General features: G+C 34.7%; 57 protein-coding genes and 1 pseudogene (2 of these 58 cut by a window edge). 27 read left to right on the top strand and 31 right to left on the bottom strand.

Features of this window, described 5'->3' with window-relative positions:
* A protein-coding gene (locus tag R2I74_RS06265) for a type IV secretory system conjugative DNA transfer family protein (protein ID WP_316354628.1) crosses the window boundary here: on the top strand, positions 1-646 show its end. It extends 1,145 nt beyond the left edge of the window; only the last 646 of its 1,791 coding nucleotides appear in the window; its start codon lies beyond the left edge, outside the window; the stop codon is at positions 644-646.
* Between the two features lie 348 nt (positions 647-994).
* Here R2I74_RS06265 and R2I74_RS06275 read toward each other — a convergent pair whose 3' ends face one another.
* From R2I74_RS06275 to ffh, 8 genes are all read right to left on the bottom strand, one after another.
* Positions 995-1,489 carry a transposase gene (locus R2I74_RS06275; RefSeq protein WP_316354630.1) on the bottom strand — a complete coding sequence of 165 codons (495 nt, stop codon included), beginning with the start codon at positions 1,487-1,489 and terminating at the stop codon, positions 995-997.
* Between the two features lie 213 nt (positions 1,490-1,702).
* Positions 1,703-1,909, bottom strand: coding sequence for a hypothetical protein (locus R2I74_RS06280; protein ID WP_316354632.1), 207 nt, complete (start codon positions 1,907-1,909; stop codon positions 1,703-1,705).
* A gap of 248 nt (positions 1,910-2,157) precedes the next feature.
* Positions 2,158-2,928, bottom strand: coding sequence for an MlaE family ABC transporter permease (locus R2I74_RS06285; RefSeq protein WP_316354634.1), 771 nt, complete (start codon positions 2,926-2,928; stop codon positions 2,158-2,160).
* A 20-nt stretch (positions 2,929-2,948) separates the two neighbouring features.
* Positions 2,949-4,091: an alanine racemase gene (locus R2I74_RS06290; protein ID WP_316354636.1), complete on the bottom strand. Its 1,143-nt coding sequence runs from the start codon at positions 4,089-4,091 to the stop codon at positions 2,949-2,951.
* 84 nt (positions 4,092-4,175) lie between these two features.
* Positions 4,176-4,679, bottom strand: coding sequence for a pantetheine-phosphate adenylyltransferase (gene coaD, locus R2I74_RS06295; protein WP_316354638.1), 504 nt, complete (start codon positions 4,677-4,679; stop codon positions 4,176-4,178).
* A 63-nt stretch (positions 4,680-4,742) separates the two neighbouring features.
* Positions 4,743-5,009, bottom strand: a complete 267-nt coding sequence (locus R2I74_RS08230; protein ID WP_394355830.1) for a Trm112 family protein — start codon at positions 5,007-5,009, stop codon at positions 4,743-4,745.
* A gap of 27 nt (positions 5,010-5,036) precedes the next feature.
* Positions 5,037-5,252 (bottom strand): hypothetical protein, encoded by a 216-nt coding sequence (locus R2I74_RS06305; protein WP_316354640.1) that lies wholly within the window; start codon positions 5,250-5,252, stop codon positions 5,037-5,039.
* 60 nt (positions 5,253-5,312) lie between these two features.
* The gene (gene ffh / locus R2I74_RS06310) at positions 5,313-6,662 is read right to left on the bottom strand and encodes a signal recognition particle protein (protein ID WP_316354642.1); all 1,350 of its coding nucleotides are present in this window, start codon (positions 6,660-6,662) and stop codon (positions 5,313-5,315) included.
* A 196-nt stretch (positions 6,663-6,858) separates the two neighbouring features.
* On the opposite strand from ffh, the gene R2I74_RS06315 reads away from it, so the two are divergent.
* Positions 6,859-7,281 carry a flagellar assembly protein FliX gene (locus R2I74_RS06315; RefSeq protein ID WP_316354644.1) on the top strand — a complete coding sequence of 141 codons (423 nt, stop codon included), beginning with the start codon at positions 6,859-6,861 and terminating at the stop codon, positions 7,279-7,281.
* Positions 7,282-7,448: 167 nt separating this feature from the next.
* On the opposite strand, the pseudogene R2I74_RS06320 reads toward R2I74_RS06315, so the two are convergent.
* From R2I74_RS06320 to pal, 6 genes and pseudogenes are all read right to left on the bottom strand, one after another.
* Positions 7,449-7,772: pseudogene (locus tag R2I74_RS06320) on the bottom strand (HAD-IA family hydrolase); the annotation flags it as partial.
* A gap of 45 nt (positions 7,773-7,817) precedes the next feature.
* A complete protein-coding gene (locus R2I74_RS06325) occupies positions 7,818-8,051 on the bottom strand; it encodes an HAD family hydrolase (protein ID WP_316354648.1) in 234 nt (77 codons plus the stop codon).
* 79 nt (positions 8,052-8,130) lie between these two features.
* Complete coding sequence (gene kdsA, locus R2I74_RS06330; RefSeq protein WP_316354649.1) at positions 8,131-8,973, bottom strand: 3-deoxy-8-phosphooctulonate synthase; 843 nt, start codon at positions 8,971-8,973, stop codon at positions 8,131-8,133.
* Positions 8,973-9,644, bottom strand: coding sequence for a ribulose-phosphate 3-epimerase (rpe, locus tag R2I74_RS06335; protein ID WP_316354651.1), 672 nt, complete (start codon positions 9,642-9,644; stop codon positions 8,973-8,975). The genes kdsA and rpe overlap by 1 nt, the downstream gene beginning before the upstream one ends.
* A gap of 8 nt (positions 9,645-9,652) precedes the next feature.
* Positions 9,653-10,741, bottom strand: a complete 1,089-nt coding sequence (flhB, locus tag R2I74_RS06340) for a flagellar biosynthesis protein FlhB (protein WP_316354653.1) — start codon at positions 10,739-10,741, stop codon at positions 9,653-9,655.
* 395 nt (positions 10,742-11,136) lie between these two features.
* Positions 11,137-11,595, bottom strand: a complete 459-nt coding sequence (pal, locus tag R2I74_RS06345) for a peptidoglycan-associated lipoprotein Pal (RefSeq protein WP_316354655.1) — start codon at positions 11,593-11,595, stop codon at positions 11,137-11,139.
* Between the two features lie 286 nt (positions 11,596-11,881).
* On the opposite strand from pal, the gene R2I74_RS06350 reads away from it, so the two are divergent.
* From R2I74_RS06350 to R2I74_RS06380, 7 genes are all read left to right on the top strand, one after another.
* A complete protein-coding gene (locus R2I74_RS06350; RefSeq protein WP_316354657.1) occupies positions 11,882-12,859 on the top strand; it encodes a mitochondrial fission ELM1 family protein in 978 nt (325 codons plus the stop codon).
* A gap of 494 nt (positions 12,860-13,353) precedes the next feature.
* Positions 13,354-17,277, top strand: a complete 3,924-nt coding sequence (locus R2I74_RS06355; RefSeq protein WP_316354659.1) for an autotransporter domain-containing protein — start codon at positions 13,354-13,356, stop codon at positions 17,275-17,277.
* 543 nt (positions 17,278-17,820) lie between these two features.
* Positions 17,821-19,191 (top strand): M23 family metallopeptidase, encoded by a 1,371-nt coding sequence (locus R2I74_RS06360; RefSeq protein ID WP_316354661.1) that lies wholly within the window; start codon positions 17,821-17,823, stop codon positions 19,189-19,191.
* Between the two features lie 146 nt (positions 19,192-19,337).
* Positions 19,338-19,925 carry a signal peptidase II gene (gene lspA, locus R2I74_RS06365; RefSeq protein WP_316355333.1) on the top strand — a complete coding sequence of 196 codons (588 nt, stop codon included), beginning with the start codon at positions 19,338-19,340 and terminating at the stop codon, positions 19,923-19,925.
* A gap of 76 nt (positions 19,926-20,001) precedes the next feature.
* Positions 20,002-20,355: a DUF3035 domain-containing protein gene (locus R2I74_RS06370; protein WP_394355831.1), complete on the top strand. Its 354-nt coding sequence runs from the start codon at positions 20,002-20,004 to the stop codon at positions 20,353-20,355.
* A gap of 25 nt (positions 20,356-20,380) precedes the next feature.
* Positions 20,381-20,617 carry a DUF2312 domain-containing protein gene (locus tag R2I74_RS06375; RefSeq protein ID WP_316354662.1) on the top strand — a complete coding sequence of 79 codons (237 nt, stop codon included), beginning with the start codon at positions 20,381-20,383 and terminating at the stop codon, positions 20,615-20,617.
* A 131-nt stretch (positions 20,618-20,748) separates the two neighbouring features.
* Positions 20,749-21,735: a sodium-dependent bicarbonate transport family permease gene (locus tag R2I74_RS06380; RefSeq protein WP_316354664.1), complete on the top strand. Its 987-nt coding sequence runs from the start codon at positions 20,749-20,751 to the stop codon at positions 21,733-21,735.
* Positions 21,736-21,816: 81 nt separating this feature from the next.
* Here R2I74_RS06380 and fliN read toward each other — a convergent pair whose 3' ends face one another.
* From fliN to acnA, 6 genes are all read right to left on the bottom strand, one after another.
* Complete coding sequence (gene fliN / locus R2I74_RS06385) at positions 21,817-22,095, bottom strand: flagellar motor switch protein FliN (protein ID WP_316354666.1); 279 nt, start codon at positions 22,093-22,095, stop codon at positions 21,817-21,819.
* Positions 22,096-22,111: 16 nt separating this feature from the next.
* Positions 22,112-22,828: a FliH/SctL family protein gene (locus tag R2I74_RS06390; protein ID WP_316354667.1), complete on the bottom strand. Its 717-nt coding sequence runs from the start codon at positions 22,826-22,828 to the stop codon at positions 22,112-22,114.
* Between the two features lie 7 nt (positions 22,829-22,835).
* The gene (gene fliG, locus R2I74_RS06395; RefSeq protein ID WP_316354668.1) at positions 22,836-23,852 is read right to left on the bottom strand and encodes a flagellar motor switch protein FliG; all 1,017 of its coding nucleotides are present in this window, start codon (positions 23,850-23,852) and stop codon (positions 22,836-22,838) included.
* A 2-nt stretch (positions 23,853-23,854) separates the two neighbouring features.
* A complete protein-coding gene (gene fliF, locus R2I74_RS06400; protein ID WP_316354669.1) occupies positions 23,855-25,498 on the bottom strand; it encodes a flagellar basal-body MS-ring/collar protein FliF in 1,644 nt (547 codons plus the stop codon).
* 58 nt (positions 25,499-25,556) lie between these two features.
* Positions 25,557-25,919 carry a hypothetical protein gene (locus R2I74_RS06405; RefSeq protein ID WP_316354671.1) on the bottom strand — a complete coding sequence of 121 codons (363 nt, stop codon included), beginning with the start codon at positions 25,917-25,919 and terminating at the stop codon, positions 25,557-25,559.
* A gap of 233 nt (positions 25,920-26,152) precedes the next feature.
* Positions 26,153-28,813 (bottom strand): aconitate hydratase AcnA, encoded by a 2,661-nt coding sequence (gene acnA / locus R2I74_RS06410; RefSeq protein WP_316354672.1) that lies wholly within the window; start codon positions 28,811-28,813, stop codon positions 26,153-26,155.
* A gap of 406 nt (positions 28,814-29,219) precedes the next feature.
* Here acnA and ccmA point away from each other — a divergent pair, with 406 nt between their 5' ends.
* Positions 29,220-29,870 (top strand): heme ABC exporter ATP-binding protein CcmA, encoded by a 651-nt coding sequence (gene ccmA, locus R2I74_RS06415; protein WP_316355337.1) that lies wholly within the window; start codon positions 29,220-29,222, stop codon positions 29,868-29,870.
* Complete coding sequence (rimM, locus tag R2I74_RS06420; protein WP_316354673.1) at positions 29,860-30,369, top strand: ribosome maturation factor RimM; 510 nt, start codon at positions 29,860-29,862, stop codon at positions 30,367-30,369. Before ccmA ends, rimM begins: the two co-directional genes overlap by 11 nt.
* 96 nt (positions 30,370-30,465) lie before the next feature.
* Here the strand turns inward: rimM and R2I74_RS06425 are convergent, their stop codons facing one another.
* The 6 genes from R2I74_RS06425 to fabD all read right to left on the bottom strand — a co-directional run bounded on the left by R2I74_RS06425 (position 30,466) and on the right by fabD (position 36,347).
* Positions 30,466-30,678: a cold-shock protein gene (locus R2I74_RS06425; RefSeq protein ID WP_316354674.1), complete on the bottom strand. Its 213-nt coding sequence runs from the start codon at positions 30,676-30,678 to the stop codon at positions 30,466-30,468.
* Positions 30,679-30,991: 313 nt separating this feature from the next.
* On the bottom strand, positions 30,992-31,843 hold the full coding sequence (locus R2I74_RS06430; RefSeq protein ID WP_316354675.1) for a DUF2608 domain-containing protein: 852 nt from the start codon (positions 31,841-31,843) through the stop codon (positions 30,992-30,994).
* 16 nt (positions 31,844-31,859) lie between these two features.
* Positions 31,860-32,726 carry a D-alanyl-D-alanine carboxypeptidase family protein gene (locus tag R2I74_RS06435; RefSeq protein WP_394355861.1) on the bottom strand — a complete coding sequence of 289 codons (867 nt, stop codon included), beginning with the start codon at positions 32,724-32,726 and terminating at the stop codon, positions 31,860-31,862.
* 167 nt (positions 32,727-32,893) lie between these two features.
* The gene (locus tag R2I74_RS06440; protein WP_316354677.1) at positions 32,894-34,225 is read right to left on the bottom strand and encodes an AmpG family muropeptide MFS transporter; all 1,332 of its coding nucleotides are present in this window, start codon (positions 34,223-34,225) and stop codon (positions 32,894-32,896) included.
* Positions 34,226-34,279: 54 nt separating this feature from the next.
* Positions 34,280-35,116 carry an oxygen-dependent coproporphyrinogen oxidase gene (gene hemF / locus R2I74_RS06445; protein ID WP_316354678.1) on the bottom strand — a complete coding sequence of 279 codons (837 nt, stop codon included), beginning with the start codon at positions 35,114-35,116 and terminating at the stop codon, positions 34,280-34,282.
* Positions 35,117-35,405: 289 nt separating this feature from the next.
* Complete coding sequence (fabD, locus tag R2I74_RS06450; RefSeq protein WP_316354679.1) at positions 35,406-36,347, bottom strand: ACP S-malonyltransferase; 942 nt, start codon at positions 36,345-36,347, stop codon at positions 35,406-35,408.
* A 31-nt stretch (positions 36,348-36,378) separates the two neighbouring features.
* Here fabD and R2I74_RS06455 point away from each other — a divergent pair, with 31 nt between their 5' ends.
* Positions 36,379-38,328, top strand: a complete 1,950-nt coding sequence (locus R2I74_RS06455) for a lytic transglycosylase domain-containing protein (RefSeq protein ID WP_394355832.1) — start codon at positions 36,379-36,381, stop codon at positions 38,326-38,328.
* A gap of 287 nt (positions 38,329-38,615) precedes the next feature.
* Positions 38,616-39,251 (top strand): sodium:solute symporter family transporter, encoded by a 636-nt coding sequence (locus R2I74_RS06460; RefSeq protein WP_316354681.1) that lies wholly within the window; start codon positions 38,616-38,618, stop codon positions 39,249-39,251.
* Between the two features lie 210 nt (positions 39,252-39,461).
* Here R2I74_RS06460 and R2I74_RS06465 read toward each other — a convergent pair whose 3' ends face one another.
* A complete protein-coding gene (locus R2I74_RS06465) occupies positions 39,462-40,586 on the bottom strand; it encodes an IS91 family transposase (RefSeq protein ID WP_316352999.1) in 1,125 nt (374 codons plus the stop codon).
* 146 nt (positions 40,587-40,732) lie between these two features.
* On the opposite strand from R2I74_RS06465, the gene R2I74_RS06470 reads away from it, so the two are divergent.
* Entirely contained in the window at positions 40,733-42,943 is a 2,211-nt protein-coding gene (locus R2I74_RS06470; protein ID WP_316354682.1) for an ATP-binding protein, read from the top strand.
* Positions 42,944-43,078: 135 nt separating this feature from the next.
* On the opposite strand, the gene rpiB is transcribed toward R2I74_RS06470, so the two are convergent.
* Complete coding sequence (rpiB, locus tag R2I74_RS06475; RefSeq protein WP_316354683.1) at positions 43,079-43,513, bottom strand: ribose 5-phosphate isomerase B; 435 nt, start codon at positions 43,511-43,513, stop codon at positions 43,079-43,081.
* A gap of 329 nt (positions 43,514-43,842) precedes the next feature.
* Here rpiB and R2I74_RS06480 point away from each other — a divergent pair, with 329 nt between their 5' ends.
* From R2I74_RS06480 to rbfA, 5 genes are all read left to right on the top strand, one after another.
* Positions 43,843-44,592, top strand: a complete 750-nt coding sequence (locus R2I74_RS06480) for a M23 family metallopeptidase (protein ID WP_316354684.1) — start codon at positions 43,843-43,845, stop codon at positions 44,590-44,592.
* Positions 44,593-44,912: 320 nt separating this feature from the next.
* A complete protein-coding gene (locus tag R2I74_RS06485; protein WP_316355339.1) occupies positions 44,913-45,395 on the top strand; it encodes a ribosome maturation factor RimP in 483 nt (160 codons plus the stop codon).
* A gap of 360 nt (positions 45,396-45,755) precedes the next feature.
* Entirely contained in the window at positions 45,756-47,252 is a 1,497-nt protein-coding gene (gene nusA, locus R2I74_RS06490; RefSeq protein WP_316354685.1) for a transcription termination factor NusA, read from the top strand.
* Positions 47,253-47,465: 213 nt separating this feature from the next.
* On the top strand, positions 47,466-49,913 hold the full coding sequence (gene infB, locus R2I74_RS06495; RefSeq protein ID WP_316354686.1) for a translation initiation factor IF-2: 2,448 nt from the start codon (positions 47,466-47,468) through the stop codon (positions 49,911-49,913).
* A gap of 125 nt (positions 49,914-50,038) precedes the next feature.
* Positions 50,039-50,392, top strand: a complete 354-nt coding sequence (gene rbfA / locus R2I74_RS06500) for a 30S ribosome-binding factor RbfA (protein WP_316354687.1) — start codon at positions 50,039-50,041, stop codon at positions 50,390-50,392.
* A gap of 446 nt (positions 50,393-50,838) precedes the next feature.
* Here rbfA and R2I74_RS06505 read toward each other — a convergent pair whose 3' ends face one another.
* Positions 50,839-51,237: a hypothetical protein gene (locus R2I74_RS06505; RefSeq protein WP_316354688.1), complete on the bottom strand. Its 399-nt coding sequence runs from the start codon at positions 51,235-51,237 to the stop codon at positions 50,839-50,841.
* A 514-nt stretch (positions 51,238-51,751) separates the two neighbouring features.
* Here R2I74_RS06505 and R2I74_RS06510 point away from each other — a divergent pair.
* The 3 genes from R2I74_RS06510 (at position 51,752) to R2I74_RS06520 (ending at position 53,911) form a co-directional block, all read left to right on the top strand.
* Positions 51,752-52,906, top strand: coding sequence for a tyrosine-type recombinase/integrase (locus tag R2I74_RS06510; protein ID WP_316354689.1), 1,155 nt, complete (start codon positions 51,752-51,754; stop codon positions 52,904-52,906).
* A gap of 227 nt (positions 52,907-53,133) precedes the next feature.
* The gene (locus tag R2I74_RS06515) at positions 53,134-53,397 is read left to right on the top strand and encodes a type II toxin-antitoxin system TacA family antitoxin (RefSeq protein ID WP_316354690.1); all 264 of its coding nucleotides are present in this window, start codon (positions 53,134-53,136) and stop codon (positions 53,395-53,397) included.
* Entirely contained in the window at positions 53,390-53,911 is a 522-nt protein-coding gene (locus R2I74_RS06520) for a GNAT family N-acetyltransferase (protein ID WP_316354691.1), read from the top strand. Before R2I74_RS06515 ends, R2I74_RS06520 begins: the two co-directional genes overlap by 8 nt.
* A gap of 111 nt (positions 53,912-54,022) precedes the next feature.
* Here R2I74_RS06520 and R2I74_RS06525 read toward each other — a convergent pair whose 3' ends face one another.
* Positions 54,023-54,583 (bottom strand): IS630 family transposase, encoded by a 561-nt coding sequence (locus R2I74_RS06525; RefSeq protein ID WP_316353004.1) that lies wholly within the window; start codon positions 54,581-54,583, stop codon positions 54,023-54,025.
* Positions 54,577-55,062: a helix-turn-helix domain-containing protein gene (locus R2I74_RS06530; RefSeq protein WP_316353080.1), complete on the bottom strand. Its 486-nt coding sequence runs from the start codon at positions 55,060-55,062 to the stop codon at positions 54,577-54,579. Before R2I74_RS06530 ends, R2I74_RS06525 begins: the two co-directional genes overlap by 7 nt.
* A 196-nt stretch (positions 55,063-55,258) precedes the next feature.
* Between R2I74_RS06530 and R2I74_RS06535 the strand changes: the two genes are divergently transcribed.
* The 5 genes from R2I74_RS06535 to R2I74_RS06555 all read left to right on the top strand — a co-directional run.
* The gene (locus tag R2I74_RS06535; RefSeq protein ID WP_316354693.1) at positions 55,259-55,975 is read left to right on the top strand and encodes a hypothetical protein; all 717 of its coding nucleotides are present in this window, start codon (positions 55,259-55,261) and stop codon (positions 55,973-55,975) included.
* Between the two features lie 111 nt (positions 55,976-56,086).
* Positions 56,087-56,329 carry a hypothetical protein gene (locus R2I74_RS06540; RefSeq protein WP_316354694.1) on the top strand — a complete coding sequence of 81 codons (243 nt, stop codon included), beginning with the start codon at positions 56,087-56,089 and terminating at the stop codon, positions 56,327-56,329.
* On the top strand, positions 56,313-57,167 hold the full coding sequence (locus R2I74_RS06545; RefSeq protein ID WP_316354695.1) for a hypothetical protein: 855 nt from the start codon (positions 56,313-56,315) through the stop codon (positions 57,165-57,167). Before R2I74_RS06540 ends, R2I74_RS06545 begins: the two co-directional genes overlap by 17 nt.
* Before the next feature lie 151 nt (positions 57,168-57,318).
* The gene (locus tag R2I74_RS06550; RefSeq protein ID WP_316354696.1) at positions 57,319-57,528 is read left to right on the top strand and encodes a helix-turn-helix transcriptional regulator; all 210 of its coding nucleotides are present in this window, start codon (positions 57,319-57,321) and stop codon (positions 57,526-57,528) included.
* A protein-coding gene (locus tag R2I74_RS06555) for a DUF7146 domain-containing protein (RefSeq protein WP_316354697.1) crosses the window boundary here: on the top strand, positions 57,521-57,671 show its 5' portion. Its footprint extends 755 nt past the window's final position; 151 of the gene's 906 nt are visible here — the first part of the coding sequence; it begins with the start codon at positions 57,521-57,523; its stop codon lies beyond the right edge, outside the window. Before R2I74_RS06550 ends, R2I74_RS06555 begins: the two co-directional genes overlap by 8 nt.

Below are 57,671 nucleotides of genomic sequence, written 5' to 3' on the forward strand. Positions count from 1 at the left end.
TTATCAACAGGCCACAGAATTTTTAAGCCGAAAAATGCCTGATCTAAAAGAAGAACCATATGGAGTGATGTTTTTATTGGATGAGTTCCCAACTCTAGGCAAGATGGAGCAATTCAAAGCAGGTATTGCTTACTTTAGAGGATATAGAGTACGTTTATTTTTGATTGTTCAAGATACGCAACAGCTAAAAGGTACATATGAAGAAGCTGGGATGAATTCCTTTTTATCAAACTCTACTTATCGTATTACTTTTGCTGCTAATAATTACGAAACTGCTAACCTGATATCGCAACTTTGTGGTAATAAAACCGTAGAGCAAGTTTCACGCAGTAACCCTGTTTTTGGGCTTAATTTATCTGGTATGTCTAAAAGTGTATCACAAGTACAAAGAGCCTTACTTTTACCGCAAGAAGTAATTCAGCTACCTAGAGATGAGCAAATAGTACTAATTGAATCAATGCCGCCAATTAAATCTAAAAAGATCTTTTATTTTAAAGACAAGTTTTTTACTCAGAGGTTATTACCAGGTACTTTTATACCTACTCAAGAACCATTCGATCCTAATAAAAATAAAGCAGCCTCATCAAACAGTGAAGAAGCCGTCACAAACACTACAGAAAATAGTACAGCCGAACAACAATCATGAGTATAATTTGCCAAAAATTCTCTTTTGGATTTAGGTCAGGAGAGTCAGGAGAGTCAGGAGGTAAAAATATTATCTTGCAACCTACTGATTGTATGATTCACAGACATTGTTTCAATTTTTAGATGTGCTAAAATCCATGAATGGATAAATTACAAAAAACGCGTTTAGATTGGATTAAATTATATCAAGAAGTAAAAGACGCAGGGATTGTATGTAGCAGATGTGGCATTCTCGACCTACTTTACGCAAATGGTTAAAACGTTATGCAGAAGAAGGTATGGGATTAAAAGAGCTTAGTCGCAAGCCTCATTCTTCTCCTAAGAAAAAGTATCAGATTAACAAGAAAAACTAAGGACAAAAAATTGAAACAATGTCTGTGAATCTTACATTTTTAGCAATTACAATAATTTTACGCATCAGAGCCACTAAAGCAAGCATAAGCTTTTTACCTTTGTGAATCAGAATATTATAAAAATTTCCTAAACTAGACTTAGATTTACTAGCGTGAGTACGGCTAAAAATAATATAGGTCTGATAGATCTTTCTTCCTCCAACTGTTCTTGAATACCACGTCTTCTGGCCACTTTGCTTTGGATGTGGCGCTACAGCAGCAAGACTCGCTATTTGTTTGCGATCCAATAACCCAAGTTCTGGAAGTAGAGCAAGTAAACCATTGGCCTTCTTTTCTCCTATTCTCACTGTTTTCATCATAGCTTTCTTTTTGGCTGTAACATTCTCTATGGTTTTGTTAATCTCAACATCTAGAATAGCTATTTCATTTTCTATAACATCAATTATTCTGCTAATGCCTTCTTTAAATCTCTTGTTACTAGGCGCTTTCAACCTATTTTTCCTGTACCAATATCTGCATGAGATCAGCTCTTCTCTCTACTAGTTCTTTTAACTGACTTTGAGCCTGTTCTTGGAGTTTATAAAGTTTAAGTTGTGAATTCCTCTCATAACCGATTATATCTGTTTTGCCATGTTTACCAAATGATCTAATAAAATTTTTAACCTTTCTTGTATCTGCTCTATGTACTACAATCTTATTTTCTACTAAATACTCAACACCCCTATTTCATAGCCGTCAGTAGTTTCTATCACTACAAACGCTGTGCTAAGAATTGTTTTATTTTCTTCAACAAAATTTTGCCAACCAATAATATGATTTTCGTATGTCATAGTTTTGGTCATGCCATATATCGCAACAACAAAATCTTTTTTACTAATATCAATTCCAACAAAATTATTGTACAATGTCATAAAGTACCTCGAGATTTTTGAGTTTGTTTTCGATTGTAACCGGGCGTTATAACCCTAACAACTATTCAAACGTTTCGAGGGAAAAGACTAAAGTACCTTGACGACGGTTAATAACAACCTATTGCGAAACGGTCGCTTCTTACGCCCGCGAACTCCTCTCTTAATCTTAGAGGAGTTCTTTCTCTCTTATCTTCACTATACCATATTCTTTTCTTACAATTGCGAGGGAGCGCGCAAGTCGCCTAAGATTAAAAGAATAATTCGGTAATTAGATAATTGCTAATCAAGATTAAAATCGAAGAATTTACTACAGCTTTAGTCGTGGCATTACCAACACCCCTTGCACCTTTGTCAGAAAAATAGCCACTATAGCAACTAACTACAGCTATGATAAAACCAAACACAGCAGCTTTCACCAATCCTGAAACCACGTCAATTGTTTCTAAATAATTGAAACTACTAGTTATATAACGAGTGCTATTAAAATCAAGTTTATAGACACTGACACAATACCCTCCCAGGACTCCTATTATATCTCCAATAAATACTAAACATGGCAACATAATGACAGCAGCAGTTACTCGTGGTAAAATCAGATATTTCATTGGATCAGTAGATAAAGTATATAAAGCATCAATTTGTTCGGTAACCCGCATGGTTGCAATTTCTGCAGCAATTGAGGCTCCTACTCTACCAGCTACCATTAGGCCAGCAAGTACTGGACCCAGCTCTCTAGTAATAGATAATATTACTACCGTAGCAATAGAGTTTTCTGCAGAAAAACGTGAAAACCCAGTGTAGCTTTGTAAAGCAAGTACTGCTCCTGAAAAGAAGGAGGTCATTGCTACTACCGGTAATGAATAAAAACCAATAACTAAAAATTGACGATAGATAAGCTGTAGATAAAACGGAGGTTTTGTGATACTGCTAATAACACTGATAATAAATAAGCAAAAAGCGCCAATTTTCCTTATAATTGCTATAGTACACTTACCAATTTGACCTATTGTGATTAACATAAATTTACATTTTTAAAAACTTAATCAGTTTTGTATATTCTGTGATATCTTTTTCCCAGTCTAGTTAGTATCTCATAAGCTATAGTCCCGGCATCTTCAGCTAGCTGATCTATAGTATAGTAATCGCCAATAATTTCAACTTGTTGTCCTAAAAAAATGTGCTCAGATGGAATATCTGTGACATCAACTACTATTAAATCCATAGAAATTGTACCTACTACCGGCGCTGGGTGTCCGGCAATATATACTTTGCCTCGATTACTTAGAGCTCTTGGATAGCCATCAGCATAGCCAATTGGTAATGTTGCAATTATGGTATCACGCTTGGTGATAAAAGTCATATCATAGCTGATTGCACTACCGGTCAATACGCTTTGCAATTGAATGATAGGAGCGGTTAATGAAACGACATGCTGCATTGGGTTTGGTTGTCGTGGTGTTGGATTTATTCCATATAGCGCTGCTCCTGGACGAATCAAATCATAATGGTAGTCTGACCCTAGAAAGATACTACTAGAATTTGCCAAGCTTGCTTTAATCTCTGGAAAACATTGTCTGTAATTTTTAAATTTTGTCAATTGTTGCTGATTATAGAGATGATCGGCATCCGTGCTAGCAGACAAATGACTCATAATATATAATAATTCTAAACCATGTAATAAATTTGGATTTTGCTGAATAATTTCTATCTCTTCATGGGGGATACCAAGTCTATGCATGCCAGTATTAAAATGTAAAATGGCCGGCAACTTGGTATTTTTATTAGAAGCTAACTGGTTCCAGATCTGCAGTTGAGTCAAATTATTTAATACTGGGATCAATTTATACTGGTCAAAAACCTTAACATCTGTATTAGAAACACCGCTTAATACAAAAATATTAGTACTACTGCTTTTACTCACAAGTTTATTAGAAACAACAGCAATATTATTGCCCAGACTTTCCTGTAATTCTATAGCTTCATCAATAGTTGCTACAAAAAAATTTCTACACCCTTCCTGTTGTAAAGCTGTTGCGATTTTTGTAGCACCAAGACCATAACAATTTGCTTTAACTACCGCTCCTAGTATAGCTTGATTAGCAATAGTGGATAAAATACGATAATTGGCACGGATCGATGGTAGGTCAATCGTTAAGATGCATTTTATGGGTTCTTTGAACATTTTCTCATGGCCTTATTATCGTACGTTTTGATCTACCCTCTTACCTTTACGTACGTATTATAACGCTTACGCAGAACCTAGAATTCATATTTTATGATAATATTTAGTGACTTTTTGTTCTACCTCAGAAATAACAAAAGCTGAGACATCACCATTAAGACTAGCTATTTCCTTGACTAGCCTTGAAGAGATAAATTGATTCTTTTCGGAAGCTGGTAAAAAAACAGTTTCAATCTGAGGCGCTAACCTCGAATTCATACAGGCCATTTGAAATTCATATTCAAAATCTGATACAGCACGTAATCCACGAATAATAACATTAGCTTCAACTTTACGAGCAAAATCTACCAACAAACCATCAAAACTAGTAACTAGAACATCTGTCTCTGCCTGGTATTCTTTTAAATATGATGATACCATTTCACAGCGTTCTATTACTGAAAAAATAGGATTTTTATTATATCCTGTTGATACAGCAATAATTAACTCGTCGACAATTTTCTTACTACGAATTAAAATGTCAACATGGCCATTAGTGATAGGATCAAAAGTACCCGGATAAATACCTATTCGTTTTTTATTATTCATGAAAATTCTTTTTCGAGAGTAATGACAGTTTTAGCACAATTTATTGGTGAGCGTTCACAGGGCCTAGGCTACTTCTATGGATTTATTTGCTACTATATCTTTATCTTTTTGCTCTAGTTTATTAAAATTTTCATTGTTCTTAGCCATATACTGAACATTACTGCTAATTTTCCTTGCTTTATCTACAAGTAACATAGGTATACCATCAACTATTGGATATGCAAGTCCTGCAAACTCACTTATTAATTCCTGATTTTGTTTATCATAAGTTAACGATTTATTAGTTACTGGACAGAGCAAAATTTTTAGTAGTGTTGAAGAAATTTCCATAAATTATTTGACCACCATTACAATTAGTTAGATTGAATTTTTAGCTCTTGACCAAGGTAAAGCAACTCCATCAGTGCCTGTAACCAGATCCCCTGAACCATCATATTCGGCTGCGAGAAAAGAATATTTATCAGAAATCAATTTCACCGGTTTTATCTTTTGACCGTTATGAAAATACTCTTTTGCTTGCTCTCTAGTGACTGGATTATTTTTAGAAGCGGTTTTTGCTTTTGCTTTTGACATGTTCTTACTCTAATTATCTCAATTTCTCAGCGGCCATAATAGCAGTTGTTTTTATTGGCATCAAGAAAAAAGTTTCCCTATACCACTACGCATTAACTGTTTTGCATCCATTCTTCCTGCTTTTTTCATTAATTCACTGATTTGTTTAAACTGTTTTAGCAACATATTCACTTTTTGCACAGATGTCCCGGAGCCGCCAGCAATCCGTTTTCTACGCATGGCATTAAGTATATCAGGATTTTTCCGCTCAACCTTAGTCATCGATAGAATAATGGCTTCCTGGTGCACAAGTAATTTATTATCTAATTTATCTGAAGCTATTTTAGGGAGCATCTGATTAGTGCCAGGCAACATCGATAATATGCTGCTAAATCCTCCTAGCTTTTTGATGCTCCGAATTTGAGATAAATAATCATTTAAGTCAAATTTGCCTTTTTGGAATTTTGCTGCTGCCCGTTCTGCGTCTTGATGGTCGATAACACTGGCTGCTTTCTCTACAAATGATACGATATCTCCCATATCTAATATGCGAGATACCAGACGCTCAGGGCTAAATTCTTCTAAGTTAGATAAATGTTCACCATTACTCAAAAACTTAATTGGTTTATTAGTAACATGTTTGATGCTAAGCGCAGCCCCACCACGCGCATCACCATCAATCCTAGATAAAATCACTCCAGTAATTGCTAGTTTATTATTAAAATTATTCGCCACATGAATAGCATCTTGCCCAATCATTGCATCTATAACTAACAATATTTCTGCGGGCATTACTAGGTTTTTTATCTGCGCAACTTCCTCTAGCATATCATTATCAATATGTAACCTACCGGCTGTATCGTATATCACTATATCGTATCCTGATAATTTTGACTCAGTTATCGATCTTTTGGTAATTGCAATCGGATTGGAGTCTGTAATTATAGGAAGACTATCAACGTTGATCGAAGAAGCTAATCTTGCTAGCTGTTCTTGGGCAGCCGGACGATAAGTATCAAGAGAAGTCAGTAGCACCTTTTTATTCTGATTTTTAAGCCTTAGGGCAAGCTTGGCACTAGCCGTGGTCTTACCACTGCCTTGCAAACCGACCATCAAGATATTAACCGGTGGTGCTGACTGTAACTGTAGGCTAGTATCGTTAGCAGAGCATGATAAAATATTAATCATCTCATCATGTATTATCTTTACTACCATTTGTCCTGGTGAAACAGAACGAATCACTTGCTGACCGATGGCTTTTTCTCTTACTGCTGCAATAAAATCTTTTACTACTGGTAATGCTACATCTGCTTCTAACAAAGCAATACGTATATCCCGTAATGCACTATCAATATTACTCTCAGATAACGTTCCGCTACCTTTAATTTTATCAAAAATTTTGGTTAGATTATGCGTTAGTGTTTGAAACATATTATAAAATCATATATTGTATTAATTGCTTTTTATCATTAGAATCTAAATAGATTTTACAAGATATATCTTGAATCTAGGCTCTGTAAATATAAAATAAGAAGATAAATAAATTGCAAATTTTTTGTAAAAATCGCCACTCTTCTACTTTCTTTAAACATTGTAGTAGAAATACCTATAAAACTCAAATTATATTATGATAGTAATAGACACAGTAGCTTTACCTAAAAATATAACTTCTATACGCTCTAAAAAAGTGAAATCTGCAAAATTAGCATTTTCTAGGAGCAATGGATTAGTTGAGCATGAGAGCCCTGAGTTATCTAATATCACTCCTACGAATCCATTCTTATTTTTACAGGAAGTAGGTGAATATGAAAAAGATCAAGCTCGACTTAAAGAACAAGGCAACAAAATCTTAAGATGTTTAAATGATATAAGGTTCAGCTTACTTAGCGGTAAATTACCAAAACAGCATATAATATATCTCAAACAAACTATTGAAAATAATAAAGAACAATTTCGCTTTCCTGAGTTACAAGACATAATAGCGGCGATTATATTACGGGCAGAAATTGAACTTGCTAAAATTGAAATGAACTCAGAAGAAAATATTTAATAGGCCTCACCTAACTTAAGAATGGTTGAGGGATTTTTTAGACAAAAATCTGAGAGTGTTCAATAAACCATACGCATCAAGTTAAGGGAGAAGAAACGATCCAAATCGTCAAGCTTTGAGGTGTAGCCAAAGCAAGCCAGAAAAATCGTGCGGTTCTAATTGTTGTATTATTTTAACTTAATTCCCAATTTAATTAGCTGTTCTTCACATGATTTTGCATCAGTAAATTGGAAAGCGTGCATTTTTACCGACAAAGCACTCTCAACATTAGCCATTAAATCATCAACAAAGACAGAATCAAATGGATCAATGTTATGCTTATTTAGCAAATGCTGATAAATTTTTGGATCTGGTTTTAAAATCCCAACTTCAGCTGATACTATTATATCCTTAAAATAATCCATAAAGTTAGAATGGATTTTATGATATTCCATTATTTCTTTGACGTTGTCAGTAATTGCATAAAGATTGATTTTCAAAGAGCGCAATTTTTTGAGTAGTTTCTAAACTACCTGGAATTGGCACTTGAGATACTTTTATTCATTCATGAAATAAGTTGTGCGATTCTCAGCTACACCAAGCTGATCTTGGTATATCCTGATAGCTTCTTTCTCAGTTAATTTTCCTAAATTTAAATCAATCCATATTGGATGGATTTGCTGATAAAATTCCTTAGGTACATACTCAGGAAAAACAGCTTGAATAACTTCATAAGGTGCCCATCTAACTAAAACATTGCCAATATCAAAAATCACGTTCTTTATTTTCATATATTAAGATACTCATCACCTATTTTTGAAAATAAAAAAAATTAAAGTTAAGACGTCTTTTAACTTTCTGCTTTTTATATTAGAGAACAACGCTAGGTAATATGCTTTTAGTAAGCTCATCATATTGTTTGATGATTTTAAGAGTGGATTCCAACCTATCTAGCCTAATCATACAGGGGCCATCACTTGGTGCATTATCGGGGTCTTGGTGTACTTCCATAAATACGCCAGCAATACCCACTGAAACCGCCGCCCTAGCAAGCAGTTCCACATATTTTCTCTCACCACCACTGACATTACCAATCCCGCCAGGTTGTTGCACTGAATGTGTAGCATCAAAGATTACTGGAGCTCCAGTTTCAGCCATAATAGCAAGGCTTCTCAAATCTGTAACTAAATTATTATAGCCAAAACAAGTGCCTCGTTCTGTTAATAACACATCATTAGCACCAAAAATTTTGAGCTTTTCATAAACATTTTTCATATCCCATGGTGCCAAAAATTGTCCTTTTTTTACATTAATAATTTTATTAGTTAGAGCAGCACTCTTAAGCAAATCAGTTTGGCGACATAAGAAAGCAGGAATTTGTAAAATATCTGCCACTTCAGCAGCAGCTGCGCATTGAGATTCTGTATGCACGTCAGTTAGTATTGGACAGTCAAATTTAGCTTTTACTTTAGCTAAAATTTCTAAACCATGATCTAATCCAGCTCCCCTAGGGCTGTTTACAGAAGTGCGATTTGCCTTGTCAAATGAAGATTTATAGATAAACGGAATAGCGAGTTTACTAGTTATGGTCATTAAATTTTCAGCCATAAAAATAGCATGATCGAGAGTCTCAATCTGGCACGGTCCCGCAATTAATATAAAGGGAAAATTATTTGATATCTTAATATTTTTTAGCTTAATAATTTTTTGCATTAGTCTTTATCTCCCAGATTTAGTTTTTGCAGCTGATTGATCCTATTTTTGTATTCTTCTTGCTTTTCTACAAAAATAAAACTACCAGAAACTAGAATAGAAGCTCCGGCCTCTACGCAATTTGCTGCAGTTGCAGCGTTAATACCACCATCAACTGATATCTTTATATCGGAATTTAAATGTTTGATTTTTTTAGATAAAGTATGAATCTTAGGTAGCTGTGTTTCTAGAAATTGCTGCCCAGCGAATCCAGGATTTACAGTCATTACCAATATTAAATCAATTTTATCAATCACGTAATCTATAATATCTGGTAGAGTGGAAGGTAGCAGAGCAATTCCTGCTTTCAGACCACACTGCCTGATTTTACTTAAAGTACGATCAAGATGTATAGTCGATTCAGGGTGGATTGTAATTATATCAGCGCCATAATTAGCATAATTTTCAATAAAGAGCTCAGGTTGACTGATCATTAGATGAACATCAAGCGGCAATTTTGTCAGTTTACGAATTGTTTCTAATATCAGGGTACCAAAAGTTAAATTAGGAACAAAATGTCCATCCATGACATCAATATGAATCATGTTAGCTCCAGCTTGTTCTATTGCCTTAATTTCTTGTTCTAACTTGGCAAAATCTGCCGATAATATCGATGCTGATACTTGTGTCATGTTATAGGCTATCTATTTTGTTTTCTTTTAGCCTTGAGTGACATCACATAACTAATGATTTTAGCAACGGCTTCATAATGTTCAAGTGGGATCTCTTCATTAATTTTCACCTGCTTGTAAATATTTCTAGCAAGAGGGGGGTTTTCGACAATAGGAATGCGATTAGCGTCTGCAATTTCTTTAATTTTCTGAGCGATTAGATCCAGACCTTTGGCAACAAGCACTGGTGCCTTGGTAGTATTACTATCATAATGCAATGCTACTGCATAATGTTCAGGGTTAGTTATGACTACCGTTGCTTTGGGTACAGCTTGCTGAATACGTCTTTGAGATTGTTCTCTTCTCAGTGTTTTGATTTTACGTTTTATTTCTGGATGCCCTTCCAATTCCTTATATTCTTCCTTTAGCTCGTGTTTAGTCATTTTTAATTGATTAAAATGCTCAAAACGTTGATAAAAGTAATCTGCTGCAGCAATAACAACCATGATTATAGTAGCACAAATCATGACATTATTAACCATAATTTGCAATTGATTTAAGATTGCGCCAATAGTTAAATTTTGATATTGTCTTAATTCTTGAATGTCACTGGTAATAACTGCATATAAAAAAATCCCTATTAATAAAATTTTGACAAAACTCTTCAAGAATTCGACTACACTTTTTATAGAAAATAGTCTTTTAAAACCACTGAATATTGAAATTCTTGATAAATCAGGCTTAATTTGATCTAAAGCAAAGATAAACTCTCCATGCTGGATATATGATGATAAAAACGCTACTATAACTACTACAAGGAAAAGAGGGCTTAAGATTAAGATAAATTTAACAAGTATTTTTTCTAAAAGCACTCCTATCATTCCTTGATCAACTGGTACATTACCAGCATTCTCTATAAAGAATCGTAGCGCCATTGCAGAACGTCCAAAGCTATAAGGAATTATAAAAATAATAATTATCGTCAAAAACAATAGCATTAGAAAGTTATTAACTTCCTTGGAGTTAACTACCTGTCCCTTTTCTAAAGCATCTTCAAGCTTCTTTTGGGATGGATCTTCCGTTTTCGATGCTTGATCTTCTGAATCACCTTCTGCCATATAGACCTCCTCACAAACTCTACTTCTGCGGATGATTTGTACACAGATCCGGTACTCGAATCCGAAACAAACCAAAAGTGCGCTGCGGATCTGCGTTCCGTGTCTCCTGACACCACCTCTCTCAGAAGCGAATTTGTGAGGAGGTCTATATAGTAAAAACTACCCGCTACTGCCAGATTCTATACAAAAAAGGCTAACTATCAGATGCAGATAGTTAGCCTTAGAATTAACTTTAGAAAATAACCCTTCCATGCAATCAAAAGTTATTGTAGACGAAGTTAAAATTACTGAAGAGCTAGGAGTGTTGAAGTCGAGCACCGCAGCGTACTTTAGTACGTGAGGAGCGCGGATCTTCAAAACACGATAACGCCAATTCAGTAATTTTAACGAGTATACTAGTGGTGCATAATTGAAGTTACACTACGACGATTTTGACTCCAAGCTTTTTCGTCATTACCAATTACAGCTGGACGTTCTTTACCATAAGAAACAGTATCTAATCTACCGGCTTCTATACCATTATGTACCAGGAATTTTCTTGCTGCTTCAGCTCTTCTTTCACCCAAAGCTAAGTTATACTCCCTAGTACCCCTTTCATCAGCATGTCCTTCGATAGTAGCTTTAACATGCGGATGTTTTTTTAGCCACTCGCTTTGTTTATGCAATACCTCTTTAGAGTGAGGTGATATACTTGAACTGTCGAATGCAAAGAAAACCCTATCTCCCGCGTGTTTTTCAAAATCAGCGATTAGCGAACTCTCTACATTGGAACCCATACCACCTTTCTTTGCACTACTACTGCACCCGGATAAAAAGAATACAGCCAAAAGTGCTAATGTAATTTTTTTCATCATAACCAATCAACTCCTTAAAAATTATAATATTAAATTTAGTTTTTCATAATTTGCAAACTAATGCAATCAGAAAAACCTCACGAATAAGGATTATATACTATCAACCTCTTAACTTAAAGGTCAATATTGATCAGAGCACAAGTTCATAGGTTATAACGTTGCAAAAATATCATAAACAAAACTTATGTACGCATTAATTGTTTTTAATACATGCAGTTAATCAATTAAACGTATTAATTTAATACACTAAATAGATTTTACAAATAACTTATATATATTGAAGCCAATGAATAGTAAAATTTTAGTTCTGACGGATTATAGGTTGGGAAATTCAAATCAGGCTCTTGCTTTGGCAAAGGAACTTGGAGTACTATACACCACTATGCATGTGGATTATAGTTGTTTTGCCAAATTGCCAAATTTTTTACTGCGATTCTATCCACTTCACATCAAACATGCTTGTCTGCAATCAATTGAAATAAACAATTTACCAAATATAATTATTTCTTCTGGTCGAAGAACTGCAACTCTTGCGCTTTATCTAAAACAAAAATCGGTAAAAAAACTGCAAATTGTGCAAATAATGAAGCCTGATAGTGACTTTAATGAATTTGCTGCAGTAATTTTACCGCAGCATGATTCCTTTACGCATACGCAAGCATCATCAAATGTAATTAGAATTATTGGCGCACTTAACAACATCCACAGAAGTATAAAGGATCAAGCTAATATTGAAAACATAAGCAAAATTTACCCAGGAATACTAAACTGTATAGCAGTAATAATTGGTGGCAATAGTAAAAACTATATATTTACCATTGCTGAAGCAAAATTATTAGTCTCCATATTAAAAAATATAGTAATCCATCATACGTCACAGCTTTTTATTACTTTTAGCCGACGTACTCCGCAAGTGGTAAAGCAGCTTATTAGACAGCACTTCAGCAGCCCGCACATCATTTATGATCCTCTGGATTCAGGGCCAAATCCATATTTAGCTCTGCTAGCTAGTGCAAATTATATAATTTCTACAGCTGATTCAATCTCAATGTGTAGCGAGGCAGCGTCCACAGCCAAGCCATTATATATATTTCTTCCCGATAGCTTTAAGCTATCCAAACATAGATTTTTTGTACAACAGCTGTTTGATCTAGGAATTGCTAAAAAATTAGATCAATCAGTAAATGTTCTACAACATTATTCTTATACGCCATTAAATGAAACTAAAAGAGTTGCTGAAATTATAAAATCGGAGTTAACTTAGTGAAATGAAACTACCAAAAACCGGTCTCTGCAAAAATATTATAATTAGTATAATAGTTATTTATAATAATTAATGCTGGAATTACATAAAATATTATTTAATAACTTCAGAATTTATTGTATAAGGTGATTAATTGAAAATTTAGGAGAGTGTTCGCTGAACTGTGTCAATTAAAAATAAAGCCTGTACATTGCGAGGCTTCAGCCGAAGCAATCCAGTCTTGCCATACGAGTTTTTCTGGATTGCTTTAGGTAGAGCCCTTAGCTCAGGATACAGTGGCTATCCCGACACACAAATTCATCCCGAACTTGTTTCGGGATCTTATGAAGTTCTGATGAGATCCCGAAACAAGTTCGGGATGAATTTGTGTGTTTAGGATTGAACCTTTATGTATGCGTTTGCGATACTTACTTAATGTGTCTGGGATAACGACTTGACACAGCTTATTGAACACTCTCAAACTATTAGGCCATTTAAATAACAGGAGAAATAGCATGATTAAACAAACAAAATTTTTACAAAAATTTCTGGCTACCGCCTCAGCACTAGCTGTAATAGCCGGAGGAACAAGTAGTGCATCGGGTGGTGGAAGAAACACCGGTGGTGCTCCTGTGAATCTTAGCGCTGTACCTGGTATTGCACTTAATGATTGGTTGATTTTTAACGGTGGTGCTACAGTTACCGTTAATGCAGGATCACCTGCAAGAATAGCTGGGATAGATGTAGCAGTTAATCCTGGTGGGAATACTGTAATAGCTAATAACATTACTATAGGTTCTATTTCAGGTGTTGCTGCCAAGGCAATGAAAGTTGATATTAATGCCGGTAATACATTAACCTTGGATGGTACTGCCTTTGGTGGAATTGTAGCAAATACCTACGATAAATTAGGAGATATTTTATTTAATGGCGCTGGTTCTAAGCTAGTAATTGATGCTAATGTTACTTTAAACGGTACGATGAACAGTAGAGGTGGTATAAATACGGGGCAAGGTGACATTGAAATTAATGCTGGTAAAAATGTCGTGATTACTGGGGCAATTCTTCAAGCAAAAGCAATTGGCAGCTTAAAACTTGGAGCTAATGCTAAACTTAATCTACAAGCAGCTATTGCTTTAACAGATGTACCTGGCACTGGTAGTGGAGTAGAATTAGGTAATGGTTCGGAGTTAACTGTTACTGGTGGTCGTACTATTCACGGTATACTGACTACCGAAGAAATTAATGGAACTGCTCCAGATCAGGGTACGCTTATTTTTACCGGTGGTAATTCAACACTTTCTCAAATAGCAGTTGGTAATACACACAAGATTCACGAATTCAGAATTGCCAGTGCTCATGAGTTAGATACGGATGAATCAATTAAAGCTACACAAATCAATTTTACTGCAGATGGGTCATTAAAAGTTGATAGACTTCGTATAGAAGGTGACGTAGATAATAAGACTGCTAATGCTAATATTGGTACACTAAAGCTTAACGCTGTTGGTAGCGGAGTAACCGGAACGATAGGAGCAACTAAAGCTCTGAAAGTAGTTAGTTTTGATGCAGCAGGAGCTATGGATGTAACTGGAAACGCCAAGGCTCAAACTTTTGTAGTTAATAATGCAGCAGCTGTGGTAACAGCAGGTGGCACAATCACTGGTAACGTAGATTTTACTAAAGCTGGAGGAACATTGAATGCTGGTGGAGGATTAATTACTGGTGCGATTGATTCTACCGTTGGTGGAGCAAACGGAACCTTGAACTTTACTGTAAATGGTGGAGTAACTGGAGCAATTGGTACTACTAATCCATTACATGCAATTAATGTAAAGAATGGAATTACTGCAACTTTATCCGCTGACGTCGTGAAAGCTACCACTATCACTATCGGTGAAGCTGGTGGAGCTGGTACCTTAGTACGTGGTGGAAACGTAGATTTTACTCTTAATCCAGCTGGTGTTAACATAGTATTTGCTCATGCTGATTCGGTATTGAAATTACAAAGCACTGGTGGTGCTTCAAAAACTATTACTTTAAATACTATTAACCCAGGTGCTCCTGGTAAAGGAATAGTAGAATTACACGCAAATGGTGCTGGCAGTAAGTTAGTAATTGTTGGTGGTGCAGCTGGTCAAACATTAGGCACTGGTGTTAATAAGTTAAAAGAATTGAGGATTAGCGGTACTGGTAACGACGACACTATGACCATTATTGCTGGCGGAGCTAATGCAGTTGATCTTACTAATGTTAATGTATTAAATATCAAAAGAGGTGCAGCACTCTGGGATCAAAGCAAGAGTGCTGTTAATATTGCAGTAACCAATATTGGTGAAGCTGGTGCAGGTGGTGCCGGTGGTTTAGTTTTGGATGCTACTGAAGGTGATTTGGCTTTACTTAATGGTGGTACAGCGATTAACTTTGTCCATGCTGACTCACAGTTAGTTCTTGGTCATGATCATGTTGGAGCAGATAGAACCATTACTTTACATAATAATTTAGTTGGTGGTGGAGATAACCAAGGAATAGTGACACTTTGGTCTAAGCAGGCAGGTAAGCAGTTAATTATTGCAAAAAATGGTATAGAAACAATTGGTACTTCTAACGTCAATAGAATCCAAGAGTTAATTATTGATGGCCCTGGTAGCACTGCTATTAATCCCAAAGTTTATACTCAGAACTTAATCTTAAATGATATTGGCACAACCAATTTTATTGGCGGGGTAGATCAAGGTACTGGCGGTAATATCGATGTAAATGAGAATGTTACCGTGCAAGGAAATATTGATGGGGTTAATACTAGCATTAATCTTACAGACAAGGTCTTAACTTATAATAAAGGTACAGCAACCCTCACTGGTAATGTAATAGTAAATACCAATCTAAAAGTTGGTGGTGGTATTGGTCAGATCAAAGTCGATGCTACCGGTGGAGCCACGGAATTGAATTTATCACAAGCAACATCAGTTACCATTAATTTAAATGGTACTTCAGATTTAGCTGACACCGGTCAAAGCTACTCATTATTCGAAGCTACTAATGGTGGAGTAATCACTGCAGGATTTCCAGCACCAACATTAGCTAACAATGATACAAAGGCCTTAGCTTGGACATCTAGTGCTACAGCAGTATTATCAAATGCTATAGCACCAGTGCCTGATAATAATGTCCCTATTATAGTTAATGCTAATGATGGTAATAAGTATGTACTGTGGGTAGAGGATTCTGTTACTCACAGACTTACTGTTATCAATAATTCAACAAAAGGGCTGCAGAATGATTTTGGTAAAACTAATCCAGGATTAGTAAAGGCTCTCGCTGGAGCTGACTTAACAAGTGATGCTGGAAATTTAGTAAATGATTTAGGTAAAGCTCCTGATGCGGCACTAAAAGAAAAAATAGCAGATAGTATGAGTGTAGTGGCGCCTACAGCAGGCGTGGCAGAAGCTGTAGCAGAAGCTACTACTGGAGCAGTACAAGCCACACAAAACGTAATCGGTAACAGAATGCATAACCTACCTGGAGCTGCTAATGCAGCAGTGAGAGTTTCTGAAGGTATGGGTGTTGCTGCTGGTGATGAATTCACTACAGAGCGTTATGGTATTTGGGGTAGTCCATTTTATAGCCAATCGACACAAAAGAAAAAAAGTAATGCTCCTGGATATAAAGGTAAGTCTGGTGGTGGTACTATTGGGTTTGATTGTTTAGCTAATGATAATTTAGCTTTGGGAATGGCATTAACGGCTATTAGTACCAAACTTGATCATAAAAATCAAAAATTAGGTGATACTACGAAAGTTGAGAGCACATTATTCTCGATATATGGAGTGCAGCAATTACCAGAAAATTGGTTTGTTCAAGGTATTGTTTCATTTGGTTCAAGTAGAGTGCGTAACTATGAAAAGCGTGTAATAAGTTCAACTTTAAGCCAAACTGCGCTTGGAAAATATAATTCGACTAACTATAGTGGAGAAATATTAGGAGGCTATAGATACGCATTAGCTGATGCAAATACTACGCTTACTCCGATGGTTGGTTTTAGATACGCCAAATTTAATGATGGTGGCTATACTGAAACCGGTACTAGTCGTAGAAACATGACGGTCAGTAAAAAATCAATTGATAAAATTGAAGGGGTTATTGGTGCTAGAGCTTCATTCTTGGCTCAAGTAAAAGATGTACTATTAATGCCAGAAGTACATGGTTTTGTAAGCCAAGATTTTAAAGGTAAGGCAGCAAAAGTTGATGCAAGATTAAATGGGGCATTAGCAGCAATGCCAACAAAAGTTTCTAAGCCGGAAAAAACCTTTGTCAACCTTGGCACAAGCCTAACCATAAAATATCGGATGATGGAATATGGTTTTGGTTATGATGCGCATTTAGCAAAAAAATATGTAGGACATCAAGGTTCTATAAAAATTAGGGTTAATTTCTAACTTAACGCGAGTTGCCAATTAAAGATGCAAAACGTCATTGCGAGCTTGATTATCCCCACGAATTTGAAAGTGCTGAAATGCGCTATATATCGTCTGAGCTGAGGAGTAGCCTTTAGGTTACGACGAAGCAATCCAGAAAGAGTGACACAGTAAAAGCTGTGTCACTGTTATGATTTTTTCTGGATTGCTTCGTCATGTGCTTACGCACATTCCTCGCAATGACGGGCTTTTTGAGTGTTTTTTAGCCACTTCAAATTCGTGAGAAATATCTTGCAATGGAGCAAAGCTACCTCGCAATGACGGCTTGAACTGGTCTCTATGGTGTTTAAAAAATATTTTAATTGGCAACTTACGTTACATATGGTCAAATACACAAAATTCTTTAATTATATAGATACATAATAGCTATTATCTCTCATATTTCTCAAACTTTGTAATTTCATTTTGTCTCAATCATAGTTGACGTCTACTGTGGATATAGATTTTGAAGTTTATATACTTGAGTAAGTTAGATTGTTTATTTAAATTTTTTAAAGTTCATTAATGTATAGCAACTTTTCTGAAATCACTCTTATTTCATCAGTTGGATTCCGCGCTAGGCCAAGACGCAATCTGACTTATTTATCAATTTTCTTATTTCTAGCTTTAGCTGGATTTGCATCTCTATCCATTAAAAATTACATAAGTCGCACTACTTTTTTTTCTTTCATTGAACCAGAAGAATTAGTTTATGAAGATAAAATATTAACAGAAAATGCTACCGTTACGGTAAAAAAAGGCGATACCTTAAAATCTATACTTATCAAGCAAGATCTTACATCAATAGAAATAGCGCAAATCATTAAAGCAGCCACAGCTAAGAATAATATAGCAGCTAGTTTAAAGATTGGACAAAAAATATCTTTTGATTACACATTAAATATTATGGAGAATGATGATGATCTAACTGCAGAAACTCGTACTCTAACTAGAGTAGTAATAGCGCTTGATAAAATCAATTCTATAGAAATAATTAGAGTAGATGATAATTTTCTAGCTAAAAACACTGCTATTCCACTCAATAAATTTGTTGCAAAATCTTCTGTGATCATTGATAGCAGTTTTATTTCTGCACTAAAAGATCTTGGCCTTGGTGCTAATAATATAATAGAATTAGTTAATGCCTATAGCTACCAGATAGATTTTCAGCGACAAATCCAACGTGGGGACAAAATTACGGTCATTACTGAAAAATTTATGACTGAATCTGGTCAATTTTCACATCATGGCAAAGTTTTGTATGTATCTTTGAAACTAGCTGATAAAGAATATAATATATATCGTTATTCAGTACTAGGTGATGCTAATTATGGTTTCTTCTCTGAAGATGGTAAAAGTGTAAAAAGAAGCTTACTGAAAACACCGGTAAATCTTGTGCGTGTTTCATCTCATTATGGTAATCGTAAACATCCTACCCTAGGCTTTACCAAACTACATAGAGGGATAGATTTTGCTGCACCAGAGGGTACGCCAATTTATGCTGCCGGTGATGGTGTTATTACAGAAATAGGTTGGAAATCTGGTTATGGTAAATTTATTCAGATTAAACATAGTTCTAATTTATCAACTGCATATGCTCATGCTAGTAATTTTGCTAAAAATCTTCGTGCTGGTAGTAAGGTTAAACAAGGGCAGGTAATAGCCTATGTTGGTCGTACAGGTAGAACTACTGGCGCACATCTACATTATGAAGTTAAAGTCGCTGGCAAACATGTTAATCCTATGTCAATTAAGACCACCCCTGGAATTGAATTAACTGGCAAGAAATTAGTGCAATTCCAAAACTTTAAAAATAAAATTAGAGTTTTAAGTACTAAACTTGAAGCTACACCAACTATTGCAATGGATCGTGATGTTATTTTATCCTCACGCTAAGAGCCTGTCTGTCTGATACGTCCATCTAAGAGAGGGTTAAAGTCTATTAAAATTTCTACACACGAACCTAACTGACCGAGACGCTATTACTCGATCAATCCTTCACTCTTCATAGAGGTATAATTCAAGTGTTTCGGCGTTTATTAATGCGATTACCACCGCATATTCGTAATCATGTTTTCATTATTTATCGTGCTTTTTTAATTATCATCAAGTTAATACTGATAGATCAAGTAATAAAATGGTGGTTTATCTCATATTTAATTCAGCAACCAGCAAGATTACTAAGGGTTACTAGTTTTTTAGATATAGTATATGTTTGGAATTATGGTATTAGTTTTGGCATATTTAAGAATTATCTTCAATATAGCAATATGGTATTCATAGTACTTAATAGCATCATTATTTTATATCTATGCTATAGCTTGTCAAAGCTTAAGTCTGTTACAAGTTTTTGGGGATATAGCTTTATTATCGGTGGCGCTATTGGTAATATAATTGATCGTTGCTACCGCGGAGCAGTATTTGATTTTATTTGTTTTCATTATCAAAACAATTATTGGTTTCCGGTGTTTAATCTGGCAGACAGCTTTATTTTCATTGGAGTGATGTTAGTATTATATGATCTTTATAAAACTAAAAAAAATATTGAAGAAATAGAAAAACAAATTTATGATGACTTAGCCGCAAAAGCAGAAGCAATCCGTAAAGCTGCTGATGCTAAAATTGATTAAAATAAGTAAATATATGCGTATGATTTTATTAGACTTCTTTCAAAAATCATTTATGGTAGCGAAATGCAAGGAGTTCATGCAACACAGATCTATAACGCACTCAATTATGTTTAAGATTCAAACAGCAGATCAAAGTAACCTATCACAACAAAAGTGGTTTTTTGAAAAAGGTCTATTACAGATTATGCTAATGCTTGCCCTACTATCATCATGCAATAAGCGGGTAAAAGAAACTATAGGGATAGTGACTCCTGGCCCTGATGAATATCAAGTACAGCGAAGTAAAGCGATTGATGTGCCACCACATTATTACTTACAAAAACCAACTGATGCTCCAAATACAACAGATGTCAGTAAAGTATTGGCACCAAATTCCGCAAATTTAGATGAAGCTGAACAAGCTTTATTAAATGAAGTAAATAATAAATAATAATAAAGTTAATATCGGTTAAGTAATGACAGAAGTAATTGCTATAGAACAGTTAAAGCAATATATTAGTAAAATTGAAAAGCTGGAACACTCTAAATTAGAATTAGCTGATGATATAAAAGAAGTCTTTGCTGAAGCAAAAGCTAGTGGTTTTGATGTGAAAACTATGAAGCAAGTATTAAAATTAAAGAAGCTTGACAAGAATAAACTAGCAGAACAAGAAGCTATATTAGAACTTTATAGACAAGCTTTAGATCTATAAACTTACATGCGCTATTACTACTGCCTTAAAGTGAGCGCCATTAGCGCCTTAATGCTATAACTTTACCTACCAACTTTTGTGTTTCCTTGATCTGCATTTCTATTAATAAAACAAATTAATATCCCCTCATCATGGAATTATTTACTTCTTTTACCGAAAATTTATTATCACCTCCCATATTATTTTTTTCTCTTGGGATTATCTCAGGCCTTTTAAAATCAGATTTAGAGGTGCCAGAGCAAATTAGTCGATTTTTTGTCATGTATATAATGATGGCAATAGGTTTTAAAGGTGGAATCGCTATTGCTGAAACAAACACTATTAATAGTACGGTTATTCTTACTATTCTTGCAGGTATGAGTGCTGGCTTTATTCAGCCATTTATTGGCTATTATATATTGAAATTAACCACCAAGTTGGATGATTTGACAGCAGCAGCTGTAGCTGCCCACTATGGCTCTATAAGTATGATAACATTTGTAACTGCCGTAAATTTTTTAGGAATAAATTCTATTGTTTATTCAGGATATATTGTTGCTGTACTTTCTTTAATGGAAGCCCCAGCCATTGTAAGTGGTTTATTGATTGCCTATAAATCTCAACCAAAAATGACAAAAGATAACTCTCAATCGCTATTAAAGCTTATACAAGAAATAGTTACCAATGGATCAATATTACTATTAATGGGATCCTTTTTTATAGGATGGATGTCAGGAGCTAAAAGTATGGAGAAAATGGAGGGATTTTTAGTCACTCCATTTTATGGAATCTTAACATTTTTTTTACTAGATATGGGTTTACTAGTTTCAAGGCATTTATCTGACTTAAAAGAGTTTAATCTGAAGTTAGTTATATTTGGTATTGGCATGCCTTTAATAGGTGGAGTAATTGGTATAGCTTTAAGTGTGCTTATAAAATTGGACTTAGGCACCGGCTTTTTATTTACAGTGCTAATTTCTAGTGCATCTTATATTGTAGTAACTGCAGCAATGCGTACTGCCTTGCCACAAGCTAAGGCAGCTATCTATGTGCCAATGTCCCTTGCAATTACCTTCCCATTTAATATCACTATAGGAATACCAATGTATTTTGCTGTGGCTCAGAAGTTTCTAGATTAGAATTTTTTTAACACTTTTTAATATAGAAAAGTAGGTAACGCAGACTATTCACTTTTTTTAATATACTGCCAAACTAGAGTTTTATCTTTCCTTATCGCTTACGACTACCTCTGTCAAAGTTACCCCGATTTTACTATCTACTACTACTATTTCGCCCTTGGCAACAATTTTATTATTTACATAGACATCAATTGGTTCCCCTACACCACGTTCAAGCTCTATTACAGCTCCGCGACCAAGTTTCAATATATGACTAAGCTGCATTGTAGTTCTTCCGAGTACTACTGAAACTTGCACTGGTACATCATATAACGCTTCTAGTGTTAGTTCTTGATCGCCATTATTATTATCTTTTGTCATATTTTTTCCTATGTTATTATACTGTACTCTTTAGCTGAGCTAATATTTTTGTAATTTCTTCATCAAGTTGTGCTTGATTATATTCTAGGCAAGTATTAGACCATTCAACTTTGCAATCGTTGATACCCATAGTATCATCAGCAACTATTTGTATATTCTCTTTTAGTTTATCTGGTAAATTATCTAAACGCAAAACATTAGCACAATATTCCTGTCTAGTTGAGTGTATCGTTAACTTAATCTGCCCTTCCTTATAAAACTTTTTGATACTGCTTAATAGCTCTGTATGCACTATTTGCTCAAAATTTACCGGTAAAATTACATGTAATTTTTTAGCAATCTCATTAAGAATATGAACTGATATTGTTGCTATTTGTGTATCAATACTAGCAGATGGCACAATTGTTAATAATTGCTGTTGTATAAGCTCAAGAAAATTATTATCAGTCTTTAAGTCATCAATTATGGATTCATATTGGATTTTCGCCTCTTCAAAACCTTTATTATAGCCTTCCAATTTTATTTGTTCAGTATCAATTGAAAATGTATCATGTTGCTCTTGATCTGCGAAGGAATCAATTACCCCATCCTCTGTATTGATAATAGTATGTAAATGCTGAGTAACAACGTTATTGATCAATTCTTCTTGATTAGAATCAACAGCACTATCGCTAACATTTACCACCGCAGTTTTAGGTAACTCTCGAAAAACAAATTTGCTATATTTATGCATAATACTACTATGTTATAAATTCATCTTTACTATCAACGACAACATCTATTTCACCATTATTAATAAGTGCCTTTGCTATATTCACGATCTCAGTACGGGCTAAATCTACTTCTCTTACCCTGATAGGGCCAATAGCCTCTAATTCTTCTAATATGATTTTTGCTGCCCGTTGCGACATACTGGCAAATATAACCTTTTGTAAAGCTTCTCCCGCACCTTTTAACGCTATAGTTAATCTTGATTTTTCAACGTTACGTAATAATTTTTGTATTCCTTTTGCATCAATTTTGACTAAGTCTTCAAAAGTAAACATTAAATCTTTAATACGAATGGCAGCTTCAGGCGAACTAGATTCAAGCATAGCCATATACTTACTTTCACTATTACGGTCTAAACTATTAAATATTTCGGCTATCATTTCAAAACTATCATATTCTTGCGTTTTGCCTATGCTACTAATAAACTCAACCCGTAATATTTTTTCAACTTTTTCTAAAATCTCAGTTTTTACATTTCCAATATTTAATATTCTGGTAATAACCTCAAAAGCAAAGCTATCAGGCAGGTGACTAAGCACTTTTGCTGCTTGTTCAGGCGCTAATTTTGACAATACTAAAGCTGCCGTTTGCGGATGTTCATTACGGAAATATAATGCTAACATTTCTTCACTAACATTCCCCAATTTTTCCCAAGTATTTCTACCTTGTGGACCACGTATCTCATCCATTAATGATTGAACATGGTCTTTATCGAGGACTTTTTCTAACAATCTTTCTGTAGTATGTAAATTGCCTAAAAATATAGCACTCTCTGTTAAATCAGTATGCAACTGTCCCAATAATTTATCTACCACTTCTGGATTAATAGAACCTAAACGTGACATTGCATGAGATATTTCTTTAATTTCTTCTTCAGTCATTAAAGAAAATATCTTGGTAGCATTTTCTTCTGACATCGACAAAAGTACTATCGCTACCTTTTGAGCTCCGGTTAATCTAAAAATATCTTTAGCAGCAATACTCATAGTTATTTCCCTTCATCCAACCATTTTCTTAAGACATTCAGCATTTCTTGTGGATAAAATACCACAAGCTCATTAACACGTTGCGTATTAGCTTCAGATTTCAAGGAAGTTCGTTCACCAACCTTCCCAGGTTCATACGCCTCACTACCACTACCTCCAGGCATACCGCCACTACCGCCACCACCATCAAAGGAAGGCATAGCCATATCTCCAGACATTCCGAGACCCGTTAGTAAATTATCATTAGCACGCTTTACTTCAAATGCTTTTAAAGTAATAGGTCTAATTACTGTTACTAAAATCAATACTACTACAACAGCAAACACTAAAGTTTGGAATAGATTAGGTAGCTCGTCTTTTAACCAATGAGATCCCTCATCTGCGTTGAATAGATTAAGATCGTTATTAAATTGCATATTAATAACTTCAATTTTATCTTTACGTTCTGGATCAAAACCAACTGCCACCTTTACTAAATTAGTAATTTTATCAATCTCGGCATTACTTCTTGGAATATAGTCTGTTGCTTGAGTTTCAGCATTAGGTTTGTAAGTACCATCCACCAGTACTCCAATAGATAATTTAGTGACAACCCCGCTTTCACTGATTTGGTTTTTAACAGTTCTAGATATTTCATAATTGGTAGTTTGATCGCTCTTTTCGGTAGTAGCAAGATTTGGATTTTGCGCCCCCCCAGCCCCACCACCAGGTATATTATTTGCTACTGAGATATCAACATTATCTTCACCACCTACAGGAGTACTTTCTCGTTCATCCATAGTTTGCACTGAACGTACTACCGCACTATCAGGATCATATGATTCTGTATTAATAACTGTGCGATCGAAATTCATTTCTACTGCTATCTGTGCTTTAGCTTTACCGACACCCAATGATTGTTCCAATAAATCTTCTATAACCTTTTTCAATCTATTTTCATAGGCGACACGATATTCTTCACCACGAGCTCCAGAAAATTCTGTTTCTTCATCTTGAGCACCGAGCTTGAGAGATTTACCATAGGTATCTACAATTGTCACATTTTTAATATCTAAACCTGGTACAGCAGTGACTATAAGGTGACTTACGGCATCTACCTCAGCTTTATTAAAGATTTTTTTGCTTTTAAAGCGAATTATTACAGAAGCACGAGGATCTAAACGCTCTTTAGAGAAAATCTCTTTCTGAGGCAATACTAAATGCACCCTGACTTTATCCACTTGCTCGAAAGAAGAAATAGTTCTAGCAATTTCTCCCTCAAGCGCCCTAACCATCTTAACATTTTGTGAGAAATTAGTAGTACCAATACTATCTTCCTTGTCAAAAATTTCGTAACCAACTATTGAACCTTTATTAGGTATCCCTGCTTGAGCTAAATTTACTCTAGCTTTTACTACTTGATCTCTAGGCACTTTGATAGTACGGCCATCATCTAACAGCTGATATGGTACGTTTTTACTCTCAAGCTCTTGTACAATTTTACCGCTATCTTCTGCTTCTAATTCTGAATACAGCAAAGCCATATCCTTACCAGAGATTTTTGAGATATACACTACAAATAATAAGACAAAAGTTAGTATGCCTAAGCAAATAGCCGCAAGCCGCACATGACTCATGTCTTTAAAAAATTGAATTATAACTGGCATCAATAACAGCTCTCAATTCAAATTAATGTTGGATAAAAACTTACTCTAAAAAATAAAACTACTTTATCCAGTAAGTTATAGGATTTGGATGCGCTACATCCTCGATTAAATATCGCAACCCCATGGTTACTCTAAGTATTAACCATACTAAAATACATATATTTAGCACTACATGCAAAAACGAGGTAGCATTTATCGTCATCGATATTACAGTACTTACTACCCATATAGCAAATGTTCTTACTATAAATGAGTAGTGACTAATAAAAATACCATCTTTTGTGTTATTACGATTGTAATAGGACACAATTACCCCGATTATAGGCAATAATGGTGCCACACTTCCACATAAATAAAAAACGTAGATGATGATAAGATTTTTTTTCCCTGGCTGCAAGTACTGTTTAATTTCATCATTCATTTTATTTTAGCTTATATGATCTTACAACAAATATCTCATACCACGATTAATTGACACAGTTCATTGAACACTCTCATTTAACTGCTTTCAAAAAACAATTTTTGAAAGCAGTTTTAGTGTATAGACGAAGGTCAAATTGAAGAAGTGCTAGAAGTCACAGAGTCGAGGAGCGCAAGCAGTCTTTAGTACGTGAGCACCGCAGATCTCTAGTGACGCGACGCAATTCTCAATTTTCACCTAGTATATACCACAGTGTGCATAACACTACCCTGCCTGATATATTCTATTTCACTATCAGTAAAAACTTGTAAAATTACTTCTATGGTATCTTGGACACCATCTTGCCTTTTAATTACACATTGTAAACGTTGGTAAGGTTCAATGGAATCTTTTAAGCCATTAATTTCTATTTCTTCTGAACCAGTAAGCTTACAGTCTTTTCTAGTTAAACCATTGGCAAAAACTATTGGTAACACTCCCATGCCCGCCAAATTCGATCTATGGATGCGCTCAAAACTTTCAGCAATAACTGCTTTCACCCCAAGTAAACTAGTTCCCTTAGCAGCCCAATCTCTGGAAGAGCCGGTACCATATTCTGCTCCAGCTATAACCACAAGCGGTATTGAACGTAGTTTATAATCCATAGCAGCATCATATATGCTCATCTGTTGCTGAGTTAATTGATTGATAGTCACTCCACCTTCTATTCCAGGGCACATTTCATTTTTTATACGGCCATTAGCAAAGGTTCCACGCATCATTACTTCATGATTACCACGCCGCGCACCATAAGAATTGAAATCATTTTGCATAACGCCATGATCCATTAAATATTTTGCCGCTGGACTCGCTTTATTAATATTACCAGCTGGCGATATGTGATCAGTGGTAATTGAGTCTCCAAAGATTGCCAGTATTCTTGCAGATTTAATGTTACTAAGACTTAACGTAGCTTTTTCAATATTCTCAAAATAAGGTGGGTGATTGATGTATGTGCTATTTTTATCCCAATTATAAGTACTGCTTTTTGCTATTTTTAGACTTTGCCAATATTGATCCCCGGTAAATACCTGACTATATTTAGCTTTAAAGATTGCTGAAGACAAAGATTGATTAATATATTCCTTAATCTCCTGCTGAGTTGGCCATAAATCTTTCAAATAAACATCATAACCATTACGGTCTTTAGCAAGAGCCTGAGTCTGTAAATTAAGATTGATACTACCGGCTATAGCATATGCTACCACTAAAGGTGGTGATGCAAGATAATTAGCGCGCACAGAAGCATGCACTCTACCTTCAAAATTTCTGTTACCAGATAATACTGAAGCTGCAACTAGCTGATTATTACTAATAGTATTATCTATTTCAACAGCTAATGGGCCAGAATTACCGATACAAGTAGTACAACCATAGCCAACTAAATTAAAACCCAATTTATTTAAATATTGATCTAACCCACCAGCAGCAAGATATTCAGTAACAATTTGAGATCCTGGAGCCAGAGATGTTTTAACCCATGGTTTTGATATTAAACCTAAATTGCAGGCCTTTTTAGCTAATAATCCGGCGGCAACCATTACTGAAGGATTAGAAGTGTTAGTGCAACTGGTGATCGCTGCAATTACTACATCACCATGCCCTAAACTAAAATCTTTACCAGCCACTTGGTATTTCTTGGTAATATCTTGATCACCTTTGGCTAAAGAAGGTAGCTCTGTTTTAAAATTACTAGTGATGTTGCTAAGGCTTACTCGATCTTGAGGACGCTTAGGCCCAGCTAATGAGGTTTCCAGAGTAGATAAATCAAGAGCTAAAACATCAGTATATTCTGGGTCATCATTAGCATCACGCCATAATAAATTAGCTTTTGCATATTCGATTACTAGTTTAATTTGTTGAGGGTCACGTGCTGTCAAATGTAGGTACTTGATTGTTTCATTATCAATTGGAAAGAAGCCACAGGTCGCTCCGTACTCAGGTGCCATATTCGCAATCGTAACTCTATCTGCTAAACTTAAAGCATCAAGACCTGGGCCAAAGAATTCAACAAATTTGCCGACTACGCCCTTCTTTCTTAGCATTTGTGTTACTGTTAATACTAGATCAGTGGCAGTACTATTACCTCTTAATTCTCCAGTTAATTTTACTCCCACTACTTCCGGTAGAATCATTGGTAAGGCTCGGCCCAACATTGCTGCTTCAGCTTCGATACCACCTACACCCCAACCAAGAACCGACAAGCCATTAACCATCGTGGTATGGCTATCAGTACCAACCACAGTATCAGGATAAGCTAAGGTTTCATTATTGTATTTTTGAGTCCACACTACTTGCGCTAAATATTCCAAATTAACCTGATGACAAATACCAGTGCCCGGAGGTACCACTCTAAAATTATCAAATGTTTGTTGCCCCCATTTCAGAAATTCATAACGTTCCAAATTGCGTTGCATTTCTAGTTCGACATTTTTCTTAAAAGCATCAGCAGATCCTGAATAATCTACTTGCACTGAGTGATCAATTACTAGATCTACCGGTATTAATGGATTAATTGTTAACGGATCTTTTTGTAGTTTCTTGACAGCGTCACGCATGGCAGCAAGATCTACTACCGCTGGAACGCCAGTAAAATCCTGCATTAATACTCTGGCTGGCATAAATGCCACCTCTGCATCTGATTTTTTTTGTTTCAGCCATTCCCTAAACGCCAGTAATGATTGTGGGTCTTGATTAGTTCGTATTACATTTTCAAATAAAACTCGTAATGAGTAAGGTAATTTATTAACTTCAAGACCTATGTCGCTTGCTGCTTTTTTTACGTCACACATAACATATGTGTGACCATCTATGTCTATTTTTATGGCGTATTTTGGATTATAAGGACTAGACATCAGCTTCTCCTCTGTATGTTATATGAAATATTGTATATTTATTTATTTTGCCTTATCTTAGAACCTGTCTTGAAAGTGCATCTAAGTCTGAAAATTGAGAGTGTTCAATGAACTTGTCAAGTTAAGGAAAAGAGACGATGTGAACCGTCTTACTTGAGCACCCACACCTTTATTGCGAGGGAGCTTCGCTCCCGTGGCAATCCAGTTATAATTATTTTTACTGTATTGCTTCGACTTCGTCTCGCAATGACGGTTTGTGTGTGTCATCTCTTTTTCCCTACTTGACGCGTATGGTTCATTGAACACTCTCAAAAAATCCCTCTCTTAATATCTAACTTTCAAAACAGGCTCTTTAAATAAATCTTTGAAAGAAGATTTTACTAAATATAAGATTAAGATTTTATTAATGTCGCATAAAATACTATCATTTTATCAGTTATCTTTTCAGGTTTTGGGGCAAGATCTTTTGAATTCTTTAAGTATATCTTTCTTCCCTTCTGCGATTGTGCATATCAAAGGCAAAAATGGTGGTGGCAAAAGCTCCTTACTTAAAATTATAGCCGGTATTCAAAAGCCAACCAATGGATTTGTTTATTTTGGTGTACCAAAGAGAGCAGAAGAGCAGAGGCTGTTATCACAAAACCATGAAAAACCATATTGTGTTTATATAGGACACCGCCTTGGTTTAAAATCTGAATTGACAGTATTTGAGAATTTAAAATTTTGGTCTGAAATTTATAATTCTCCAGAAACATTTGAAGCTTCAATCTATTACTTTAATTTACAGTACATATTAAGTACAAAATGCTATGAGCTTTCCAGAGGCAATCAACAGAAAGTAGCATTATCCAAACTGCTTTCATGTCAAGCCAGTTTGTGGTTGTTAGATGAGGTAGAATCAAATCTTGATCAACAAAACAAAGAATTATTACATAATTTAATCGCTTTAAAAGCTAATAACGGTGGTATTATCATGAATGCCTCGCATGGAGAATCAATTAAAACTGCACAAATTCTTAACTTAGATGAACAATCAGCGATTGAAAATGACTCATAATAAACCTCTTGCGAAATCAATTCTAGTAGGTAAGATATCATCAGCACATGGACTCAAAGGCCATGTACTGATACAATCATTCACTGAACCAATTGCTAATATAGTTAAATTACCATTATTGAGTGCAACCGGCATTGATCTGCACTTAAAGCTTTGTAGTATCACCACAAAACATCGATTAATTTGTAGTATTAAAGATATTGATGATCGAACTGCAGCAGAAAAACTAATTGGCCACGAGATCTTTTGTTTAAAAGACAATTTACCAGCAATCAAAGACAAAGATGAGTTTTATATTGAGTATTTAAAAGAATTAACCGTAATCGATCAAAATTTAAAGCCGATGGGTATGGTTAAAAATTTCTTTAATTTTGGTGCCGGTGATCTAATTGAAATAGAATTTCTTGATGGTAGCAACCAACTATTTCCTTTTATAAAAGAAATTTTTCCAGAAATTACAGATAGATATATCATGATAATTATGCCTAATTTCTCGTAATTGTTGCTTCACAGAGCCTAAGTTTAAGCGTTGTTGTAAGTTAAATAGTGAACTTACTAAAAATGTTCACTATTTAATTTATTAAACACCCTCATTTTATGATGTTTTTAATACTTTCACATTAGCAGCAGCAGTTCTTCCTTTGTTTCTAGCTATCTCATAGCTTATTTTATCTCCTTCGCCTAAGTATCTTATACCGGCTTTATCTAGAGCCTCTGCATGAATAAATACATCACTACTACCGTCCTCCGGCGCAATAAATCCATATCCTTTGTTGGCGTCAAACCATTTTACTGTTCCTTGATACATACAAAATTCCTAAAATTAATAAATAAATGATTTTAAGTAGCGCTCTAACTACAGAAAAATATATGGAAATACTAAAGAAAATTAGCTAAAACAAACTGAGATGAAGATCTGTAAAAAATAAAAGCTTAAAGTATTAAATAATATTCAATTCATAGCGGCTGTACTCTATATTGTTTTAATAGCAACCACAACGTTTTTCTTTGGGCATTTCTGCTTATACCAAATCACTTTTTACAGATTAATTACAAAAAATTTTAGGATCAAAGTGCTCAAGTAGTTTCTACGAACCAAAAGCTTCACTTCATTTTTTATATTACTCTTTTGCAATTGAATTGGCTTCAGCTTGTTGTTGTAATAATAATTGTTCAGCCTCATCGTCTTCTAACCACTGATTATTGGCGATCAGATTATTTTGTTGTAATTTCACTACATCGCTGTTAGGTATACCTGCGATTTCCCGTTCTGCAAGATATTGTATGGGGTAATATTCTATGTCAAATACCCTAAGAGCATATTCTGTTCGTTTGAGATCATCTATTCTTGGATCAAAAGCTACTATCTTACGTGGCATTATGTTACTAACTTTCATGAACTCAATTAAAGCGCCATTTTTGCTGAGAGTACCGGTAAATAGTATACCTTTATAAAACAAACTATTATCTCTTTTAGAGCCTAGAGTAATTAACTCCTTACCATTAATTTTATCAGTAAAATTTACTCCAAAATACTTAAGTTCTTGATAATGCCATTCTTGTGAATCCTTAATTAACTCATGTTCCATAATCATAGTTTGATATAATCCTAATACTAAAGCTCCAGTACTTTTTAATTTTTCTATAAAACTAGGCCATTCTGGTTCAACCAGTATAATCTGTCTGCGCTGTAGAAACGCTAATAATGTTTTGTTGAATACAGGCATATTTTTAGCCTGGACGGTAAGATCCTGGATAAAAGTTCTGTAAGGATTATTAGAGTATCGAAACATTTTTGATTTTGGGGCAACGATAGTCTTATCTATATTTATCAGTACTATAGTAGTTGAATCAATAGTATTTATTATATTCTGAGCAACATCAGAGTTTAAAGAATAGGTGGCAGGTATTGCAGCATAAGCCGATAAGCTAGTTAAATATAGTATAAATATGCATTGTATAAAATATATCATAGTGATTTGTTATGACTTAACTTCTAACTAATTTTTTATATGATTTTGAGTTAGAAGGAACAGTTGTTGATTTTTTATTTTTGGTCTTGATGACACCTAAATGTTGATCAAGCAATGATACCATTTGTTTATCCCTAATAGTAGCACTTTTACCACCAGTAATTACTCCAACGATAGCCTTATTATTTCTTGAAGCTGTAGTGATTAAATTAAACCCTGCTGGTCTTGTGTAACCAGTCTTTAATCCCTCAGACCACTGGTAATTTGCAGTAACATGGTTATGCCCTGAAATAACTTGCCCACGGAAACTAAAACTTGTTTTTGAGAATAAATGATAAAATCTTGGAAAGTCTCGTTTTACAGCGATTGCTAATTTAGCCAGATCTACCGCAGTAGTTTTTTGCGCTGGATCATGCCATCCTGAAGCATTAGTAAAATTGGTATCATGCATACCAAGCTGTTTAGCGCGTCTGTTCATCACTCGTGCAAATTTTGCTTCTGAACCAGAGATATTTTCAGCAGCGACTGATGCTGCATCATTAGCTGATTTTACTATAAGAGCCATAATCACATCACGTACTGTAATATATTCTCCTGCCTTTAAGCCAAGTTTAGAAGGCTGCATCTGTTCAGCATGTTTAGATACGTATAATTTCTGTGTTAAGGATAGTTTACCGGACTCTATAGACTCAAATATTAAATATAAAGTCATAACCTTTGCTAGTGAAGCTGGATTAACTTTAGCTTTTGCATTTTGAGCATGCAATATTTTACCAGTCTTCATATCAACAACTAAACTGGACTTGGTAGGGTCACTAGCAGCTACTGCCTTATGTGCAAATGAATTACCGTGAATGATCAGGCCGCAGATCAGGACTAGCATAATGCAGATAGTGGATGAGGTATTTCTAGACATATATAACCTTAAAGCGAAGAACTAATTCTAGTAAAGCAGAATATGGGGTTAAATATAAATATTTAATGAAGAGCACAAAAATTTATATAATAATTTTGACTATAAAACAACAAAATTAGATTCAGCGAAGATCTCTAATTATTATATTTTCTCTGTAAATACACTAATAGCAAAATAGCCGGGATTGCTAAAATAATGGTAAAAATAAAGTAATAATCCCATCCTAATTGGCGTACCAAAGTTCCACCATAGATAGTAACGGTATTGTTAAACAAACTAGCGGCGCTACTAAATAACGCATATTGCGTAGCAGAATATTTTTTATTACATAATATGCTCAAATAAGCCACTAAGGCGCTTGAGCCCATCCCACCAGCAAAATTTTCTATTGAAATTGCAATAAATAACGCACTAAAATCAGTTCCTTGGTGGTTTAACCACACAAAAGCTAAATGCGTGATACTTTGTACAATACCAGAAATTATCAGCCCTTTAAAATAGCCAATTTTATATATTATTAATCCACCAGCATAAGTGCCCAGGATAGTCGCGATAAACCCATATACTTTAACCGCAATAGCAATCTGCTGTTTAGAGAATCCAAGCTCTAAATAGAAAGGCATACTCACCACACCCAACATTGCATCTCCAAGTTTAAAGAAAATTACCGCTAATAAGATAGCAATAGCGCCTTCTCTGTTTAAGAAATCCATAAATGGTCTGGTATACTCGGTAAAAATCAAGAATTGCGGTGTCGTCATTTGGATCTTGCGGTGCTCACGTACATAAAGTACGCTGTGCTCCTCAGCTCCATGACTTCTAGCAATTTCTGATTTTGACCTTCGTATATCTACCCCTTCATTTGCTTCATCAACAAAAAAAATAAATGTTGTAGAGAGCACAAAAATACCAGCGATCCATAACAGTGTCTCCGGCCAGCTATTAGTAATATGAGCTAAATATAGTGCACCACCACCGGTTACTAGCAAGCCTATCCTATAGCCAAACACAGCACAAGCAGCGCCGACACCTTGCATTTTTTGTTCCAATTTTTCGATACGAAAAGCATCGAAACTAATATCAAATGTTGCTGACAAAGTACCAAGGCAGATAGTGAGAATATATAATAATGGCAGATCAGCATTAGGTGATAATATACTCATACTATATAATATACCTGCAATTAACATAGAACAGCAGATCATCCAACTTGCTCGTCGACCAAATTTACTCAAAAAAGGAATGCTGCAATAATCGATTATCGGTGACCATAGCGGTTTTAAAGAATATGGTAGTCGTGCTATCGCAAAAGTAGTGATAATTTCAAGAGTCACATCTGATTCTGTAAGCCAAGTGACTATTGTAGTACCGATAATGGCTAATGGCATACCACTAATGATGCCTAGAATAAATATTTCAAATAATCGATACTCGCTGAGTATTTTAAATAAAGTTAGATTTTTCATATTTTGATAAAATAATGATGATATTTATGCTTTGTAGACTTTACTGAATATATCTTAGGGCCAACGCACTTCTGGTGGCATAGACATCAATATAGCTTCGATATTACCATCAGTCATTAAACCAAATTTAGTACCACGATCGTATAGCAAGTTGAATTCAACATAACGACCACGGCGAATCAATTGGTAATCTCTTTGTTCTTTGCTCCAAGGTAACCACATTTTATGACGCACAATCTCTGGGTATATTGTTAAAAAAGCTTTGCCAATATCAACGGTAAAAGCAAAATCATTGTTAAAATCACCGCTATTTAAATAATCATAAAATATACCACCAACACCACGTGATTCCTGACGATGTTTTAAATAAAAATATTGATCACATTCCTCTTTAAATCGTGGATAATAAGTAGAATCATGTTGATTGCAGGCAGTTTTAAGAGCATCATGAAATTTTGTGGTTTCAAACTCATCGGGGTACATTGGAGTTAAATCGCTACCACCACCAAACCATGTTTTACTAGTCTCAAGATAACGCGTATTAAAATGTACCGCTGGTACTAAAGGAGAGCACATATGCGCTACTATGGAAATACCAGTAGCAAAAAATTGTGGTGCTTCCAAAGCTCCTGGAATATGTTGGCTTAATTCTGGTGATAACACTCCATGTACAGTAGAAATATTAACTCCTACTTTCTCAAAAACATTACCATGCATAATTGAGATTTCACCACCGCCACCGCCAGGTCTGTTCCACAATTTTCGCTCAAAGGTAGAAGCTACGGTATTGTGTTCTTTGCTGTATTCAAGCTCAATAGCTTCAAACGCTGCAATAATATCATTGCGTAAATTACGAAACCACAAAGATGTAGTTGATTGATTATTGTTCATGATTTCTACTTATGTTGTATACTGCTCAATACCTGCGAATTGGATTCTAAAATTTCGGAAGCTCCGCTCCTCACCTCAACTAGTGATCTACGTACCAAAGCTCGCTCCTCATTTTAGAATCCAATTCGCAGGTATTGAGCAGTATATATGACTTACTAACTCGTCATTGCGAGACCACGTTAGTGGTCGAAGCAATCCAGATAATATTTTAGGATCTTCCTGGATCGCCACACTACGCTTTGCTCCGTTCACGATGACGTATGTGTCGTTGCTTAACATCCATTACTGATTATCGAATAGAATCTATAAATTTATCGAATTCCGCTACTGTACTTATATTAATAGTGCGTAGTTTATGATTGGTTCTTTTGATCATCCCAGTTAATATTTTGCCACTTCCTATTTCAACAATTTCCTCAATCTCGGCTTGCACTAATTGATCAATTGTTTCACGCCATCTGACTCGTCCACATATTTGGGTGATTAAATTTTGTTTTATTACCACCGGATTGCTAGTTGGAGTGGCTGCTACATTAGTAATTATCGGCACTATCGGTTTATCAACAGTTACTTCCGACAATGCTTGTGCCATTTCTTGCGTCGCTGGTTGCATCAAATCGCAATGAAATGGGGCGCTAACTTTTAATTTTATTGCCTTGTAACCAAGATCTTTCAAGATTGCGATTACTCTCTCAACATTAGCATTATGGCCACTTATTACTATTTGCCCCAAAATATTATCATTAGCAATTTGACAAACCTCAGCTCCAGCATAATCATTAATAATTTGCTCAAGAGTGGTAATATCGATACCAATACAAGCTGCCATTGCACCTATCCCAACAGCGCAAGCACTCTGCATGGCCTCACCACGCCGGCGCAATAATTTAGCGGTATCAATCAAGCTAATACTTTCAGCGGCACAAAGAGCGCTATACTCGCCAAGAGAATGGCCAGCAACATATTGGCATAAACTAGCAATATTAGTGCGAGTTTGATCCTTTAGCGTATTAATTATTGCCATTGATACCGCCATCAGAGCTGGTTGAGTATTTTGAGTTAAAGTTAATTCTTCGTCTGAACCATTAAAAATGACATTACTTAATTTGTAATTTAAGCTATCATCAATGGACTGAAAGGTAGTTCTTGCTGCTTGAAACTTATCGTAAAAATCTTTGCCCATGCCGATCACTTGAGAACCTTGACCAGGAAAAATAAATGCTCTATTCATAAGCCTACAATACATAAATGCAACAGTGATTATGCGATTTAAATTAGGATTGTCAATTATTTTAATAATTTTGCAATTATTAAGAACCCAAGCTTTAGCAGTTGAGAATTCTGCTATGGTTTTTGCATACCTTAATGATGGAAAATGGTTGGATGCGGAGAAGCTTGTACGTCAAGCTGATGATCAAGCATTGCTTAAAGTGGTGTTGTCACAAAAATTCCTGGATTCGAAATATAAAGCTAACAATTTTGAGGAAGTGATAAAATTTATCAAACAAAATCCACAATGGCCACAAATTGTGAAATTAGCAGAAAGGGCAGAGAGCTATTTAAATGACGATACTGATCAAAAAACTATAGTTGATTGGTTTGGGCATAATAAACCAAAGACTGGGAATGGCTATAAATTTTATGCTAAGGCCAGTGCAAAACTACTAAATGATCAAGCCAAATTATTACTGATCATTAGAGATGGGTGGGTCTATGGTGATTTCACTCGCAATGAAGAGATAGAATATCTAACAAATTTTGCCAAATTTTTACGTGAAGAGGATCATGTGCGTCGAATAGACGAACAGCTGTGGCGATCTGATGTCACTGAGGCTAAAAGAATAATGTCAATGGTTAATGAAGGATACCGACAATCATTTGCTGCACAGATAGCTCTAATCAATAACGCTCATAGTGGTGAGCAATTATTTAAAAAGATTCCAACTAAATATTATACCTCCGGTTTGTTATACCGTTATCTGGAATCAAAGAAAAAGCAGCAAGCTGATAGTTATATTATTTCATTATTCAAGCATATCCCTGAGGATTTCCATCACAGTGTACAATGGTCTAAGCTACAACGATATTATGCTCGAGAATTTCTTGAACAGAAAGATTTTGCTAACGCTTATAAAATAGTAAAACAACATTTTGCAATTGTTGATGAGGATATCAGAGAAACAGAGTGGTTAGCTGGCTGGATTGCACTCCGTTTCACTCATAAGCCAGAGTTAGCACTAACTCACTTTAATAAGTTTAATAAAGTAGCAAAAACTCCAATCAGTAGATCAAGAGCGACTTATTGGTTGGCAAGAACTCATGAAGCCAAGGGTGATCATGAAAAAGCAACACAGCTTTATCGGAGTTCTGCCAAATATCCATATACTTTTTATGGGCAACTAGCCGCAATTGAATTGAAAGAACATAGAATAGTGCTACCGTCTACTCCAAAAATAGAATCTCATCATCAACATAGTATCAAGAATAATGATATTATTAGAGCTGCAAGGTTATTAATCAAATATGGTAAACCAGAATTGGCGCATATTTATGTCAAGGCTGCAGTAGCGCAAGTATCTCACCCAGCAGAAGCTTTGCTAGTAGCAGCAGATATTATCAAAGTAGATAGTAACCCTTATTATATGGTGGAATTTGCCAAGATTGCTGTGCATAACCACATATTTATCAAGAACTATGCCTTTCCCACTCCTTATAAATTGAATAATACGCCGATAGAAGCAGCACTAAGTTATGCAATTATTCGGCAAGAATCTGTTTTTAACCAATATGCAGTGAGTACAGCTAAGGCCATGGGGCTAATGCAACTGGTGAAAGCTACAGCTTGTCAAACAGCTAAGTCCATTGGTGTTCAATGTAATGTAGCAAAACTTACTCAAGATCCTAATTACAATATCAAGCTCGGTACGAATCATCTCAATGATTTATTGGTGCAGCATAAAGGGTCGTATATTTTGGCGATTGCCTCTTATAACGCAGGTAGTCATCGTACTAAAAGATGGATTGACCTATTTGGCGACCCAAGAACAATGAAGAACGTTAAACAAATAGTAGATTGGCTTGAACTGATACCTTATGGTGAGACTAGAAACTATGTTCAGAGAGTGCTAGAAAATGTTCAGGTTTATCGATCAATATTAAATAAGAACAATAAATTGCACCTAAGGCGAGATTTAGTATTGTTAGCAAAATGAGCGTGAGTGCTCTCTGTAAGTTTTTAAGTTTGAACGTTAGTATATCACATTAAAGTGTGTCATCACGAGCTGATCCAGAAATCAGCCCGAGTAAGGAGGAGGAGCGTACTTGATAAAGACTGGCTTACTTCTATTCTTAACAAAATTTATGACGATTTTTTCTAAATACCGTAAACACTCACAATTTTCTGCTTTAAAATAATTTACATTTATATTTAAATTTCATGTTGTATTAATTCATCCTCTCAATTATAACTTTAAATAGATAATCAATCTAGAGTTAAATTATGAATTTTAATATAGATATAGATATAGTAATCTTTTTTGCCTTCTTAGCTGTAAACCTTATAGCAGGATTATGGCATGGTAGAGGAGTAAAAACCATAGAAGATTACTCTCTTGGTGGTAGAAATTTTTCTACTGGCACTATTTCTGCTACCTTGACTGCAACATGGATTGGCGGTGGTTTTTTTTCTTTCTTAATTTCTAAAACTTATAGCAATGGAATTTATTCTATAATTCCAATATTGATAGATTATTCAGTAACGTTTTTTATTATTGGCTTTTTCTTATCTGCACGAATGGGAGAGTTTTTAGGTAGTGTTTCGGTAGCAGAGGCAATGGGATCTTTATATGGCAAGACTGTCAGGGTAATAACTGCAGTAGCCGGGATATTGGCAATTAGCGGTTTAATTGGAATACAGTTTAAAATTTCTTCATCATTATTCAGTCATTTTCTAAATATATCAACTAATTGGGCAATGTTTGCTAGTAGTATGGTGGTAGTAATATATTCGGCTTTTGGTGGCGTTAGATCAATAACCTTTACTGATATTCTGCAATTTTTTACTTTTGGCACAGTAATTCCAATAATTGGGCTGATAATTTGGCAAGATGTTGCCAGTATGGACGATATTTTATAGTATAGGAATTTCAAAAATTTTACCAAAAATATTTTTTTGAAAATTTTAAAATTTTCTTTAAAAATTTGGTTGTTAAATTGTGATATTAGAAATTATTGACACTTGTATAAAAATCTTCTCTTAAAATCTATCTCAAAATAGGCCAATTTTTTAAAATTATATTAACGTGGCGTGAAGCAACGGTTCACCATATGAATATCACCGAGGCGTTCACAATAATTCATTGATCTTCACTAATAACAAGGGTGGAGATAAACCGTAATAAACCTGTCTCAGGCTCATAAATTGATTACAGTTTGGACAAGATAACGGATCTTTTTTAAAGTTTAACCAAATCATTAATCTCCAGTTCAATGACTTGATTTTCTTAGGTATAATTTGGTTTATCGCCTTATATACAATAGGTAGTTGTATTCCTCTAGTTCTGTTAGATAAAAAGCCGTAGTACCTTATTATTCGAAAATAACGATCGGGTATGTGCATAATCAGGCTAGATATAAACTGCAGTACAGGCATTGTGACGTGATCAATCGTGTTATTGTAGTGGTCAAGAAATCTAAACGTTACTTGCAGTCCATCATATTCCTCTATTCTTGCCTCAGAAATAGGAGGTCGTTTTATATATCGCCCTAAATAGTTTATGTTGCGTTTATGATCGTCTGATGGTTTTTGCAAATAAACATACCAACTGATTTCATATAGGCCGATCATCCAGTTGTTAAAATCGCCATCATTTTGATATTTCGACGGTAATTTCAAATTACTTGAGGCGTATTCTGAGCGAAATAACTCAAGAATTCTATGTCTCCACATTTTTTTAATAGGCTCGGCAGGGAAAAATAATTTACGCCAATTACCCTTGCTATCTATACCGCCGCAAGTAACCGATAAATGGATATGAACATTACGTTTTAAATCTCTACCGAAGGTGTGCAGGGCAGTAAATATAGCGACTACAATCTTTTTCTTTGTTGCTATTTCCTTAATAATTCCGGCGGCAACAGCAGAAATTAATCCAAACAGATTGCGATTAAGCCAAAATATTGGCCATAATGAGTCGGGCATTGTAAATGTAATGTGCTGCCAACGTGTCTTTGGTAGAACATTGGTAGCTTTACTTATCCATTGATCTGTTTGCTTCTTACCGCAACGAGAACAAAATCTACCTTTACAACTAAATACTACTGATTTACCGTGATCACATGTAGGGCAGCTATAACTCTTAAATCCTAAATATTTCGTTCCGCACAATATAACTTTAGTAACGTTAAAGATAATACCATACCTCAGCTCGCTATATTTTTCAGTGAAATCGACGCCAATTACCCCGATCAAGAAAAATATGTTTTATAGAGATTCCTTTACCGATTATTTCCATCTTTTACTCTGATTATTTGTAATGACTTGCATATTACCTTTGATAACAGAAGTTGGCAAGAGATGTAAAAAGCTAAGCTGCCACCGATAGGTGGCTTATCTTGATGGTGTTAGCTAAAGATAAAAACTTCCACTTTACTAATATGGAGTTTACTAATCCACAATTTTTGGAAATGATTCAATTAAGTTTGATATTTGTGATTCCAGCACTGCATCCATCAATTTTTCAACGAATATCAATGGCTAAAAATGTTCGTCAAATAAAGAATTCTTTCGTTTTATCTTCGGTTTCTGCAATGTTGATGGTGTTAGTAACTTGTTGGGTAGGGATTTTAATGTTAGTTGTAGATCCCAGCTTAAAGCCAGAGGGTTTATGGTTCCACATCATTGATCAATATACTAGTCCTGGTATCAGAGGGTTAATTATTATTGGAGTTACAGCGATGATTATGTCCACTGCTGACTCATATATTAATTCTTCTTCTATTCTTGCTTCTCACGATATTTATGCAGTTTTCTGCCAGAAAATAACCAAAAAAACTGAATTATTGTTTTCTAAAGGAATGTCTTTTTTTATAGGTATCCTTTCTATTATATTAGCAATGACTACTACTGATATGCTAAGCCTTATGCTTTTAGCTAATAATTTTTATATACCAGTAGTAACAGTGCCGCTGTTATTCACAATTTATGGTTTTCGTAGTAGTACAAAATCTGTGTTAATGGCTATGGGAGCGGGGAGCATTACTGTTATAATATGGCGTATATTTTTCATGGATAGTACCGGGATAGATAGTATTGTTCCTGGAACTTTAGCCAATGTATTGTTTTTATTCGGTACTCACTATTTATTGGGTCAACCTGGTGGATGGATAGGGATAAAAGATCGTAAAGTATTAGATGAATTGAAAAAGGAGCGCAAAAGAACATACTACAACATTTATTATACTATTAAAAACTTTAGTTTTATAACATTTTGTCACAAAAATAGTCCTAAACAGGAGGCAACTTATCCTGTTTGTGGGTTATTCTACATAATCTCTACTTTTTCTTCAATGTACTCAATGTCGCACGAGTTACAGCAGCAATATGCTGAAGTGTTAGAAGTTATTTATCATTCTGTTTTATTCGTTGCAAGTTGTTTTCTGACTTATCCAATTTGGCCGGCTACTTTTAAGCAAGAAAAATTCATATCTGTATTTTGGATACTAGGTACCTTTTACATTTTAGTTTTTAGCAGTAGCTTATTGATGATGATTAGTAATTTTGAACAGTTACAGCTAATGATTTTTATGGTTGACCTAATCATAATAGCAACTTTGTTAAGGTGGCATATAACTTTATTTATGATTATTAGTGGGGTATGCATAAGTTTTGAGGTGTATCAGTACGTATGTGCCCATATTTGCATTGCTAACGGCAGCACAATACATCCGGAGAGCTTACAGTCTAAAGTAATATATTTTCTGCTGTTAACTAGTAGTGTTTTATTAATTTTTCTTAAACCAAAAGAAGAAAAATATTTATTAACTGAAGAACAAAATTTACATCTTACAAAGAATGTAATGGATATCAAAAGAGAGCTGTCAAAAGTGATGGAAATAAGGAATGAGTTCTTGCGTAACCTGCAACATGAAACTGTTACTCCTATCACAGGAATTACTAGTATGGGACAGGTTTTGCATAAAAATTATGATAAATTTAATGAGCAACAAAGACGCATGGCAGTAGCAGAAATATCTAAAAGTTCTGAAAGGTTGAATAGTCTTATTACTAACTTAGTTGATTTATCCAAATTATCTAGTATGGGATACCAGTTAAATCCAGAACAAGTTAATATTAGTAAATTGATCTATGAAAGAATAGATAAATGTAAGAAGTTATATGTGGAGTATAAAAATGAAGATTTACAAGAATTCATTACTGATATTGAAGATAATGTAAATATAAATTGTGATCAGTACTATATAACTCAAACAATCGATAATATAATAATTAATGCAATCCAGTATTGTAAGAGTGGTAGGATTACAATTCAATTAAAAAAAATGACAGATTTGGAAATAGAATTTGCTGTCTGTGACGAAGGTATAGGTATACCTAAAGAAGAATTATATGATATTTTCGGTACTTTTGTTGTAAGTTCTAGAACCAAAACTCCTGCTGGAGGGCGTGGTATAGGTCTTGCAGTATGTAAAAAGGTAATTGAAACTCACGGGGGTAGAATATGGGCGGAGCAAAATATTGGTGGTAAAGGAACTACTGTTAGATTTACTTTGTCTAGTGTCTCTCTTGAAACTGGTGTGATCAAATAATTGAAATTGAACGTTAATACGTTATAGTGCGGCTAGTTCGGTGGTGACAGTTAAATTTTGTTCCTTTTGCCTGCACGAGCTCTAGCTCGCTCAAGAAAGGCGGTGTGAATCTTCTTCTTCTCACACTTAATAACGCTAACCAATTTGTGATACTCTGACGCTATGTCGGCCGCCTTCAAATTTTGTGCTCAGGAACTTGTCAACCATTTCTAAAGCTAATTGCTCATCGGTGATTTTAGCGCCAAGCACAAGAATATTTGCATCATTATGTGATCTTGCTCTTTCTGACATAAATAAATTAACACATAATGCTGCTCGAATACCAGAACTTCTATTGGCAGTAATAGACATGCCAATCCCAGTACCGCAAATCAAAATACCTAAGGAAGCAGTATCTTCTAGGATGCAAGTAACAACTTTTTTTGCATATATTGGGTAATCCACGGTATCTGTATTATCCGTACCAAGATCGTTGACTGAAATATTTTGATTAATTAAATGATGAATTATTTTATCTTTTAGTGTATATCCAGAATGATCGCTTGCAATTACAATGTTATAAAGTTTCATAATAAAAGTTTTTGATAAAAATATGGTCAGATGAATTTGTGAGGCCTATACCGAATATTGTATTGATAAACAACGTTATCATATTTGGTTTATTGAATAGACTCATTTTTCTTTATTTAAACGCAAATAGGTATTAAGTAAACTAAAACTCTTATATATATATTCTATTCTTTAGAGATACAGGTAATTTGTTGTAAAAATTAGTTGTATAGCTGCGATACTTTCAAAAGTTGCTAGAAAAACTAGTGGTGGCAGTCATAAGCATGTGAATCTTGAAATTTGCATTATATTTATTTATAAATAAAAATAACTTAAGGATAATAGTAATTATGAATAATATCTTGCTGCCATTATTTTTAATTTTCATGATTTGTGGCTGTGTTACTCAGCAGCCAGCCCCTATTGAATACAAAAATAGTAATGGTTATAATAAGGATCATCAAACTATCAATACTGGTAATTGGAGTGGTGATCAAGACAAAACTATTGGAGCGATTAAAACTGAAGATACAGTAATAAGCCAGCCACTGCCAATAAAACAGAAAGAATATGATAAAATATCAGGTGAGTTGCATGACCCTTATCACGATGATGAAAATATAGTTATGCCACAAAATTTGTCGAATCATAAACTTGATGAAACAGAAAAACTTGCGCAAGAACAAAAACAGGATCTTACTAATAACGAGTCTAATGATACTGGGTATGACTATTTAAGACCTGTAAAAGGTGAAATAATTACAAAATTTGGCGAGATTACTCATGGTAAGAAAAGTAACGGTATCGATATAGCAGCTGCGCAAGGAAGCGCTATAATATCTGTGGCTGCTGGAGAAATAGTATATGCAGGGTTTGATGAGAAATTTGGTAATCTGGTGATAGTAAAATTAAATGATAATAATTTATATGTTGCATATGCCCATATGAATGATTTGATGTTTAGTAAAGGAGAGGTGGTAAAACAAGGTGATCTGATTGGTCATGTGGGTAGTACTGGTCACACTGACATGCCTAAACTCCATTTTGCAATAAGAGAAGGCAAGACGGCGGTAAATCCATTAAAATATATCCCTGAATAAAATCACAAGCTAATGCTTGATTTTTTATTAAAATTATTCTATTATGGCTGTGTATGTTAGAATATTTATGGTTAATCAATAAAATTAATCGTTTAAAGTCAAGCAAAAGGTGGGGTTAGCCCACCTTTTTTGTTTGTGTGGTATACTCGGTGAAAATTGAGAATTGCGTTGTCGTTACTGAAAATCTGCGGTGCTCACGTATTAAGTATACGTTGCGCTCCTCGATTCCAGAACTCCTAGCACTTCTTCAATTTTGACCTTCGTCTACTCAATTCTTCACTTGGAAGTTTTTGTTTATATGTCTAAAAATTTTTTCAATGATGCAAAATCTAGAACAAAAATTATTTAATATCATTGAAGGTACAATAAACCAACTTGGTTTTGAATTGGTAAAAATCACTTTGCAAAATCAGCCTAAAATGTTTGAAATTTTGATTGATAAGTATGATAATCAAAAGGTGAGTATTGGTGATTGTCGATTGGTGAGTAAAAATATATCCATTTTACTTGATGTCCAGGATGTCATTAAAGATAAGTATTATTTAGTGGTCTCCTCTGCTGGTATTGAAAGACCATTAATTACGTTTAAAGATTATCATAAATTTTTAGGCTCTGAGATTAAAATGAGGCTAAAATCAATGATTAGTGGATGTAGCCATTATAAGGGCAAAATAATTAAAGCAGAAAATAATATAGTATATTTAAAGAGTGATGATAAAGAAGTAGAAGTACCATTTGACTTAATTAAGAGTGCTAATTTAGTGCTTACCGACGATATGTTTAGGAAATTATTAAATAAGTAAAGTGTTTTGTCAGACCTTTTTGATAACTTTAGCATTTGTTCCACAGGTAGCGAGTTTGTGAGAGAGGTCTAGTGAATTACTGAGAGTGCTCGCGGAAACCTACGCGTCAAGTTAAGGAAAAAGAGACGATATAACTCGTCATTGCGAGCCGAAGGCGAAGCAATCCAGAAAGTGAAACAACTATTTAACTGGATTGCCACAACCACTATCGTGGTCTCGCAATGACCAATGACGGCTCGTGTCGTCTCTTTTTCCTTAACTTGACGCGTAGGTTTCCGCGAACACTCTCTAAATACTCGATAATTTGCAGATTTAACCGAGTATTATATACTTAGGTTGTTATTTAGAGGATTAAGGTATATGATTAATGTTGGTAACGTAAACGTAGAAATTTTACAAATAGTAGAAGCAGTCTCGCGAGAAAAAGGTATTTCCAAAGACCATTTAATTACAGCGATGGAACAAGCAGTGCAAGTTGCTGGTCGTAGAAAGTATGGTAATGAACATAATATACGAGCAGAAATTAGTAGAAAGAATGGTGAAATTAAATTGTTTAGAGTGTTAGAGGTAGTGGAATTACCTGAGAATTATTTTACGCAAATTTCATTAGCAGATGCGTGTGAACAAAAACCAGATGCCAAGTTAGGTGATGAAATTTATGAAAGTTTACCACCTATTGATTTAGGTAGAGTAGCAGCGCAAACAGCTAAGCAAGTTATTATTCAACGTGTTAATGAAGCAGAACGAGAAAAGCAATATCAGGATTTTAAAGATAGAAAAGGTGAGGTTTTAAATGGGACAGTTAAGAGAATAGAGTTTGGTAATATTATAGTTGATCTTGGTGGTCGAGCTGAGGCAATTATCAAAAAAGATCAATTAATTAAAACCGAAAATCTTAAAGTTAATGATCGAATTAAAGCGTATGTACAAGATGTTAAATTTGAGCCAAAAGGACCGCAAATTTTTCTTTCTAGAGTAGATGATAACATGTTAGCCAGATTATTTGAGCTAGAGGTGCCTGAAATTTATGATGGCGTCATTGAAATTAAGAATATTGCGCGTGATCCTGGCTCAAAAGCAAAAATTGCCGTCTTTGCTGCGGATTCTAGTGTAGATCCTATTGGTTCTTGCGTTGGTATACGTGGTGGTAGGGTAAGAGCAATTACCAATGAATTAGGTGGGGAAAAGATAGACATAATACTTTGGAGTAAAAATATTGCTCAATTTGTTATGAATGCTATGGCTCCTGTAGAAATTTCAAAAATTGTTATTGACGAAGATCGTGGTCGAGTCGAAATTGTGGTGCCAACCGAGCAGTTAAGTGTAGCCATTGGCAGACGAGGACAAAATGTACGTCTAGCGTCCAGGCTTACAGGGTGGCATATTGATGTAATGACTGAGGAACAAGAGTCAAAACGTCGTACTGATGAATTTAATTCAACTACAGAATTATATATGGCAGCTCTGGATGTTGAAGAAGTGATAGCTCAACTTTTATCGGTTGAAGGTTTTGTTAGTATTGAACAAATAGCGTCTGCAGATATTAATGATTTAACTGCTATTGATGGGTTTGAAGAAGAATTGGCCTCTGAACTTAAAAAGCGTGCAGCAGATTATATTGATACAAAAAACAATGAAATCATTAATAAATTAGAACAGCTAGGAGTTGTACAAGAATTAATAGATATGTTGGCTCTCTCTCCAGAACACATATTAACACTTGCTGAGTATGGTATCAAAACTATTGAAGATTTAGCTGAAATGACAGTAGATGAATTTAAAGCACTAGTACCAAATACAAATTTATCGCATCAAGATATTGGAGTGTTAATTAAGGCTGCTAGAGAACAAAGCTAAAGAATAGACCTCTGTTACAAACTCTATTTCTGCGGATGATTTGAACTTTGATCCGGTACTCGAATCCAAAATAAACCTTAAAGTACGCTACGGGTCGAGGTTCCATATCCCATCAAATCCTTTCTCATGCTTTAGTTTGTGAGAGGTCTATTATAATAGGCGACAGTTATTTGAATGCTGCTCCTAGACCAATATTATAGGTATTAAAGATTTATGACTGACATTCAAGATAATAAACCAAAGAAACTAACGCTTGATAGAACTAAATTATCATTTGGCAAATCTATTGATCATGCAAATGTTAAGCGTAGTGTAATTGGCTCTAAGTCGAATACAATTGTAGAAGTTAAAAAAAGTAAAGTTATTGGAAATGCAACAAATTCGTCCATTACTACAACAGATTCTGATCATGAAGAATTTAATAAGCGTTTAAGTTTATTAAAAAGGGCTGCGGATGATAAGGTAAAAGATTCGGAATCTAAAATTAGTACTTTGAGTAAGCTTGTTGCAATGAATCAACTTAAAGCTGAACAAGTAATAACTAATGAACAGTCAGATAGTGCATCAAAGCAGTCAGTAATTGCCACTCCAATAGGTGCTGAAGATGGTGGTGATAAAAACCTTCAAATAATAGCAGCTGAGCGTAGTGGTGTGATAGGACGGCCTAACGAGGCATTTGAAGAAGAAAATAGCGCTAAAAAGAAGCTTGGTGATGCTAAAGCAGTGCCTCAAAAAGCTAAGGTTGAAGAACCAAAGAAACTAAAAAAATCTGATATCCTTCATATGCTTGAAGGTGGGGAGGGAGCAGGAGCAGATAAGGGGCGCAGTCTAGCTTCAATTCGTCGAGCAAAAGAAAAAGCAAAGCGTAAGCAGGAATTACTGCAAAAACACGACAAAATTTATAGAGAAGTAATTATTCCTGAGGTGATTACTGTAGGTGAGTTAGCCGGACGTATGGCAGAACGTGTTGCCGATGTAATTCGTGAACTGATGAAACTCGGTGTCATAGCCACTGCGCTGCAGTCAATTGATGCAGATACTGCAGAATTGATTGTTACAGCTTTTGGTCACAGCGCAAAAAGAGTACAGGAATCTGATGTTGAAAATATCTTAATTCAAGAGATAGATACCTCTGAGAATCTTCAACCAAGAGCGCCAATAGTTACAGTCATGGGTCATGTTGATCATGGCAAAACCTCATTATTAGATGCATTAAAATCAACCGATATTGTAAGTTATGAGGCTGGGGGTATTACTCAGCATATAGGAGCTTATCGGGTTACTTTAGCTAATGGTAAAGCTATTACTTTTATTGATACTCCAGGCCATGAGGCTTTTACCGAAATGAGAATCAGAGGCGCTCAAGTAACTGATATAGTAATTCTGGTAGTTGCTGCTGATGATGGTATTAAAGCTCAGACTATTGAAGCGATCAATCATGCTAAGGCTGCTGGTGTTCCAATAGTTGTAGCAATTAATAAGATTGATAAGCCAGATATTAATCTGGATAGAGTAAAAAATGAGTTATTAATGCATGAACTAGTAGCTGAAGATCTTGGTGGAGATACTATGATCATCCCAGTATCAGCTCTTAAAAAAATCAACCTCGACAAATTAGAAGAAGCGGTGTTGTTGCTAGCTGAGATGCAGGATCTTAAAGCAAATCCAACAGCGCCGGCTTCTGGTATAGTCATTGAATCAAGAATAGATAAAGGCAAAGGCGTAATTGCGACAATATTAATCCAGCGTGGAACACTCAAAAATGGCGATTTGATGGTGGCTGGTGGTACTTATGGTAGAATAAAGCGTATTAATAATGATAAAGGCATTGATATACTTAGCGCTGGCCCTACTGAGCCGGTAGAAATTTATGGATTGAATGAAGCGCCACGTGCTGGAGACCGGTTCGATGTGATTTTGAATGAAAAACATGCTCGTGATATTACCGAGTATCGTATGCGTCTGATAAAGGAGAAGAAGGTAGCAGTTACGAAGGGCAGTAGCCTGGAAGATTTATTTATGAAAGCTTCTGGTACTGGAGGTATCAAGGAATTAGCGATAATAATAAAGGGGGACGTGCAAGGGTCAGTTGAAGCTATTGCTACTAGCTTATTAAAATTACCTAATGATGAGGTGCGTGTAAAAATTCTACATCAGGCTGTTGGCGGCATCACGGAATCGGATGTAACCTTGGCTAGAGCTTCAAATGCAATAATTTTAGGGTTTAATGTCAGGTCTAATGCTAATGCAGCGAGCATGGCAGAAAAAGATAAAGCGGATATACGTTATTATTCTATTATCTATAACTTAATTGATGACATGAAAGCAATAATGAATGGTATGTTATCGCCAATTATGCGTGAACAATTTATAGGTTCAGTGGTAATCAGACAAATATTTAATATTACTAAAATTGGTAAGGTGGCTGGTAGTTATGTTACCAAGGGGATGATTAAAAGAGGCGCTGGTGTACGATTGCTACGTGATGATATTGTTATACATGAAGGTAAACTCAAAACGCTTAAACGTTTTAAAGACGATGTCAAAGAAGTTAAGGAAGGTTTCGAGTGTGGTATCGCATTCGAGAATTATGATGATATAAAAGTTACTGACACTGTGGAAGTGTTTGAAGTTATTGAAGAGAAGAAACAATTATTTTAGTCAAACATACTTGTTAATTGACGCTGGTTGGAATTGTCCTGCTTTATTACTAGATAATGGAATTTCAGCTCAGACGTGCAAAATTCGTGAACTTCCGTTAATCTTTTAATAATTTGGAGTCATACATGGATAAAGCAGAATCATTTAGACAACAAAGAGTTGCAAACCTAATTAATACAGCGATAATCGAGTGTTTGGAGCGTGGTAAAAAGCTGGATATCAGATTAATAGATTCTCCTCTAACTATTACTAAAGTAGTAGTTACTGGCGATCTTAAGCTTGCAAAATGTTATTTTATGCCATTTAATACCAAACTTAGTGAAGTCGAACTTTTAGAGGCATTAAATAATTCTAAATATGCAATTAGAGATTTTGTAACTCATAAAATAGACCTTAAATATTCTCCAGATATTCGGTTTTTTTATGACCATGGTTTTGATAATGAACGTATAGTGAATCAGTTATTAGATAAGTTATAGAATATTAAGTAGTAAAAGAAATAACACAAAATTCTTGTGCCTCAGCTAGGAGGCTTGCCCTGATTCTGTCTCACAGTAAGACCAGCAAAATTTAATGTCTCCAACTTAAGTGTGAAGCTATACAAGAAGGTTATAAAATTAAAGTTTATAATTATATGTGAAATATTTAGACCTCTCTCATAAATTTAGCAATAAGAGTGATAGATTTGAAGAAGACACGGAACATTCACCAGAGCAGTGCGTTTTTAGTTTGTTTCAGATTCGAATACCAAATTTGTGTTCAAATAATCAACGCGAGTTGCCAATTAAAATTGCCAGAAACTCCCGTTTCCACATCGCTGCGCTCCCTCACAATGACGGCTAGAACTGACCTCTGTAGTGTTTAATAAAATTTTAATTGGTAACTCGCGTTAATCAGCAAGAATGTAGAATTTTGAAATAGATCACTATACTTCGTAATGCTCAGTATCAATAGGATTATGCCCTAAGACTGCGCATTGTTGATTATACTCAGCTACGACATTACAATTTGCCAGATGATAACTCGTTCCAGGTTCCATTGCCTTAGGCTCATAAACCGTAGGCTCACAAATTTCGAACATTACAAGTAAACTTTGCACATTTTGCGTATTAAGATCTATTATACCTGGTACTAAAGTGTTATTTTTTTTAATTAATCTAATTTCTTTAAATTCTTCTAGCGGAATACTATTACCTACTTTCAACAATATATGTTGATGAGTCTCCTCTTCTAGTGCGTTGTTTCTTTGTAGCAAGCAAATCAGATGCTTGCTACTTTCTTCCGTTATGTCTAATTCTGAATATTGTTTGATCAGTTGTTTCATAAGAATCCTTTTTTAAACTAAATAATTAGTATGTAAAATTTAAACATTAGCATTATTAATTATATTAATTATTTCTGTCAAGGACTTTAATTATGTGGCAATGCTACGGACATTTTAGCAACTAGTTACATATTATGAATTGCAATCAGTGGCTGACATATCTAAGTAAATCACTTTAAGTTTGCTAAGAGGTCTATAGAGCTACTGAGCTACAGAACGAACATGTAAGATCTACAAAATTTGATACTTAAGACCCGAGTAAATAGATGTTATATAACCACTTGAAAAGCTAAGACAATAATTTAGGTGGGATGTGACGTGGCGGGAGTGACGGGACTCGAACCCGCGACCTTCTGCGTGACAGGCAGGTGGTTTAATATGTATTTATTTATACCGAGTTATATAATCATTGACAGCTACTGTCTTCTGAGGTGTTAGTAAGTTTACTTACTTTGATAAATTTATACCAAATTACACCTCCAAAGTATACCTATAGTATACCCGAAATAAAAATATGAAAGATCATCACATTAATTTTACCAAGAAAGCAATAGAAGATATTGAACTCCCAGCTAGCGGTAAACGGAATTACTTTTATGACACTAAGATTAAAGGTTTAGAATTAGTAGTAACAGACAAAGGGAATAAATCGTTTAAGGTTTATAAAAAATTTGATGGCAAACCGATAAGAATAAATATTGGGGTATTTCCTAATTTGTCAGTAGAACAAGCTAGACGTGCTGCGCAATTAATACTTGCTGATTTAGCTCAAGGTAAAAATCCTAACGACCAAAAATCTCAATCTCAAGACGAATTGACTTTGGGTAAAATGTTTAAGATTTTCATGGAACGTTACAGCAAGCCTAATAAAAAGACATGGAAAGCTGATGAGCAAGACATACCGCGATTTTTAGGACATTTATTTGATCGTAAGCTTTCTGCTATTAACAAACAAGAGATACAGTTGCTACATGAACAAATAAAATTAAATAACGGATTGGTGCAAGCTAATCGCCTACTATCTCGTTTTTTAGCTCTATATAATAAAGCAATTGAGTGGGGATATACTACTATTAACCCAGGATTAAGTATTAAGAAATTTAAAGAGAGATCACGAGAAAGATTTCTGCATCCCGATAAGCTTCCTCGGTTTTTATCAGCGCTGGAAGAAGAAGAGAATGAAACAATTAAAGATTATATTTATATTTCATTACTGACTGGTGCTAGAAAATCGAATGTACTCAGTATGCAATGGGCTGATGTTAATATGCAGCGCAAAGAATGGGTAATCCCTATTACAAAGAATGGAGATCAACAACAAGTACACCTTGTTGACAAAGCAATCGAAATACTGGGTAAGAGAGCTAGCAAATATGGCGCAAATAAATTTGTATTTGAAGGCACGGGGAGTACAGGCCATTTAATAGAACCTAAGAAGGGGTGGAAAAGAGTTTTAAAACGTGCGGGCATAGAAAATTTATGCATACATGATTTACGACGTACTTTAGGCAGTTACCAAGCAGCTCTGGGAGCTAATAGCTACATTATAGGGAAAAGCTTAGGACACAAGAGTCAGGCAGCAACAGCCATATACGCTCGACTAAGTTTAGATCCAGTAAAAAAAAGCGTAGAGAAAGCTACTCAAGCAATACTGAAATATGCAAAATGAATTTTAAATTAAGTTTATAGTTCTAGTATTATCATTTTTCGGTGTAAGAGGTGTAAGTAGTGTAAGAGAATCGCTGTAGCCTTTATTATTCAAGGGATACAGAGGATTATGATTTATTACACCATCGTTTTTTAATGGTGTAATAGGTGTAATAAGATAAAAATAATTTGTAAAGACATTAGCTATACAGTATTATTTAATCAACAGTGATACATTGAGGTAAAACTATGAAAAATACAGCACTCAATATTAGAACCAGTGAAGAAAAGAAAAGGCTAATAAGTAAAGCGGCGAATATGATTGGTAGTAATTTATCTAATTTTCTGATCCAGTCTGCTACTAAAGAAGCATATAGGATTTTAAATGAGCAAAATAATATCATGTTAGATGATGAGCAATGGGAGGCTTTTTGTAACCAGCTAGACCAAAAACCTAAATTCAAGCCAGCTCTACATGATTTACTAACAAAGCCCAGCGTTTTTAATGATTGACCTAAAAAGCCCTGCATTATTAGATAAATTGCATATACGCCAACAATTTGATTGTGGGGAAGAAGCGTTAAATACTTTTTTAAAAGAATACGCTCTACAAAATAGTGAAAATAATGCTTCAAGAACATATGTATGTGCTACGAAGAATGACAATACTGTTGCCAGTTATTATACATTAACTTATGGAGCAATTAGCAATCAAGAGGCTACTGAAAAAGTAAAGAAAAACATGCCACGTTATCCTATACCGGTAATGATACTGGCAAGACTCGGAGTAGATGAAAAATATCAAAAACTTGGTTTAGGCAAAGAAATGCTTAAAGATGCATTCTTAAGAACATTACAAGCTTCAGAAATTGCTGGACTAAAAGCTATTATAGCCCATGCCAAAAATCTTAATGCTATAAGCTTTTATAAGAAATACGGCTTTGAGCAATCTAAGTTTGATAAGAAACATCTAATGCTTACTATCCAAGATATATTCTGTTCTTTAGATGTACAAAATAAACTCTAGATGATTCACTTAAAGTAATAACATAATGAAGAATCCTAATCATATAAAACTTTTAAAATACATTTTTAACAAAGCATGCCCCAAAACTCTTAGTAATACCGATTGCAATAATTAACACGGTGTATTTATCCAGTCTCTATACATAATTGATTTTACTAAATCTACATTCTGAGCAAGTTGATTCCAAGCGTAACAAGCCATAGTGACAATATCTTCATATGCACCGTAACATTGGTTAGACAAGAAATGATTTTTGATCCACTCCCAAACTTGTTCCATTGCATTAAGTTCTGGTGCATAAGGCGGAAGCGGTATCAAAGTGATATTGCTTGGAACAGTTAGTTTTTTGGCTGTGTGCCAACCTGCATTATCCATTAGTAAAGCTATATGTCGGTTGCTTTGAGTAGTGAGAGAAAGGTCTTCTAAGAATTTATTCATTGCCCGTGTGTTGGCATATGGTAAAATTAATGCAAAAGATTCTCCCGTATCATGGCAAGCAGCTCCGTAAATGTATGTTGAAATGAATTGCTGTTGCCGAACTTTACGGGGTCTAGTGCCGCGTTTAGCCCATATACGAGTTAAGCTACCTTGTTGCCCAACTCGAGTTTCATCCTGAGACCATATATCAACGTTACATCTATCGATATTTTTTGGTAATAATTCTGTTAACATGTCTGGGAAGTTTTTTTATATGTATTTTGAGTCTCTTGATTTGACTTTGGATGCATTGAACGAGAAGTAATCCAGCTAAAACCAAGGCGATGCATAGTATTGTAGACTGTTTTTAAAGCGCATTTAGCGCCATATTCCTCAAGCAACATGTTATGTAGCTCCTTTGCGGTTATATACCCGCCAGTTTCACTTTCACTGAGCATATTGATTTTATCAAAAAGAGCAGATTCTTGTAGAGTGTTAATCTTCCTAGGAGCGCCGCTTCTTTGTGATTCAAATAAACCTTCAAAACCATGATTTCTAAATCTTCTGAGCCATGATTGCACGGTTTTCCAGTGCAACTTCACTATTGCAGATATGGCTTTAAAAGATTTGCCTAATTGAAGGTGATACATCGCCAATAAACGTATGCGATTCCGACCATGCGGCTCATGTTTCATCATTTTTATAAAATCATGATCATGAAAACCTAGCGGCAATATTAACTTAGCTATTTGAGTACCTTTTATCCGTTAAAAATCCATTTTAGGCCACCGCGTTAATTATTGCAATTGGTATAAGTACTTTAATCAAAAAAACTGTTTAAATGATATTGATTTTGAACTTTTACACAAACAAAACAAGAAGGATGTTTATTATCAAGAACTTGTAGAAGCTTTTGAAAATTTAGAAGAAGTGCAAAAATGTCAAATTTTAGATGATTTTCAGAAAGTACGTTTTTTTATAACTAGTAATAACGATAGTTTTGCGTATTTACTGCGGTTTGTACAAGATATCTCAAATCTTATTCCAGATTCTTTAAATTACCTTTCTTCCGATTGCGATAAAGCCCTTTTTACTCTCACAAATTATTCTCAAGATTTTTATAATTGTTATCAATTGCGATCATTAGAAGAAGCTAGCACAAGATATTGGCTAGCTCGTAAAGACTATTTCAATGACTCTTTTCTTGTGGATAAAGATAATTTAACTAAGTCTTTTGAACAACTCAAGCTAGAAGTTCAAAAAATCTTTATCAAAGAGTTTCGTGGTACTCAATGCCAAGGGAGTAAGTTTGAATTTGATAATAAAATATATTTTCAGTTTCATTTACAAGACTATTTTCAGTTTATTCAGACTTTTAATGGGGAATATATAGAAGAAAAAAATATACATCCAGTCTTTGAGATAAGCATTGTAATTGACCAAAAAATGAAAGTTGTAAATATTTACGCTGATTCAAAAGATAAAAGACAAGAGCTGCATAAACTTACCGCTTCAATAGTTTTTGCTCAAAGTGACATAGACCTTTATTGCAAAGATGCGGATTTATTTGATCCACATCTTGTCTTAAATATATTGAGAACTGATAAAAAATTTACTGCTTCTATCCCTAGTGAGTCATTTGTTTGAGATATTTATATTAATAAATTAACATTAATTAATACTTTAGAATATTACAGTGAAATTACTCTTGATACCAGGCAAACAAAAGGAAAGAAACAATTTACCGATAATCAAGATATGATTTACCAATTGCTAATAAATCAAAAGGATTTTCAAAATCCTATAAAATATCAAGTAAAGTTTATACAGTTTATTGCTATAGTAAACGATCCCTCATTATCTAAGTCTTTGATAAAAAAGTTCACTATCAATAACAAAGGGCTTATAAATCTTGGCTATGAAGAAATTGACGAACAGATTAAAAGCTGTCTAAGTTTATCTGGTATTATAAAAACAAATCAAGATGAACTTGCAGCCTAAGTTTAGAAAATTTTTACAAATCTTATTTTTAAGACTTGAGCATTGTTCTTCAAATACTGATACGATGCTGACTCCGCAAGAAACTCGCTTAGTATCCACAGAGCAATTAAATTCTTTAATTGATACTGGTTTAATCAAAAAAAACCATGATCCAAAAACTGCTTGGTGTAATCATTGTGACTGTGTTTGCGATGTAACTACTAAAGATTTAAAAAATTTTTTAATATGCTTTGAATGCTCTAATTTTGAAGTAGTAAATGATATAAATTCTCTTCAGTACTCTACAAGCCTCTCTAAATTAGCAAAGTTTTTACAAAATACTCTTGAGTCGCAGAATGATATTGAAATCATTGATGATAACAGACTATTTTATCTAGGCTATAAAGAAAAATCACGATATTATTTTTTCTATGGAATTCAGCAATCCGACTCCCAAGAAATGCTAAACAAAGTATCTGGGTCTCAGCACACTTTCATTCTAACTCTTAAAAATAATTATAGTTTAAAAATTCCGCACACTCTCTCAGTTTACAATGTTATAGATATTCTTTATTTGCAAAACAATAAATTTTCTTTAGCTTTACCTATAACTATTTATAAAAACTCAATTTCTTCAGTAGGAGGAAATGCAAAAAGTAGAAAATATGATAATGCTCGTAATTTTATAATAACCGAATACAACAAATTATTAATGATTGAAGATAGCAAAAAGTTAACTAAACAAAAACTGTATACCAAAATTGCCAATATGCTACGCAAAAAACCTAATCTTATTCAAGGACTTAAGGACGAAAATTTAGAGGATTATATTAGAAAAACAATAACAAACAAAAAATAAATCTTAGCTCAAAGCCTTTATTCCTCAGTCTTCCAAGGCATATATTTTTGGCTCTTGCTAGCACTTGCCAATGGTTCTGCTGGCACATATCTATATTCATCTATTTTTTCTCAATATAACTAGCAGCACATTTATTAATATTGAGGAGAATATGCAAACAAAAATCAATTCTTATTCAAATACACAACTACTTAACCGAAAAGAGGCTGCTGAATTTCTTGGGGTAAAAGAATCTACTCTAGCACATTGGAAATGCACTGGTCGCTACAATCTAGCATCAGTTAAGATAGGAAGGCTTGTAAAATATAGAGTTACTGACTTAGAAAAATTCGTTGAGAAAGGAGTTAGTAGCCATGAATAATAATATTTTCACTGAAGCCAAGAGCAGCATTTGCACAGAGTCAACCATAATGACCCTTTTACCAAAAGGTAAGCGAGAAGGCAGACATTGGCTAGCCTTGAATCCAATCCGCAATGACAATAATTTAGGCTCGTTTAAAGTTA

The sequence above is a fragment of the Candidatus Trichorickettsia mobilis genome (genome assembly GCF_963422225.1).
GTDB classification, from domain to species: domain Bacteria; phylum Pseudomonadota; class Alphaproteobacteria; order Rickettsiales; family Rickettsiaceae; genus Trichorickettsia; species Trichorickettsia mobilis_B.

What these genes read in the sequence shown, in the direction of transcription:
- R2I74_RS06280 (WP_316354632.1), bottom strand. Translation starts at nt 1,909, where the DNA reads ATGACATTGTACAATAATTTTGTTGGAATTGATATTAGTAAAAAAGAT.
- R2I74_RS06285 (WP_316354634.1), bottom strand. Translation starts at nt 2,928, where the DNA reads ATGTTAATCACAATAGGTCAAATTGGTAAGTGTACTATAGCAATTATA.
- R2I74_RS06290 (WP_316354636.1), bottom strand. Translation starts at nt 4,091, where the DNA reads ATGTTCAAAGAACCCATAAAATGCATCTTAACGATTGACCTACCATCG.
- coaD (WP_316354638.1), bottom strand. Translation starts at nt 4,679, where the DNA reads ATGAATAATAAAAAACGAATAGGTATTTATCCGGGTACTTTTGATCCT.
- R2I74_RS08230 (WP_394355830.1), bottom strand. Translation starts at nt 5,009, where the DNA reads ATGGAAATTTCTTCAACACTACTAAAAATTTTGCTCTGTCCAGTAACT.
- R2I74_RS06305 (WP_316354640.1), bottom strand. Translation starts at nt 5,252, where the DNA reads ATGTCAAAAGCAAAAGCAAAAACCGCTTCTAAAAATAATCCAGTCACT.
- ffh (WP_316354642.1), bottom strand. Translation starts at nt 6,662, where the DNA reads ATGTTTCAAACACTAACGCATAATCTAACCAAAATTTTTGATAAAATT.
- R2I74_RS06315 (WP_316354644.1), top strand. Translation starts at nt 6,859, where the DNA reads ATGATAGTAATAGACACAGTAGCTTTACCTAAAAATATAACTTCTATA.
- R2I74_RS06325 (WP_316354648.1), bottom strand. Translation starts at nt 8,051, where the DNA reads ATGAAAATAAAGAACGTGATTTTTGATATTGGCAATGTTTTAGTTAGA.
- kdsA (WP_316354649.1), bottom strand. Translation starts at nt 8,973, where the DNA reads ATGCAAAAAATTATTAAGCTAAAAAATATTAAGATATCAAATAATTTT.
- rpe (WP_316354651.1), bottom strand. Translation starts at nt 9,644, where the DNA reads ATGACACAAGTATCAGCATCGATATTATCGGCAGATTTTGCCAAGTTA.
- flhB (WP_316354653.1), bottom strand. Translation starts at nt 10,741, where the DNA reads ATGGCAGAAGGTGATTCAGAAGATCAAGCATCGAAAACGGAAGATCCA.
- pal (WP_316354655.1), bottom strand. Translation starts at nt 11,595, where the DNA reads ATGATGAAAAAAATTACATTAGCACTTTTGGCTGTATTCTTTTTATCC.
- R2I74_RS06350 (WP_316354657.1), top strand. Translation starts at nt 11,882, where the DNA reads ATGAATAGTAAAATTTTAGTTCTGACGGATTATAGGTTGGGAAATTCA.
- R2I74_RS06355 (WP_316354659.1), top strand. Translation starts at nt 13,354, where the DNA reads ATGATTAAACAAACAAAATTTTTACAAAAATTTCTGGCTACCGCCTCA.
- R2I74_RS06360 (WP_316354661.1), top strand. Translation starts at nt 17,821, where the DNA reads ATGTATAGCAACTTTTCTGAAATCACTCTTATTTCATCAGTTGGATTC.
- lspA (WP_316355333.1), top strand. Translation starts at nt 19,338, where the DNA reads ATGCGATTACCACCGCATATTCGTAATCATGTTTTCATTATTTATCGT.
- R2I74_RS06370 (WP_394355831.1), top strand. Translation starts at nt 20,002, where the DNA reads ATGCAACACAGATCTATAACGCACTCAATTATGTTTAAGATTCAAACA.
- R2I74_RS06375 (WP_316354662.1), top strand. Translation starts at nt 20,381, where the DNA reads ATGACAGAAGTAATTGCTATAGAACAGTTAAAGCAATATATTAGTAAA.
- R2I74_RS06380 (WP_316354664.1), top strand. Translation starts at nt 20,749, where the DNA reads ATGGAATTATTTACTTCTTTTACCGAAAATTTATTATCACCTCCCATA.
- fliN (WP_316354666.1), bottom strand. Translation starts at nt 22,095, where the DNA reads ATGACAAAAGATAATAATAATGGCGATCAAGAACTAACACTAGAAGCG.
- R2I74_RS06390 (WP_316354667.1), bottom strand. Translation starts at nt 22,828, where the DNA reads ATGCATAAATATAGCAAATTTGTTTTTCGAGAGTTACCTAAAACTGCG.
- fliG (WP_316354668.1), bottom strand. Translation starts at nt 23,852, where the DNA reads ATGAGTATTGCTGCTAAAGATATTTTTAGATTAACCGGAGCTCAAAAG.
- fliF (WP_316354669.1), bottom strand. Translation starts at nt 25,498, where the DNA reads ATGCCAGTTATAATTCAATTTTTTAAAGACATGAGTCATGTGCGGCTT.
- R2I74_RS06405 (WP_316354671.1), bottom strand. Translation starts at nt 25,919, where the DNA reads ATGAATGATGAAATTAAACAGTACTTGCAGCCAGGGAAAAAAAATCTT.
- acnA (WP_316354672.1), bottom strand. Translation starts at nt 28,813, where the DNA reads ATGTCTAGTCCTTATAATCCAAAATACGCCATAAAAATAGACATAGAT.
- ccmA (WP_316355337.1), top strand. Translation starts at nt 29,220, where the DNA reads ATGTCGCATAAAATACTATCATTTTATCAGTTATCTTTTCAGGTTTTG.
- rimM (WP_316354673.1), top strand. Translation starts at nt 29,860, where the DNA reads ATGACTCATAATAAACCTCTTGCGAAATCAATTCTAGTAGGTAAGATA.
- R2I74_RS06425 (WP_316354674.1), bottom strand. Translation starts at nt 30,678, where the DNA reads ATGTATCAAGGAACAGTAAAATGGTTTGACGCCAACAAAGGATATGGA.
- R2I74_RS06430 (WP_316354675.1), bottom strand. Translation starts at nt 31,843, where the DNA reads ATGATATATTTTATACAATGCATATTTATACTATATTTAACTAGCTTA.
- R2I74_RS06435 (WP_394355861.1), bottom strand. Translation starts at nt 32,726, where the DNA reads ATGCTAGTCCTGATCTGCGGCCTGATCATTCACGGTAATTCATTTGCA.
- R2I74_RS06440 (WP_316354677.1), bottom strand. Translation starts at nt 34,225, where the DNA reads ATGAAAAATCTAACTTTATTTAAAATACTCAGCGAGTATCGATTATTT.
- hemF (WP_316354678.1), bottom strand. Translation starts at nt 35,116, where the DNA reads ATGAACAATAATCAATCAACTACATCTTTGTGGTTTCGTAATTTACGC.
- fabD (WP_316354679.1), bottom strand. Translation starts at nt 36,347, where the DNA reads ATGAATAGAGCATTTATTTTTCCTGGTCAAGGTTCTCAAGTGATCGGC.
- R2I74_RS06455 (WP_394355832.1), top strand. Translation starts at nt 36,379, where the DNA reads ATGCGATTTAAATTAGGATTGTCAATTATTTTAATAATTTTGCAATTA.
- R2I74_RS06460 (WP_316354681.1), top strand. Translation starts at nt 38,616, where the DNA reads ATGAATTTTAATATAGATATAGATATAGTAATCTTTTTTGCCTTCTTA.
- R2I74_RS06470 (WP_316354682.1), top strand. Translation starts at nt 40,733, where the DNA reads ATGGTGTTAGCTAAAGATAAAAACTTCCACTTTACTAATATGGAGTTT.
- rpiB (WP_316354683.1), bottom strand. Translation starts at nt 43,513, where the DNA reads ATGAAACTTTATAACATTGTAATTGCAAGCGATCATTCTGGATATACA.
- R2I74_RS06480 (WP_316354684.1), top strand. Translation starts at nt 43,843, where the DNA reads ATGAATAATATCTTGCTGCCATTATTTTTAATTTTCATGATTTGTGGC.
- R2I74_RS06485 (WP_316355339.1), top strand. Translation starts at nt 44,913, where the DNA reads ATGCAAAATCTAGAACAAAAATTATTTAATATCATTGAAGGTACAATA.
- nusA (WP_316354685.1), top strand. Translation starts at nt 45,756, where the DNA reads ATGATTAATGTTGGTAACGTAAACGTAGAAATTTTACAAATAGTAGAA.
- infB (WP_316354686.1), top strand. Translation starts at nt 47,466, where the DNA reads ATGACTGACATTCAAGATAATAAACCAAAGAAACTAACGCTTGATAGA.
- rbfA (WP_316354687.1), top strand. Translation starts at nt 50,039, where the DNA reads ATGGATAAAGCAGAATCATTTAGACAACAAAGAGTTGCAAACCTAATT.
- R2I74_RS06505 (WP_316354688.1), bottom strand. Translation starts at nt 51,237, where the DNA reads ATGAAACAACTGATCAAACAATATTCAGAATTAGACATAACGGAAGAA.
- R2I74_RS06510 (WP_316354689.1), top strand. Translation starts at nt 51,752, where the DNA reads ATGAAAGATCATCACATTAATTTTACCAAGAAAGCAATAGAAGATATT.
- R2I74_RS06515 (WP_316354690.1), top strand. Translation starts at nt 53,134, where the DNA reads ATGAAAAATACAGCACTCAATATTAGAACCAGTGAAGAAAAGAAAAGG.
- R2I74_RS06520 (WP_316354691.1), top strand. Translation starts at nt 53,390, where the DNA reads ATGATTGACCTAAAAAGCCCTGCATTATTAGATAAATTGCATATACGC.
- R2I74_RS06525 (WP_316353004.1), bottom strand. Translation starts at nt 54,583, where the DNA reads ATGTTAACAGAATTATTACCAAAAAATATCGATAGATGTAACGTTGAT.
- R2I74_RS06540 (WP_316354694.1), top strand. Translation starts at nt 56,087, where the DNA reads ATGATTTACCAATTGCTAATAAATCAAAAGGATTTTCAAAATCCTATA.
- R2I74_RS06545 (WP_316354695.1), top strand. Translation starts at nt 56,313, where the DNA reads ATGAACTTGCAGCCTAAGTTTAGAAAATTTTTACAAATCTTATTTTTA.
- R2I74_RS06550 (WP_316354696.1), top strand. Translation starts at nt 57,319, where the DNA reads ATGCAAACAAAAATCAATTCTTATTCAAATACACAACTACTTAACCGA.